Below are 56,867 nucleotides of genomic sequence, written 5' to 3'. Positions count from 1 at the left end.
TTCTTCCAGCAAGCCGACCGGGTTATGCTCGCTCGGCGTCAGGTATTGACCGCGACCGATACGTGAACGGGTTGAGCTCGGTACTTGTAGAATCTGCGCGACCTTATGATCCAGCTTGTCGGAAGGGGCAAGGTAGTGACGACCGGTTGGGAAGATCACCACGTTCAGCAGACCCGCAACAAAACGGTTCGGGAAGTTTTGCAGCAGTTCATCCATCGCTTGCTCCGCCTGATACAACGCATCCTGTACGCCCCAGTGCACCAGCGGCAGATCGGCTTCGTTACGGCCTTCATCGTCATAGCGTTTCAGCACGGCGGAGGCCAGATACAGCTGGCTTAAAATATCGCCCAGGCGTGCGGAGATACGTTCACGACGTTTCAGGCTACCGCCCAACACCGCCATTGAGACATCAGACAGCAGGGCCAGGTTGGCGCTCAGTCGGTTAAGGTGCTGGTAATAACGTTTCGTTGCGTCGCTGGTTGGGGTGTAGCTGGTCAGGCCGCGGGTCAGACCGAGCCAGAAGCTGCGTACTTTGTTGCTACCGACATGGCCGATATGTTTAAACAGCAGATTGTCGAACGCATTCACATCGTTGCTTTGCGCGGCGGCCATCTCTTCCAGAACATACGGATGACAGCGAATCGCCCCCTGACCGAAGATCATCATGCTGCGGGTCAGGATATTCGCACCTTCAACGGTGATGGCGATAGGCGCCCCCTGGTAAGAACGCGCCAGGAAGTTGCTTTCGCCGAGCATAATGCCTTTACCACCGGTAATGTCCATTGCGTCGATGATGGACTGCTGGCCGCGATGGGTACAGTGGTACTTGACGATAGCTGACAGCACCGCCGGTTTTTCACCCAGCATAATGCCGTAGGTAATCAGCGACGCTGCGGCGTCCATTACGTAGGCGTTACCGGCAATGCGCGCCAGCGCCTCTTCAATACCTTCCATCTTGCCGATAGAGATTTTGAACTGGCGACGAATATGGGCATATGCCCCGGTTGCCAGCGCGACAGATTTAACCCCGCCGGTCGAGTTGGACGGCAGCGTGATACCACGGCCTACCGACAGGCATTCCACCAGCATACGCCAGCCCTGGCCTGCCATCTTCGGCCCGCCAATGATGTAGTCGATCGGCACAAAGATATCTTTGCCGTGCGTAGGCCCGTTCTGGAACGGTACGTTCAGCGGGAAGTGACGGCGACCAATTTCGACGCCAGGCGTTGAGGTCGGGATCAGCGCACAGGTGATACCCAATTCTTCTTCACCACCCAGCAGCTTTTCCGGGTCAGAGAGTTTAAAGGCCAGGCCCAGCACGGTCGCGATAGGGGCCAGCGTAATGTAACGTTTGTTCCAGGTCAGGCGCATACCCAGCACCTGCTGGCCTTGCCATTCGCCCATGCAGACGACGCCGGTATCAGGAATTGCTCCCGCATCGGAGCCCGCTTCCGGGCTGGTCAGCGCGAAGCAAGGGATCTCCTGACCACGCGCCAGACGCGGCAGGTAATGGTTTTTCTGCTCTTCAGTACCGTAGTGTTGCAGCAGTTCACCTGGGCCTAATGAGTTAGGTACGCCCACGGTAATCGCCAGAATCCCGGAAACGCCGGAGAGTTTTTGCAGCACGCGAGACTGCGCATACGCCGAAAACTCCAGGCCGCCGTACTCTTTCTTGATGATCATCGCGAAGAAGCGATGCTCTTTCAGGTAGTCCCACAACTCCGGCGGCAGATCGGCTAATTCGTGCGTGATCTGGAAATCATTCGCCATACGGCAGGCTTCTTCTACCGGGCCATCCAGGAACGCCTGTTCTTCAGCGGTCAGATGCGGTTGCGGATAGTTGTGCAATTTTTTCCAGTCAGGTTTGCCCTGGAAGAGATCGCCTTCCCACCATGTTGTACCGGCATCAATGGCCTCTTTCTCCGTGCGTGACATCGGCGGCATCACTTTACGGAAGCTACGAAACGCTGGCGCAGAGATCATCGACTTACGCATCGGCGTAACGTTAAACGGTACGAGGATAATGGCCAGAGGAACCAGCACCCAGATAGACCACAGGCCAGCAACGCCCAGCGCGGCTGTCCATGCGAGTAAAATCAGGCTGCTGAGGAATAAGCTCACGCGGTGATAAAACAGCGCGCCGAGCAGAACAACCGTTGCGAGAATACTCAAAATCATCATAACGAAAAGCTCCCTTGCTTGTAGGAGGTCTGACCACTTGTGATGATATGGTTGTAGTGGATGTCATTTCTTTTAGCAATGTGTTTACAAAATAATTACAACGAAGCTCACATTGTTGCCGTTTTCACCGGCACAAAAAATCAAAAGCCAGCGGCATTCCTGTGGCTTGTGCTTCTCGCTTTCTGCGCTATCCGGTACACTGCATCTGTCAATTACATTCATGCTGAAGGATATCCTCATGTACCAGGATCTTATTCGTAACGAACTGAACGAAGCGGCGGAAACGCTGGCCAATTTTTTAAAAGATGAAGCCAATATTCACGCTATTCAGCGCGCGGCGGTCCTGCTGGCAGACAGTTTTAAAGCGGGTGGCAAGGTACTTTCCTGCGGTAACGGCGGCTCTCATTGCGACGCGATGCATTTTGCCGAAGAGCTGACCGGTCGCTACCGTGAAAACCGTCCAGGCTACCCGGCGATCGCTATTTCTGACGTCAGCCATATCTCCTGTGTCAGTAATGATTTTGGTTACGACTATGTTTTCTCTCGCTACGTTGAAGCGGTTGGCCGTGAAGGGGATGTGCTGTTAGGGATCTCAACTTCGGGTAACTCTGGTAACGTGATTAAAGCGATTGCCGCAGCACGCGAGAAGGGAATGAAAGTCATCACCCTGACCGGGAAAGACGGCGGTAAAATGGCAGGGACGGCGGATATTGAAATTCGCGTGCCGCATTTCGGTTATGCTGATCGTATTCAGGAAATCCATATCAAAGTGATTCATATCCTGATCCAATTGATCGAAAAAGAGATGGTTAAGTAAGCGGATAATTCTTTACTGTGTTTTTGCCGGATGACGACGTTAAAGCGTCTTATCCGGCCTACATTTGATTTGTCCAGGCCTGATAAGCGCAGCGCCATCAGGCGGTTCAGCGTTTTAAGGTAGGTGATGTATGTGCGAACTGCTCGGGATGAGCGCCAATGTGCCAACCGATATTTGCTTTAGTTTCACCGGGCTGGTTCAGCGTGGTGGAGGAACCGGGCCGCACAAAGACGGCTGGGGTATTACGTTTTATGAAGGGAAAGGGTGTCGCACATTTAAAGATCCGCAACCCAGTTTTAATTCGCCCATCGCCAGACTGGTGCAAGACTATCCCATCAAATCCTGTTCCGTCGTCGCCCATATTCGCCAGGCGAATCGTGGGGAGGTGGCGCTGGAAAATACGCATCCGTTTACCCGTGAGCTTTGGGGGCGTAACTGGACGTATGCGCATAACGGGCAGCTCAACGGCTACAAATCGCTTGAAACCGGTAATTTTCGCCCGGTTGGTGAGACGGACAGCGAAAAAGCGTTCTGCTGGCTGCTGCATAAGCTGACGCAGCGTTATCCGCGCACGCCGGGCAATATGATGGCGGTATTTAAATATATTGCGACGCTGGCAGAAGAACTCCGTAAGAAAGGTGTCTTCAACATGCTGCTGTCAGACGGGCGCTATGTTATGGCCTATTGCTCGACCAATTTATTCTGGATCACCCGCCGCGCGCCGTTTGGCGTTGCCACGCTGTTGGACCAGGATGTGGAAATCGACTTCAGTTCACAAACCACACCGAATGATGTGGTTACCGTGATTGCAACGCAGCCGCTGACGGGAAATGAAACCTGGCAAAAGATTATGCCAGGCGAATGGCGATTATTTTGTCTCGGGGAGCGTATAGTTTGACGCCAGCTGTGGCTGAACCACTTCATGGCTCAACGGTTTGCTGACCACGTAACGGCCATCAACAACGGAAACTGTTGGTGGCTTACGGGTTTGCTCAAAGTAGTCGTAGCCCGGTTTTAGCTGCGTCCAGAAATCTTTGTAATACGAATACTTATGGCGCTGCATATTTGCATCGGTCATGCGGAAGGGATAGATGCTCACCTGTACGCTGGATTGCCCGAATACCAGGGCGCCGGTTACAAACTGGAAAATCTCATCAATGCCGCTGTCGGTCATGGCATAGCAACCGACAGAGACGCAGGCGCCGTGGATCATCAGATACTTACCTTCATAACCGTGTGCGCGGTCATAGGCGTTCGGAAAACCGATATTAATGGCCTTATAGAAACGGCTGTCCGGTTTGAGCTGATTACGCTGGACGCTGTAAAAACCTTCCGGGCTTTTAAAGTCACCCTGGCGCTGTTTGGGGCCTAAGCCACCGGAATAGTTGCAAATTTTGTAGCTGTCGAGCAATTGATATTGCTCACCCATCTTGACGTACAGATCGAGCGTACGCTCTTCTTTAAAGATCTGAATATAGACAGGCGACCCCATCAACTGTTGCTTATATTCTTTGCTGACTGGCGTGGTTGGGCTGCTACTGCTTAGCAAACCGGCAAATGAGACGCACGGGATCAGAAGCATCGCAAGAAAAAATGCGATTTTACGCATACTGCTTATTCCTTGATAAAACGGTTACACACGCCAGAACGGCAAACAGAGTCCCCAAATCAGACTAATCCGTATTTGGTGCGCTCACATTATCACCACGGCAGTTTTTCGCAAGCCCCAGGCGATGCGTTTACAATTTAGTTTCTCTTTATACTGAAATTTAGCCGTCAAGGCAGTCAGAACCCGGCGCATTCTGCCGCGGCTTAATTTCCACTCGCTTCTCACAATACAAAATATACTGTATACTTAAACAGTATTGCAGAGGTGAGCCATGCGCAAAATCATACATGTTGATATGGACTGTTTTTACGCGGCGGTTGAAATGCGCGATAACCCGGCCCTGCGTGATATTCCCATTGCTATCGGCGGCAGCCGCGAGCGCAGGGGCGTTATCAGTACGGCAAATTATCCCGCCCGCAAATTTGGCGTGCGCAGCGCGATGCCGACCGGTATGGCGCTTAAGCTTTGCCCGCACCTCACGCTATTGCCGGGGCGGTTTGAGGCGTATAAAGAAGCGTCGCAGCATATCCGTGAAATCTTCTCTCGTTATACCTCGCGTATAGAGCCGCTTTCGCTGGATGAAGCCTATCTGGACGTCACCGACAGCACTTATTGCCACGGCTCCGCCACGCTTATCGCTCAGGAAATCCGTCAGACGATTTTTAACGAACTCCAGCTCACCGCATCAGCAGGTATTGCTCCGGTTAAGTTTCTGGCAAAAATTGCTTCTGATCTTAATAAACCGAATGGGCAATATGTGATTACCCCCGCCGATGTTCCTGAGTTTCTCAAAACCTTACCGCTGGGGAAAATTCCGGGGGTGGGTAAAGTGTCTGCGGCCAGGCTGGAAACGATGGGGCTGCGTACCTGTGAAGACGTGCAAAAGTACGATCTGGCGATGTTACTCAAGCGCTTTGGTAAGTTTGGCCGCGTGTTATGGGAGCGTAGCCAGGGGATTGATGAGCGGGATGTGAACAATGAAAGACTGCGTAAATCGATAGGCGTTGAACGTACGCTGGCGGAGGATATTCACGAATGGGCGGAATGCGAGGCGATCATTGAGCGGTTATATCCAGAGCTGGAAAGGCGGCTGGCAAAAGTGAAGCCTGACCTGCTCATCGCCCGTCAGGGGGTTAAATTAAAATTTAACGATTTCCAGCTGACCACTCAGGAGCACGTCTGGCCGCGTTTAAGCAAGGACGATTTAATCACGACGGCGCGTAAAACCTGGAATGAGCGGCGGGGAGGGCGGGGCGTGCGGCTGGTAGGGTTACACGTTACGCTACTGGACCCGCAACTGGAAAGACAGCTTCTGCTGGGGCTGTGACTTTGATGTATTGCCGGATGGCGGCGTAAACGCCTTATCCGGCCTACAAATCAGCGTGTAGGCCGGATTAGTTGTAGGCCGGATAAGCGTAGCGCCATCCGGCATTTAGCGCAGAATTTTACTTCGCCGGAATAGACTTCAGCAGTTCAGTCAGAAGCCGCCAGTAGTGACCGACGCTTTCGATATGAACCTGCTCATCTGGAGAGTGCGGGCCGGTAATGGTTGGCCCGATAGAGACCATGTCCATATCCGGGTACGGTTTTTTGAACAGACCGCATTCCAGACCCGCGTGAATAATCTGGATGTTCGGCGTCTTATTGAACAGACGCTGGTAAGTTTCACGCACCAGGTGCATTACCGGCGAGTTCGCATCTGGCTGCCAGCCCGGATAGCCGCCTTTTGCTTCGGTTTTCGCGCCAGCCAGTTTACCCAGTGAATCCAGCATGCTCACCACGTAGTCTTTACCGCTGTCGATCAGCGAGCGGATCAGGCAGTGGATTTCCACGTTGTTGTCGGTCATGGTCACAACGCCCACGTTCAGGGACGTCTCAACCACGCCTTTCGCTACGTCGGAATTGCGAATCACGCCGTTTGGCGTGGCGTTCAGCAGACGGATAAAGCCGTCGCGGGACGGGGCAGTCAGCGCCGCTTTGTCGTTAGCGGCTGCTTCCAGCAGAACCACCAGATTCTTCTCTTTCTCTGCCAGTTCGTTTTTCAGGATCTCCTGATAAGTGTTCACCCGCGTTTTCAGCGCATCGACGTTATCTGCCGCTACGGCAACGGTGGCGAAGGCTTCACGCGGGATAGCGTTACGCAGCGTACCGCCGTTGAAATCAACCAGACGCAGACCCAGTTCTTCAGCATGATCCGCCAGGAAGCGCACCAGCAGCTTGTTGGCATTGCCGAGACCGACGTGGATTTCGCCGCCGGAGTGGCCGCCTTTCAGGCCTTTCAGCGTCAGTTTAAAGCTCTGGAAGCCCGCCGGAATGGCTTCACGGGACAGCGGCAGGTTAGAGGTAAAATCGATACCGCCTGCACAGCCCATGTAGATCTCACCTTCTTCTTCGGAGTCGGTATTGATCAGAATATCGGCCTGTAGCCAGCCTGGCTGAAGGCCGAATGCGCCGTCCATACCGGCTTCTTCCGTCATGGTCAGCAGCACTTCCAGCGGGCCGTGTGCGACGTTGTCGTCAGCCAGAACGGCCAGCGCGGAAGCCATACCAATGCCGTTATCCGCGCCCAGCGTGGTGCCGCGGGCTTTTACCCACTCGCTGTCAATATAAGGCTGGATCGGATCTTTGGTGAAGTCGTGTACGGTGTCGTTGTTTTTCTGCGGAACCATATCCAGGTGCGCCTGCAAAACCACTGGTTTGCGGTTTTCCATACCTGCGGTGGCAGGTTTACGAATCAGGATATTACCGACCCGATCGCGCTCAGCGTGGAAACCTTTCTCTTTGGCCCAGCCCATAATGTGTTCAGCGAGCTGCTCTTCATGGTAGGACGGATGAGGAATAGAACAGATTTTTGCAAAAATATCCCACAGCGGTTGTGGAGATAATTGAGACAGTTCAGACACGATAAGTCTCCTTGACGATGTCCTGCAAAACTTTCTTGCAGGCCACAGGGTTAGCAGATTGATTGTCACCACAAGTCGGGCTTGCGAGATGCGATTGAGAATACCACTTTCCTGGTCTTCGGGTAGTATAAAGCACGTAAAAAGAGGGCTGGATTCCGCGAAACACTGGTTTTTAGCGCGTCAGGTCTCTATAATCTCGCGCAACCTGGTTCACCCTCAATTTTTAAGCCGTAGATAAACAGGCTGGGACACTTCACATGAGCGAAAAATACGTCGTCACCTGGGACATGTTGCAGATTCACGCACGCAAACTGGCAAGCCGCCTGATGCCTTCTGAACAATGGAAAGGCATTATTGCCGTCAGCCGTGGTGGTCTGGTACCGGGCGCATTGCTGGCGCGTGAGTTGGGTATTCGCCATGTCGATACCGTTTGCATCTCCAGCTACGACCACGACAACCAGCGCGAACTGAAAGTGCTGAAACGTGCGGAAGGCGATGGTGAAGGTTTCATCGTGATCGACGATCTGGTCGATACCGGCGGTACTGCTGTTGCTATCCGCGAAATGTACCCTAAAGCTCATTTCGTCACTATCTTCGCTAAACCGGCTGGCCGCCCGCTGGTGGATGATTATGTGATTGATATCCCGCAGGACACCTGGATTGAGCAGCCGTGGGATATGGGCGTGGTATTCGTCCCGCCAATCTCTGGTCGCTAATCACTGAAATTTTCAACGCCTGGCAATGCCGGGCGTTGTTTTTTTTAGCCGCACACACGTTACAATAGGCCTCAGTAAGTACCCTTGGAGGCTGCACGAATGTCACAGGCTAACCTCAGCGAAACCCTGTTTAAACCCCGCTTCAAACATCCTGAAACGTCGACGCTTGTCCGGCGCTTCAATCACGGAACGCAGCCGTCCGTGCAGTCCACTCTGGATGGTAAAAACGTGCCGCACTGGTATCGCATGATCAACCGTCTGATGTGGATCTGGCGCGGTATCGATCCGCGAGAAATCCTTGATGTGCAGGCGCGTATCGTAATGAGCGAAGCCGAGCGAACCGACAAAGAGCTGTACGACACGGTGATTGGCTACCGTGGCGGTAACTGGATCTTTGAATGGTCGAAACAGGCGATGGAATGGCAGCAGAAAGCCTGCCAGGAAACAGACCCACAGCGCAGCGGGCGCCACTGGCTGCACGCTTCCTCGCTCTACAACATTGCGGCTTACCCGCATCTTAAAGGGGATGAGCTGGCGGAGCAGGCGCAGGCGCTGGCGAACCGCGCGTATGAAGAGGCCGCGCAACGCTTGCCGGGCTCGCTGCGTGAAATGGCGTTTTCGATCCCCGGCGGCGCGCCTGTCACTGCGTTTTTGCATATGCCGAAAGGGGATGGCCCGTTCCCGACCGTACTGATGTGCGGCGGCCTGGATTCCATGCAAACGGACTATTACACCCTGTTCGAACGTTACTTCGCGCCGCGCGGTATGGCGATGCTGACGCTGGATATGCCGTCGGTTGGATTCTCGTCAAAATGGAAGCTCACCCAGGACTCCAGTCTGCTGCATCAGCATGTGTTGAAAGCGCTGCCTGGAGTACCGTGGGTTGATCATACCCGGGTGGCGGCGTTTGGTTTTCGTTTTGGCGCTAACGTTGCGGTACGTCTGGCCTACCTGGAAGCGCCGCGACTGAAAGCGGTAGCTTGTCTGGGGCCGGTGGTCCATGCGTTGTTAAGCGATTCACAGCGTCAGGGGACGGTGCCGGAAATGTATCTTGACGTGCTGGCAAGCCGTCTGGGGATGCATGATGCGTCAGATGAAGCGCTGCGCGTTGAGCTAAATCGTTATTCACTGAAGGTGCAGGGGTTGCTTGGCAGACGCTGCCCAACGCCGATGTTATCTGGCTTCTGGAAAAACGATCCGTTTAGCCCGGAAGAGGAGTCCCGGCTCATCACCTCGTCATCTTCCGACGGTAAGCTGATGGAGATTCCGTTTAATCCGGTGTATCGCAATTTTGACACTGCGCTGAAAGAAATTACCGGTTGGATCAATCACAGATTGTGTTAATGGATTGCTAAATTTTATTGTTTTGGTAAAACAGTTGCTTCACCAAAGGAGATCGCAATGACGTTACCGAGTGGACACCCGAAAAGTAGATTGATCAAGAAATTCACTGCGCTTGGCCCGTATATACGCGAAGGGCAGTGCGAAGATAATCGTTTTTTTTTCGATTGCCTGGCTGTTTGCGTCAACGTGAAGCCAGCGCCTGAGAAACGTGAATTCTGGGGCTGGTGGATGGAACTGGAAGCGCAGGAAAAACGCTTTACCTACAGCTACCAGTTTGGCCTGTTTGACAAAGAAGGTAACTGGACCGCCGTGCCGATTAAAGAGACCGAAGTGATTGAACGCCTGGAGTACACCCTGCGCGAGTTTCATGAAAAATTGCGTGCACTGCTGACTTCGCTGAATCTGGCGCTGGAACCCGCCGATAACTTCAAAGAACCGGTGAAGTTAACGGCGTAACATAGAATAATGCCGGATGACGCTACGCTTATCCGGCCTGCAACAGTGCAAAAGAGTAGGCCGGATAAGACGCCTGAGCGTCGTCATCCGGCAAATTAAGACAATCAGAACTGGTACGTCATACCAATCGCGACGATATCATCGCTGCTTACGCCCAGCTTGTTATCATCGTCAATCTGGTTGATTTTATAATCAACGAACGCGGACATATTTTTATTGAAATAATATGTTGCGCCCACATCGATATATTTCACGATATCTTCATCACCGATACCTTCAATATCTTTGCCTTTAGACTGAACATAGCCCAGGGAAGGACGCAGACCGAAATCAAACTGATACTGGGCAACCGCTTCGAAGTTTTGCGCTTTATTGGCGAAACCACCGGAAATAGGCGCCATGTTGCGGGTTTCAGAATAGATAGTCGCCAGGTAAATGTTATTGGCGTCATATTTCAGACCCGTCGCCCAACCTTCCGCGTTTTTACCTTGTCCGCGAGATTGCAGGTTCTGCTCATTGGTGCGGTCTGAATTGGCGTATGCGCCGATGATGGCGAAGTCGCTGCCGCCGAAGTCATAGCTCAGAGATGTGCCGAAACCGTCGCCATTCTGCTTTTTGACGTCGCGGTTTTCGTTTTTACCCTGATATTGCAGGGTTAAGTTCAGACCATCGATAACGCCGAAGAAATCGGTGTTACGGTAAGTTGCCAGGCCACTGGCACGTTTGGTCATAAAGTTGTCGGTCTGTGCAAGGCCGTCGCCGCCGAATTCAGGGAACATATCCGTCCACGCGGCAACGTCGTACAGGGCGCCCAGGTTACGACCATAATCTAACGAACCGAAATCGTTCAGCTTCAGACCCGCAAAAGCCAGACGGGTTTTCTGACCGCCTTCGCTTTCTGTTTTGTTACCGGCGAACTCAGCTTCCCAGCGACCGTAACCGGTCAGCTGATCGTTAATCTGCGTTTCGCCTTTAAAGCCAAAGCGGATATAAGTCTGGTCGCCATCTTTGCTGTCATCATCACTGATGTAGTGCATCGCTTTTACTTTGCCATACACGTCCAGTTTATTACTGTTTTTGTTATACACTTCTGCTGCCTGCACGGATGCCGATGCAACAATACCCATCACCACTAATGCCAGAGTGCTCTTTTTCATTTTCATTCCTGATTTAAAATTACGCGCTAATATTCGCTGGGAGTGATCCCCGTGAAAAACAGGATGGTTTTTAACGCTCTGCAATGAAGGTTTTATGACAAATTAAGAATATTTTTAAAAAAGGATGATTTATTATTGCGGTAATAAAATTGTCAGAAACTGCCGCTACGCTTGCTGATCCTGCGCAACAAAATTTCATGCTTTGTGCTCTGGTTGTTGGCAACCGGGGCCAGTCCTGCTAAAACGTTCGTTTGATATCATTTTCCCCTATTTTGAATGGCAGAGAATCATGAGTGACAGCCAGACGCTGGTGGTAAAACTCGGCACCAGTGTGCTAACGGGCGGATCGCGCCGCCTGAACCGTGCCCATATCGTAGAACTTGTTCGTCAATGCGCGCAGCTACATGCCGCAGGCCATCGTATTGTGATCGTCACGTCGGGCGCTATTGCCGCCGGGCGTGAGCATCTTGGCTACCCGGAACTCCCGGCGACCATAGCGTCTAAACAACTGTTGGCGGCGGTGGGGCAGAGTCGTCTGATTCAGCTTTGGGAACAGCTATTCTCTATCTACGGTATTCACATCGGGCAGATGCTGCTGACGCGTGCGGATATGGAAGACAGAGAGCGCTTCCTGAACGCGCGTGACACCCTGCGTGCGCTGCTGGACAACAATATTGTCCCTGTCATCAATGAAAACGATGCCGTGGCGACCGCTGAAATAAAAGTGGGCGATAACGACAATCTTTCCGCGCTGGCCGCCATTCTGGCGGGCGCCGACAAATTGTTGTTACTGACCGATCAGCAAGGGTTGTTTACCGCCGATCCGCGAACCAACCCGCAGGCTGAACTGATTAAAGACGTGTACGGCATTGATGATGCGCTGCGTGCGATTGCGGGCGACAGCGTCTCTGGCCTGGGAACCGGGGGAATGGGCACTAAATTGCAGGCTGCCGATGTTGCCTGTCGTGCCGGAATCGACACCATCATCGCGGCGGGCAGCAAGCCGGGCGTGATTGGTGATGTTATGGCAGGCATTTCTGCGGGAACCCGTTTCCATGCGCAAGCCTCCCCGCTGGAAAACCGCAAACGCTGGATCTTTGGCGCGCCGCCTGCCGGTGAAATCACGGTGGATGAAGGGGCGACATCTGCGATTCTGGAACGCGGTAGCTCATTATTGCCAAAAGGCATTAAAAGCGTGACAGGTAACTTCTCGCGTGGTGAAGTGATCCGCATCCGTAACCAGGAAGGGCGTGATATCGCCCACGGCGTTACCCGTTATAACAGCGACGCGCTGCGCCGTATTGCTGGTCACCACTCTCAGCAGATTGACGCGATTCTTGGCTATGAATATGGCCCGGTCGCTGTCCATCGCGATGACATGATTACCCGTTAAGGAGCCGACGTATGCTGGAACAAATGGGCATTGCTGCCAAAGCGGCGTCCTACAAACTGGCGCTACTCTCCAGCCGCGAGAAGAATCGCGTACTGGAAAAAATAGCGGACGAACTGGAAGCGCAAACTGAAAGCATCCTGAGCGCTAACGCCCAGGACGTTGCCGAGGCGCGCGAAAACGGCCTCAGCGAAGCGATGCTGGATCGTCTGGCATTGACGCCGGCGCGCCTGAAAGCGATTGCCGATGACGTCCGTCAGGTGTGTAACCTGGCCGACCCGGTCGGACAGGTGATTGATGGCGGTCTGCTGGACAGCGGGCTGCGTCTGGAACGTCGTCGTGTTCCGCTGGGCGTCATTGGCGTGATTTACGAAGCGCGTCCCAATGTGACCGTTGACGTCGCCTCGTTGTGCCTGAAAACCGGCAACGCGGCGATTCTGCGTGGCGGTAAAGAGACGTATCGCACCAATGCGGCAACGGTTGCGGTGATTCAGCAAGCGCTGGAAGCCTGCGGCTTACCTGCTGGCGCAGTTCAGGCGATCGACAGCCCGGATCGCGCGCTGGTCAATGAAATGCTGCGTATGGATAAATACATCGACATGCTGATCCCTCGTGGCGGCGCGGGCCTGCACAGGCTGTGCCGTGAGCAGTCGACGATCCCGGTGATCACCGGCGGGATTGGCGTATGCCATATCTTTGTTGACGACAGCGCGGAGATCGAGCCGGCGCTGAAGATCATCGTCAATGCGAAAACCCAGCGTCCGAGTACCTGCAACACGGTGGAAACGCTGCTGGTGCATCAGGATATCGCTGCGCGTTTTCTGCCTGCGCTGAGCAAGCAAATGGCGGAAAGCGGCGTCACGCTGCATGCTGACGATACGGCGCTGGCCCAACTGAAATCAGGCCCGGCGAACGTGGTAGCGGTGAAAGCCGAAGAGTATGACGACGAGTTCCTGTCGTTGGATCTGAACGTGAAAATCGTGGCCGGCCTGGATGACGCAATTGCGCATATTCGTGAACACGGTACTCAACATTCCGATGCGATCCTGACGCGCACTCTGCGCAACGCCGATCGTTTTGTGAATGAAGTGGATTCGTCCGCCGTTTACGTCAATGCTTCTACCCGATTTACCGATGGCGGACAATTTGGCCTTGGCGCGGAAGTGGCCGTCAGCACGCAAAAATTACACGCACGCGGCCCAATGGGGCTGGAAGCGCTGACCACCTACAAGTGGATCGGCATCGGTGACGATACCATTCGTGCGTAATTAAAACCGGAGTGATGCAAAATCAGCCACTTGATTCACAAGGCTATTGACGCATCACCCGGTTAGTTTTAACCTTCTACCCCGTGATTCACACTCGTGGTCATGTCCTTTCAGGGCCGATATAGCTCAGTTGGTAGAGCAGCGCATTCGTAATGCGAAGGTCGTAGGTTCGACTCCTATTATCGGCACCATTTCAAACTCTTCCCAAGTCTACCGAAATCAACTTAAAGCCCGTATACTGCGGTTTTTGGCCCGTATTTTATCTCCTGTTATCAACTGGACTCAACCGGAATCAAGTCACAGTTGGGGGCATAAGTGGGGGCATTCTGTGTTCGGTTCAGGGAGATGCCCCCAATGAAGCTTAATGCACGACAGGTAGATGCTGCTAAACCCAGAGAGAAAGCCTACAAGCTAGCAGATGGTGCAGGCTTGTATCTTGAAGTTGTTCCTTCTGGTTCTCGATACTGGCGGATGAAATATCGCTTCAATGGAAAAGAGAAGCGTATGGCTTTTGGGGTCTATCCGGCAGTGTCCCTTGCACAAGCGAGGGCACTGCGTGATGAAGCTAAGAAAAAGCTGGCCGAGGGTATCGATCCGTCTTTCGCAAAGAAAGAAGAAAAGCTGGTTCGGGATGTGCAACTCAACAACACGTTCCAGTCTGTGGCGCTTGAGTGGCACGGAACGAAGGTAAACCGATGGTCAGAAGGTTATGCCTCCGACATTATCGAAGCTTTCAATAAAGATATTTTCCCCTATATCGGCCAGCAGCCGGTGAATGAAATCAAACCGCTGGTTCTGCTTAATGTGCTGCGTCGAATGGAAAGCCGTGGCGCGACAGAGAAGGCCAAGAAAGTTCGCCAGCGCTGCAGCGAAGTCTTTCGTTACGCCATCGTGACTGGCCGTGCGGAATATAACCCTGCAGCGGATCTTACCAGCGCGATGTCAGGGCATGAATCGAAGCATTATCCCTTCCTTACCGTTGAGGAGTTACCAGACTTCTTTAAAGCTCTCTCTGGTTATACAGGCAGCCCGCTGGTTGTTCTTGCCGCACGTTTGCTGATCCTTACGGGAGTTCGCACCGGCGAGCTTCGAGGTGCTTTCTGGAGTGAATTTGATCTTGAGAAAGCGGTGTGGGAAATCCCTGCCGACCGAATGAAGATGAAACGGCCTCACTTTGTGCCCCTCTCTACCCAAGCTCTGGAAATCGTACAGCAGCTCAAAGTGATGTCAGGGCAATATCCACTGGTGTTTCCTGGAAGGAATGATCCCCGCAAAACAATGAGCGAAGCGAGTATTAATCAGGTGTTTAAGCGGATTGGATACACGGGGAAGGTAACGGGGCATGGCTTCCGCCACACGATGAGTACGGTCTTACATGAGGAAGGATTCAATACGGCATGGATTGAAACTCAGCTTGCGCATGTCGATAAGAATGCGATTCGTGGGACGTATAACCATGCTCAGTATCTGGAAGGGCGGAGGGAGATGATGCAGTGGTACGCAGACCATATTGATAACATTGGAAAATATAAACTAATCATGGCGTTATGAGACAATCTCAGAATTTAGCCGTTTATTAGTAGATAGCGTGAAAACTTAAGCAGAGCTTCTCTGTTTCGGAGGAGCTCAATACCGAACAATTTTTTTTGCTGAGTTATCCGAAGCCTGATTTCACCGCTTCAAGCACATACTCACACTTATCGATAATTATCCTGCGTTGTGGGCTGTACTATCGCACATTGCCACCTTCGACATTTTTCTTGTTCCATAGATGGCAAACACCTCCCGTATGTTTAACGATGGAAGTCATCTGCGTCGAATCGTGGCTGCGTGGCGCGAGCACCTGTAAGTTGCTGTAGTTATCGTATTCGAAAAAACCAAAAAAATATTCTTCTCTACTGAGGTATTCACTGTAAATGTTAAGGAGCCTGAGACCTAATGTTCATCGATATCAGGCAAATACATTAGTAACATTTGATTATTTTTCTTCCTCATTTTTGTGATTACATGATACTGTATGTTTGTCCAGTATCGTGTGAGGGGGTATGTTAACTGGGAGCTAAGCAAAAAAGTGTTGCTTAGACGAAATGAGCTTATAGCGCGATTAGCAATGGAAGGCGGAAACCATGAAAAAGATTAGGAGATTGAATCAGGGTTCAATGCTGAAATCGCTGAAGGAAAGCTAATCAAAAATCATGGGATTTCTTTAGTTTTCTTTGCATCTTCGATTTTGAACACCTAGTAGAGGATAGTATGGCGAGGTTATATATTGTAAATCAAATGCTTACAATGTACTCCGGTGTTTTTTGCCATCCAGGCACTCACCTCCATGTTGGCTTCTACATTCGACCATGGGGTTATCTGTATACTACAAAAGTGACCTTTAAAGGTGCCTGTTATTTGGTCGTTCGTATTTACTCCCTTAAGAACAAGAAGTTATACTGGGTTAAAAATTTCTCAACGGAATTAGAAATGCATATCGACCCACATAGCGATCCCAAGGCATGGGAATCGTATTTCAAAAGCATTATTTGGCTACATTACAAGCCAGCAAATTGTTGTGACTTACCTGATTCACATGGAGGGGATTTTGGTCTTGAATGCTACACCCTCAGTGGACATGTTTTTCAGTGTTATTTGCCTGAGCAGTCTAGTGATATTGATAAACTTTATAAAGCGCAGCAAAAGAAAATATATAATGATATTCAGAAATTCTCCAAAGACAATGTTAAAGAATTAGAGGAGTTGTTTGGAACATTAAAGATTAGTCGTTGGATATTGGCAACACCTTATAATAAATCAGCTAAACTAAGTCAATATTGTACAAAGAAATCCCTTAAGGTTCGCCAGTTAGGTCTTCCGTATGTTGCTGATGATTTTCAAATCATTGTTCAAACTGAAAGTAGCTATTCACAAGAAGCTTTTTTACTTCGCAAAGACTCATATCAATTAAGTCTGAACTTAGATGATACTACTGTTGAAGGAGCTCTAGAATTCATCAGTGATAATAGTTCTTTCCTTGAAAAGTTGAATTTAAAATTACCTAAGATCCACGACTCCATGTCAAGGCAAGAACAGATTAGGAATTTTCTAATTCAGAAGTTCCTTGATTATCAGAATCTATTAGACACTTTAAAGAAAAATTGGGTTGATATTTATGAAATCGTTTATAAATGTATTCAACAGAGAGAGAATAATTTAGTTGGGATGTTTATGCTTGCCCCATCTAATGCCCAACCATCAAAAATTATGACAGATCAAATTGAAGCATTAAAAAAATGTATTGAAGAAGAAGTTCCAACTTTTAAACAATCGGATCTCGAGAAAATTACTTGGGGTGTGATTTCCGATTGGTTGATACGATGCCCATTAGACTTTTAAGGTGGAAAAAAAGATGCATATAACTATAGAGGAAATAATCGGGAAACCTTTCACCTTTACTAAAAGACCTGAACACTTACCTTGCGATATGAGGCCATTATGGCGTTGTAGTTTAATTTTATTGATTCTATCTATCGTTGGTCGTTCTGGTTGCTGTTCTTTAAAAAAAATGCATGTTGTTAATTGGGTTTTGAAATCAGATCAAAATGTAGCTAGCTTTGAGTTTTGGACTTTAAACAAGGAAAGCCTTAAACCTGAGGTTCGCATGGATCCTACACTCGACCGTGCGCTAGAGCTAATGTTAGCTGAAGGTTTTATAATACGAGAGAACGACAAATATAAAATAGCTGAAAAGGGAGAATTATGTGCAGTAAAGTTAACTGCACTAGATGTATTCAAGGATGAATCTTTTAAACTGCATAAGCTTAAAAAAGGATTGTCCGAAACTAATGTTAATAAAATATTCCAAGTGGGGTAATATGTCATTAGAAATTGTTTCTTTGGATATTGTTGCAAATACTACTGATGGCCGATATGGAGTCACTATTCCATTTTCTAAAGGCTTATTTCTATTACGCATGGAAAACTCTCATGGTAAATCAACATGCATGAATGCTATAGCCTACGCTCTAGGAATGGAAAAAGCATTAGGTATGGGAAGTGCCAAAATCCCATTCCCACCTTCTCTGACAAGAGTCTTAAATACAATAGATGGTCAAGAAATTAATGTCATCTCATCGTTTGTCACTTTAAAAATCAAGAATAATAATGGCGTAGTTGCATCTTTGAAGAGAAATATTATTGGTTTTGAAAGTGATAATATTATTTATATCGACGAAACTGATATGAATGGAGAGGGGAATAGAAGTGGTTCATATTTCCTCCATCGTGAAGGTGATACTGAGCGGGATATGGGGTTTTATAAATGGTTGACTGTATTTTTAGGCTGGAATTTACCTCTAGTACCTAATCATAACGGTAAAGAAACCCCTCTTTACCCGTCAGTGCTATTCCCTGCATGGTATGTTGAACAGAAGAAAGGTTGGTCATCAATAATGGCCACAATTCCAACTCAATTTGGTATTAAAGAAGTTAAAAAAAGAGCTCTTGAGTTTTTAATGTCTCTTGATGTTAATGAAAATATACTTAAGCGAAGCGCTATAAAAAATGGTATTGATGAAGTTATATATCAATGGAAAATAATCAAGAGAAATGCGGAAATAGTTGCCTCAAAGGTTTCATCAGTCGTGACTGGCATACCAGAACAGCCTGAGGCCAAGTTTGATAATTATAAAATAGATCTGGTTATAAAAGAAGGAGATGATATTAAATCACTAAGTGATCTTCGAGAAATTTATGCGAATGAATTGAAAGCGATTAATGCCGAAAGTTTTGGACAGGCCGATGATACAGCTCTGCAATTATCCGTTTTGAGTTCTATAAGTTCTAAAGTCGATGAAGTACATAAATTAGAATTAGAATTGCAAGCGATAAGTGATCATAAAAGTTATATAAACTATCAGATATTTTCTACAAATAAAAGGTTGAGCAATCTTTTAGATGATAAAAGGAAATATGAGGATTTGAAGAAGATATCAGACTCTACTGTATACGAGTCTACACAATTACTAAGTAATGAATGTCCTACTTGTGGGGCTCAATATAATGATAATCTCTTGGATTTTTCATCTCAAGAGAATCTCATGACATATGAAAGTAGCTTAAATTTTATCAAAGAGCAAATAAAGGCTTTTGATTTTGTTTTATTAGATTGTAACAAACAATTGAAATTTAAAGAGGCTGAACAGAAAAAAATAGAATCAAAAATAGCTACTTTAAAATCAGAAATAAGTAAACTGAAAAGCACTGATTATCCTTCAGTTGCTCTTCAAGAGGAGTATCTACGCCATAAAATTAATTTGGAAAATGATATTGAGGATATTGATGAGGCGATTATCAATATAACTAACATTCGTCTTGAGCTAGATACGCTCCACAAAAAGTACAAAAAGCTAATTTCAGATAGAAAATCCCTGCCGGAAAGAATACTTTCACATAACGACACTTCGAAGTTACGGTTGTTAAATTCTGGTGTAGTTGAAAGGTTAAGGAAATATAATTTTGATAGTTTTGATGCAGAACTTATAGGGATATCTGAAGATAATTACCTTCCAACCAGGGAAGGCTATGACATTGGTTTTGATACCTCAGCTAGTGATGGTATCAGAATAATTTGGGGATATCTGATCAGCTTGTTCACCGTTGGCCAACGCTTTACGACTAATCACCCTGGATTGATCATTTTTGATGAACCAAGGCAACAAGAAGCAAATAAAGTGAGCTTTGCTGAATTGCTTAGAGATGCGGCTGAATCAACAAAGGTCAGTGGTCAGATTATCTTTGCTACATCTGAAGATGAGAGTGTTTTAGTCGAAGCGTTGAAGGGTTATGAGTATACGATTGTATCCTTCGATAAAAAAGACGGAAAAGTGATAAGGAAGTTATAAAGTTAATTGATATCTTAGCGCATTATCTAGTATTGAATTCTGAGTTATGTATTCCCAGCCTGCGTCTAAGCAGATGCTGGCTGGGAATGATGCGGCTGCATTAAAAACTTTCTATAAAGTGGATTAGCAAGTTAGGGATGGTTTTGCGCTCAAATGAGGTTTTTATATTTATCAGTAGGGTACATTTAATCTACATGTTTAAATTATTGAATGAGATACGGAGCTATAACGGCCGCGTGTCGTTGCGCTGATTAATTTGAATAAAATGTCGGGAGATCTCTAAAAATGAATGACTTGTTTTTTTAGGATACTTTCAATAGCATGTCCGATATCTAATCTCATAGGTCGCGCGGATACTCACGAAAAGATTATGAGCTTTTTTATAATTAAATATTTCTGCAGTAAAAATTCCGTTGCTGAAATAATATTTTATTTTGGCAGCTTTTAGATGATTTCAATGATTTCAATGATTTAAATAATTACTGTATTTTTCTTTTTGCGTTTCTATACATTGTTGGTGAAAATTATATTCTTTAGATAAAAGTTTAATAAAAGTATGTATTGAGTCAAACCAATATTTATAAGCTATGCCCAACACTGGAATAAAAATATTAATAAGATCTATTCCTGCAAGTCTAAGTTTCGTATCTCTTATGTACTTCCCAAGGCTAACTTCTTTCACCTGCACAAAAATCCGCTGAAGATGCCATCTGGTGTATCCTGCCCGCGCAGCAACATCCTCTATCTTCAGCGGCTTATGTAAGTTTGAATCAATCCATTGAGTTATCTCATCGATGATGCCTTCTGTTCTGAACATAAATCGACGCTCACTATAAGAGGGCTGTGACACATCCTTTTTAGGATGTATTTTATTTACTTATAGATTTCAGCAACCCCGTGCAGCCGATTATTCCCCGTGGTTGACAGAATTTTGAACGATGTTGCTCCTTGCTCATCAGCCTTACGAGAGAGCGCATTCGATAAATCATCAAGCGTATAGGCATTGCTGGTTGAGACTACACCAATCTTTTCTTTCCCATCTGCATGGTTAATTTCCTGAGCTGCAGAGGCGGCATTCACTGATATAAACCCCATGACCAATGTAGTAATAAGTAGTGCTTTCATATTTAATACCTCTTTTAAAATCTATGTTTAAAACTGGATTCGTACCAAGGGAACTATCCCGTCTGTATATGTAAATATACAGGCATAAGCTGACATGAGGCTGACCGCTATATGACAAAATTGTCAGGGTTGTAGATTGGTTAATTTTTTGAATACAAATTCAGCTCGTTAATAATGCACTCAGGTTCTTCACGCAGAGGCATATTGTCTATGTCCAGAACCCCATCATTTTTTTGTGGATCATCAGACTGCAGGTCTGCAAACAGTGGGGTAAGATCCTGCTGTGCTTCGCCTCGCTCAGCTACCAGCTCGAACGTTTTATTTTTTGCCTCGTCGTAGGTCAGGGCACTGACCAGAACCTCTGCGATTTGCTCCCGGGATATCACACCATCTTCCGGTGTTCCCGCATGGCGACGATCTCCCTGAAGCATAACGATTCTGTGTTCATCATCATTGTTGTAATCAAACCAGCCGGGCCTGACGATGGTATAGGGGTGATCGCTGGCCCTGACCAGACGCTCGGCACGTCTTTTCCAGTCATGAACTTCGGTGCGTTGATTCCAGGTGCTGAGTCGTTCAGTCACACCAATTGTGGTCATTAAGCTGATGCGAACAGGCGTATCTCTGAATAGGCGTAAAATATTACGCACGCCGCCGTAATCAATTGCTCTGGCACCAATACGACCCTGACCATCGGAACCGAGAGTGAAGATGATGGCATCAATATCTTTCGGTAATTCGGTGAGTGTTTCAGGCATTGAAACATCGCCGTAAAAAACATCTGTTCCACGAGGAAGCAATTTTACTTTGCGTTTATTTCTGACCAGCGCTACAGGCTGATGGCCCATTTTGATAGTAGTGTTGACGACATGAAGGCCAATACTTCCTGTCGCCCCTGCAACAAGTATTCTCATGATAAACCTACTGATAATTCAGACTTATTTTTGATACGGTCAGAATATCAATTATCATTAATGTCAGTAATGGGGCTAAAATGATTGTGTCTATGAACACCCTTCATGAGTACGCGATGAAGGGAATGCCCCCATAAGGAAATCGCCGATGCTCAAAGAAAATTTCAACGAACTGCAAATCTTTCTTGTGGTGGCAAGGGAGCGAAGTTTTACCAAAGCAGCGGGTAAACTGGGCGTTTCTCAGTCTGCACTCAGCCACGCGATGAAGGCCCTGGAGGAAAGGCTGAATATTCGCCTTCTGACCCGCACGACCCGAAGCGTTGCCCCTACGGAAGCCGGTGAGAGAATTATTGCCTGCCTTGAACCTCGCATTGCCGATCTTGAACAGGAACTGGAATCGCTTGTTCAACTGAACGGTACCGCCTCCGGCAATATCCGTTTATCTGCCGGGGAGCATGCCGCGCGAAGTCTGGTATGGCCGAAGCTAAAACCCTTCCTCAGGGAATATCCCGAAATTAATCTCGAACTGGTGGTTGATAACGGCTTTGTCGATATTGTTGAGGGGCGTTTTGATGCCGGGATCCGCCTTGGCGAAAGTGTGGATAAGGATATGATTGCGGTAAGAATTGGGCCGGATATGAGAATGGCTGTGGTAGGAGCGCCGTCTTATTTCGCTGCAAATCCTGCACCTGAAACGCCGCACGAGCTACAAAATCACCGGTGTATCAATATGCGCCTGCCGACAGCCGGTGGGCTTTACCACTGGGAGTTTGAGAAGGAGGGGAAACCGTTACGTGTCAGAGTAGAAGGGCAGGTAACCTTTAATCTGCAGGCGGAACGAATTGATGCGGCGTTATCCGGTTTTGGTATCGCCTGTATACCTGAAGACAGGGTGCAGGATTATATAAATTCAGGAGAGCTTATCCAGATTCTGCAGGACTGGTGTCCGTCTTTCCCCGGATATTACCTCTACTACCCGAGCCGCAAGCAGCATCCCCCCGCTTTTGCGCTAATGATCGATGCACTTCGCTATCAGGAATAACGGGTCCGCCAATTGCAGAGGACCCGTCCGGGTATTAACGGCCTACGCGAGCCTGGTGCTCAGGAGAATAACGCTCTCCGACGATTTTAATCGTTTCAAGCGCCTGGTTTATCTGCTGTGAGTCATCCTGTGAAAGAATGATGTCGGCAGCCCCCAGATTTTCCTCCAGCCGATGTAGTTTGGTGGTACCTGGGATAGGAACAATCCAAGGCTTTTGTGCCAGCAACCATGCCAGCGCGATTTGTGCAGACGTCACGCCTTTCTCTGCCGCCAGTTCACCCAGCAATGAGACCAGCTTTTCATTGGCTTCAATCGCCTGCTCGGCGAAACGCGGTACGGTGCTGCGATAATCATCCTTGCCAAAGGTAGTTCCTGGCTTAATCGAGCCCGTCAGGAAGCCTTTACCTAATGGGCTGAAGGGCACAAAACCAATGCCCAGTTCCTCCAGCAACGGCAGGATCTCATGCTCAGGCTCGCGCCACCACATGGAGTATTCGCTTTGCAGCGCAGTGACCGGTTGTACGGCATGCGCACGACGAATGGTTTGCGCGCCAGCCTCGGACAGACCGAAATGTTTGACTTTGCCTTCAGCGATCAGGTCTTTCACGGTTCCCGCAACGTCTTCAATTGGGACATCCGGATCGACACGATGTTGATACAGCAGATCAATAACATCAGTGTTAAGACGGCGTAATGATCCTTCCACCGCTTCACGGATATGCTCCGGACGGCTGTTTAAAATCTGCTGCTTGTTGTCGTCGCCAAAAGTAAAACCAAACTTGGTGGCGATGACCACACGGTCACGAAACGGTTTTAAGGCTTCACCGACAACCTCTTCATTAAGAAAGGGGCCATACACTTCAGCGGTATCGAAGAAGGTGACGCCACGTTCAACCGCTGCGCGAATCAATTCGATAGCCTGACGCGTATCGGTCGCCGGGCCATAGCCGTGGCTTAAGCCCATGCAGCCGAGCCCAAGCGCGGAGACTTCGAGTCGGGATTTACCCAGATAACGTTTTTGCATTGAATGAATACCTCTTTTATCGCGACTTAAACATCAAGTTTGCGGCCAGTCAGCCATTCCACCATCGCCGGGTCGCGGTGAGAGAAGAAGGCGCTGGTTGCGGTGTCGAGGGCGGCAATCTGCAGCATATCTTCAGGGCTGAGTTCAAAATCGAGAATATTGATGTTCTCTTCCATGCGTTCTTTGCGCACCGATTTCGCCAGTGAAATGATGCCTCGCTGGAAGATCCAACGCAGCACAACCTGGCCCACGCTTTTGCCGTACTTCTGACCAATTGCCGTTAACACGGGATGCTGGAACAGACCATTTTTACCCTCAGCAAACGGTGCCCAGGCTTCCGGCTGAATGCCATGGCTTTGATTCCATGGAACGGCATGCAGCTGCTGGTTGAAGGGGTTTACTTCAATCTGGTTTACCGCAGGGGCCACTTTGTTGAAGGAGATAAGGTCAGCTAGCCGGTCTGGATGGAAGTTGCTAACGCCAATGGCGCGAATTTTTCCTGCCTGAAGCAGTTCTTCCATGGCACGCCAGGCTCCATGGACATCGCCGTAAGGTTGGTGAATCAGATACAGGTCGACGTAATCAAGTTGCAGCCGATTCAAGGAGCGTTCGAACTGGGCTTTAGCGCCTTCGTAATTGGTATCCTGTAGCCACAGTTTGGTCGTTACAAAAAGTTCGTTACGTGCGATACCGCTCTGTTTCAGAGCGTTCCCGACCTGGGTTTCATTCTGGTAAGACGCTGCGGTATCGATCAGGCGGTATCCCGTATCGATCGCATCAATAACGGCTCTTTCGCATTCAGCAGCATCCGTCATCTGGAAGACACCAAAGCCCAGCAGGGGCATTTCAATACCGTTGTTCAGTTTTGCAGTTTGCATGACGTTATCCTTCAGCTGTTGTGTCGGAAAAGCATAACGCAAACTGATTTATTCAATTAGATAGGGTAATTAGCTAGGGTTTATTAGTTTTGCTCATTAATTGTGTCATTATCTTGCCACCAAAAAGCATGCACAGTTGTTAGAACAAAGTTAGCATGCCCTATAGTTTATTAAGCTTTTAGCTGATGTTATAAGTAGATCTCAAATGATGATCAGCAACATCATGTTGCGTTAGTAAGTAGAGCTAAGTATTTGTAGCTTGTTGTTTGAATGAGGAAAAAGACATAACATGTAATCCAGAGAATTGCACTATTGCATGACCACCCCTTGGTGGAAAACCTGAAATGACACCAATTCAAGTAAGGAGAGTTAATTGAAGTCAATACTTAACTGGGTTATGAAAAATGGTTGGAATATATTTAGCTTTATTGGGGTGATAGGGACATTCTATTTTTCGCTTATATATGTTCCCGGTTATGTAAAAGATATAACTGCAGCAAAGGTAAATATCACGCATGAAAGCTTAGTGGATGATGTTCAAGAGTTATTATTTTATAATAAAAAACTAACAATTGATGATATCAATTCATTCATTAAGGCCAAAGAGTTAGAGCAAGGAACTCCTTACCCATACTCAGTTGATGAACTTTTATTACAAATCCAAGATCGCTTTATGGGAAACAAATTTATTCCATTAGAGAAAAGGGAGTCTCTAATGGATACAGTAAAATCTATTCGCTCCACATATTCAAAGCCAAAAGTTGCTGAGAAGAAAAGTATAAATGAAGATTCTCTAGTATCAATGTTTGTTTCCGCTATAGGAGCACTCATTGCAGCTATAGGTACATATAGTATTTTCAGGAAAATAAAAATTGATAAAGAAATTGAGGCTGATATTACTTCGGGTGATGTAATTAATAACTTGGTCTATCCAAATTTAACTCCAGGCTCGAAGGAGTTTGAAAGTATGGTTGGTGAAGTACTTAATGAACTTGGAGTGCTTTCAGAAAGAGTTGAAGCAGGAAAAGATGATGGTTATGACTTTGAGATTAAAACTCAAGAACAGAATTATATTGTTGAGGTGAAAAGGTATTCAAAACTACTCGGTTTGGCTACAGCTCGTGAATTTATATATAAAGTGAATCAATCAGGTAAGGGTGGTATTTTAATTGTTAGCTCTGGCTTTACCGAAAGAACAAAGCAACTTATAAATGAACATAATGCTTTATCTGAAAACCAAAAAGTATATCTTGTAGTGGCTAAGGCAAAGACTGAGCTTAAGGATATATTGGCTAAAATTTTACGGCTATAGTTTTGAAATTACCCGATTTGAGGGGTAGTAATTTTTTAGAGTTCTGATGTGGCTTATTGAATAGGTTTGTTGGCTCATGTGTCATGTGCTTTATCATTAAGATAGCTATGGTTAAAAACTAATATGACTCTACCGAGTCCTCAGACACGAGGACTCGGTAGATTGGTCTGATGGGTCTATTCCACTACTGCAGTTTTTTTTCCTTCAGAAATTTACTCACCAAATCAGCAATCTGCACATTATTCAAATCAGAGAAAGGGAAGTGGGTATTCCCTTTGATTCCCACTTCAGGCAGATGCGTCACCGTCACATCCCCGCCATGCTTGTTCACCACATCACGCCACTCGCGAGCCATCGCCAGACGTACTCGCCAGCTGTCCTGCGCGGGCATGGCGACAGGTTTATCCGGTATGTTATCGCCGTAAATAATCAGAATCGGGATTTTGGTCAGAGCCATAAACTGCTCCATCGGCACCGGCTCACCCTTCAGCGTGTCGAACGCGCTTGGCATAGGGGCTGGGAGTTCTTTTTCAGGGAAGACAAAGCTGCTGCCAGGCTCAAAAGCGACAATGGCTTTGACCTTGTTGTTTTTCATCGCCGTGTACCAGCCAGGTCCGCCGCCCTGAGAGTGGGTGAAGAGGATTGCCGGGCCGGATTTATCCACGACGGCTGACATCGCATCAGAGACGACATTGATATCAAACGGCCCGGTATTTGGGGTCATCTGACGGAAATACTGATTCAGTGCTTCTTTGTCGTGAGAGAACTGAACGCCCTTAAAATACTCTGGCCACACGCCAACGCGGAACTGGTTGAACCACATCTGTTCATCCGGTTTAGGCGTAACAGTACCTTCTACAGTCGTGCGTCCGGCGCTGCCCCGGCGTGGCTGATCGACAAGATAAGTTGAGAACCCGCGACGCAGGAAGATGTTCTGGAACCCTTCGCGACCATCCGGGGTACTTTCCCAGGTACGGGAGAACTGACCTGCGCCGTGCAGCATGACGATAGGGTATTTATGCGGATTCTCCGGGATTTGGTAGAACACTGAGGCATGATCGCCATGATAGGTTTGGCCAGCTGAATCCAGCGGCTTTTTTGCATCAAATGTTCCTGGTGCGGTGATGATAGTGCCACCAGCAGAAAAGCTTCCCTGTTCCTGAATGACCAGCGGCTCGGCGTATACCGACTGAGCCATCAGGCCACCCGCCATTACGCAGATGGCCAGCGTTTTTAAGATTGTCTTCAAGATTACATCCTCTGTTATGTTTGCCGTTCAATCATATCTGAGTTGTCAGCGTTAATTATTTAGCACCCCTGATTGCCCTTATTTGGCAGACTCATGAATGCGGACGATTAACTGCGTATTGTCTCTAACCAACTGGTGACCGTTTCAGTGGTTCTTCGCTCCTGGTCGCATTCAATGACCAGCGGTTCTTCCCGACGTGCAGTCGGGGCAAGACGGGTAAGGATGTCGTCGCTGTCTCCTTTACCGTAGCCACCGTGAGTAATGAAGGGGATGAGTAATTTGCCCGCAAGGTTGTGGCTGCTGAGAAATGCTTGCACTACAGGCGGCACGCTGGTCCCCCAGATCGGAAAGCCTAAATACACGGTCTCGTAGCGTGAGATATCTGCAACGCTATTTTTTAATGCCGGTTTTACACCTCGCTCACGCTCTTTTTTCGCCTGTTCAACGGTCTGAAAATAGTCTTCTGGATAAGGTGTAGCCGGTTCGATTTCAAACAGATCGGTATTCAGGCTGCGGTGAATGACGCCCGCAATCACCCGTGTATTTCCGCTGCGGGAAAAGTACGCCACCAGAACACGGCTTTTACACTGCACGTTTGCGGTTCCGGTCGCAGCTGAGGCAAAAGCAACGTTCGCCAGCGTCAGCCCGGCAAGTGCGGTGATTAACATTCTGCGGTTGGGATCATGCTCCATAATCCACTCCTAATTGTTTGCGAGCGCCTGCTGCAGCGCCTTTTCAGCTCGCGTTGCTGCATCACTTTCGCCATGTTCACGCAGAACCTGTGCCAGCTGGCGCAGCTGCGACGCCGTCAGGCCGACCCGCATGCTTGCTCGCGTATGCGACAGCAGTTGTGATTCGACGCCCGGCGTGACCGCTAATGCGCCAACCGTTGCCAGCTCGCGGCTTTGCCAGTCGAGGTTATCGCGGGCGAAAATGTCGCCGAAAAGGTGCGTTTGCAGGAACTGGTTAATCATCGGGGCAAAATCAAACAGTGGGCCCTGGACGGGAGCGCCTGAGATTTTTGTCTGGTTTGCGGTACCGACACGGCGAAGCTCATCCCCGACAGGGATCGGGGCAACCGGTTCTTTACCCTCAACGTCTTTGATACCACGTTGTTTACGTGCTTCGACGACCTTCATCAGTTCACTAAGCGCATTCAGGCTACGGGGGAAGCCCGTATAGGCATAAAGCTGGACGAGAATCTCTTTGGTTTCGTTTATCGTGAGCCCTGCGTCAAGACCCTGATTCAGGGCTGCATTCAGCTTATCCATCTGGCTGCTGGCCATCGATGCCGCAATCAACGGGATGGCCTGTTGGCTGGCTGACAGCGTATCTGAAACCGTTTGTTCGTGGTTCATTTCTGAGGCTCCTTTATTGACGGACGCAGCATGTGCCGCGAGACCAAAACCAAAGGTCAGCAGTACCGCTGCCGCTAATGTTTTAATGGGCGTGGTATTGTTCATCTGTCACTTTCTCCATCCAGTTAACGCTTTTGCCATCCACAATCCCGGTTATCGCCAGATGCGTCATCGCGCTGCCGGGTGCCGCCCCGTGCCAGTGTTTGACGCCCGCCGGGCAAGAGACAATGTCACCGGCGCGGATAACCTGCACCGGCTGGCCTTCTTGTTGGGTGAGCCCAACACCCGAGGTCACAATCAGCCGCTGACCTGCCGGATGCGTATGCCAGGCGGAACGAGCGCCGGGTTCAAACGTGACATAAGCCCCGGAAACACTGATGTCGTTATCCGGTTTGAAGAGAGGATCAACCCTGACGCGACCGGTAAAGTTCTCGGCTGGCCCGAACACCGCGTTCTGACTTCCTGCTGGGGCGATATGGACAGCGGGATTTTGTTCCACTGCCCAGGATGAAAATGTGAAGAAGGGCAGTAACAGCCCGAGGTAACGTAAATGTCCGATCATGCAAAGCGTCCTTATCAATGAAGAGGGGATTGCCTGCGATGATTTTATCGAGGGGGTAATGACGTCAGGCTGACGCCCCCCTGACAATTCTGTCAGTTAACCCGGGTTCCGGCTCAGTGCCAGAGTGAGCGTTGCCCGACGCTTTATCGTCTTGCATCGCAAAGGTGAGGCCAAATGTATTGATGCCAGCTTCACTACGGGCAAAGGCATCTCCTCGGTGCATAATGGCGACGGCACGCACGATCGACAGGCCCAGTCCATGATGGGTATCACTCCTGGCTCGGGAGGTATCAACGCGATAGAACCGCTCGAAAAGCCGGTGTAAGTGCTCTGGCGCTATCGGCTCGCCAGGGTTTGACACTTCAACACAGGCTTGATGACCGGTTTCGCTTAACCGCACCGTAACCGTGCTGTTGGAGGGCGAGTGTCTTGCGCTATTTTCCAGTAAATTGGCCAGTGAACGGTGGAACAGTCGTCGGTCGATGTGCGCGGTGACGTCGCCCTCCACATCCAGAGAAAGCTGTTTTTCAGCAAAAGAAGGCTCTACATATTCCGCTGTTTTCAGGGTTTCTTCTCGCAGGGACACCTTAGTCAGCTGGGACGCATGTTCACCCGCGTGGGCATGGGACAGGAACAGCATGTCGTTAACGATGGACGTCATGCGTTCAAGTTCTTCCAGATTGGAGCCCAGTAACTCTTCCAGTTCATCATGTGAACGTCGGCGCGCGAGGCCCAGCTGCGTCTGGCCAATCAGGTTAGTCAGCGGAGTCCGGAGTTCATGCGCAACATCGGCATTAAAGCTTTCGAGCTGCCTCCAGGCGACCTCTTGCCGTTCCAGCACGCCATTAAAAGATGATGCTAATTGCTGTAATTCGTCAGGTAATGCTTCGGTATTCAGGCGCTGACCATGGTCCCCGGGAGCGAGTTGCCGGGCCTGTTTACTAAGCGCTCCAACGGGACGAAGACCGATCCTTGAAACGACGTATCCCAGTAAGGCGACAATCACGACGCCCAGTGCGGTAATGATCAGCAATGTCCGCGTGAACGCATCGAGTGTGCCCATATACGGCGTGGAGTCGATGGCAACCACATAGCGCAGCTCAGGCCGCTCACCGTTGGCGGGGATCGTTTTCACTAACAGAAACAGCGAGCATGCACCTTCTGATGCGCCGGGCACTTTATTAAAGCCTTCCCGCAAAGAAGACCACTGAACACCTACCGGTGGTGTTCCCCCCATGCTAAAGCGTGGGTTATCGCTCACTATCCAGTAGCGAACGCGTTCACCTTCAGAATTGGTTAATACGGTAAATTTATTGGCAAGCAGTGACCAGCCGTCAGCAGAGGTTCGTGAGGTGATCCACGGACTCATTAATGATTCGCGGAACAGCAGCTCGTTGTGCATCTGCTTTTGCAAAGAGTCATGCAAGGAGCTTCTGAGCAGGATGCCGATAACGGAAACAATCAGTAGCGCGGATAAGGCAAACATCAGCGCCAGGTGAACGGAGATGGAACGCTTAAGCATGCTTATCCCCTTCATTTATTCGGACCGGACTTCGAGGACATACCCCATGCCACGAACGGTATGTAACAGCTTGATATCGAACGGCGCATCCACTTTGGCCCGAAGTCGTTTAATGGCCACTTCAACCACGTTGGCATCGCTGTCGAAATTCATGTCCCATATCTGCTCCGCAATCATCATTTTTGACAGAATCTCTCCCTGATGCCGGGCCAAAAGACTCAACAGGGAAAACTCTTTCGCGGTCAGCTCCAGCCGTGTTCCGGCGCGAAATACGCGACGAGCCAGCAGGTCGAGATGCAGATCGTGAATTTGCAGCTGGGTGATGTCTGCGCCATCCGTAGCGCGGCGGCGCACCAGTGCCTGAATACGCGCCACCAGCTCAATCAGCGAGAAGGGCTTGGGCAGATAATCATCCGCGCCAAGGCGAAGCCCTTTAACGCGTTCATCGACCGAACCCCGAGCCGAGAGCATCAGCACCGGCGTCTGTTTGGCTGCTCGCACACCCTCAAGTACCCGGTAACCATCCATCCCCGGCAGCATTACATCCAGTATTATCGCGTCGTAGTCGAACTCCAGCGCGTAATGAAGTCCTTCCGCGCCATCTGCAGAGACATCTACCGTAAACCCGGACTCACCCAGCGCACGGGAGAGATAGGTTGACGTTTTTTCTTCATCTTCGACTAACAACAGGCGCATAACGGGACTTCCTCTTAACTTTTCATTGGTGCTTCAACATCGGAATAAACCTGTACGGCATCCGGCAGACGTTGCCCCTGGATAGTGATGGCATCCAGTGAGCGGGTGAGCTCGGTCATCTCAGCGGAAGTCAGCGATACGCCGGTAGCCGCTGTGTTTTGCAGCATATGGTCTTTATTGGTGGTGCCAGGGATGGGGACAATCCAGGGTTTACGCGCAAGGAGCCATGCCAGAGCAATCTGTCCCGGTGCCGCATTTTTTCGTATTGCCCAGGATTTCAGTAGTTCAACCAGCTGTAAGTTGTGTGGCAAGTTTTCAGGCGAGAAACGCGTTTCTGTCGCGCGGAAATCACCGGCAGCGAACCGGGTATTCTCATCAATCCAGCCCGTTAAAAATTGCACGCCGAGTGGGCTCCATGGCACGAACCCAATGCCCAGCTCTTCACACACCGGAAATACCTGCTTTTCAGGGCCACGCCAGAGCATGGAGTATTCACTTTGCACGGCGGTAACGGGTAATGCCGCATGAGCGCGTCTCAACGTATTGATGCCCATTTCAGACAGACCCCAGTGCAGGACTTTCCCCTGATCCATTAAATCTTTCACCACACCGGCGACATCTTCAATGGGGATCTGTGGATCAACCCGGTGTTGATACAGTAAGTCAATACGATCGGTACGCAGGCGTTTGAGCATATTGTCGACGACCTGTCGGATATGCTCAGGTCTGCTGTTAAGGCCCGGCAGACGCTTACCCGTCTGTTGGTCAATGTTCCAGCCAAACTTGGTGGCGATAACGATTTTGTCCCTGAACGGGGCGACGCCTTCCCCGAGAATTTTTTCGACTTCAAACGGGCCGTAGGCTTCAGCAGCGTCAAAGAACGTTACCCCTTCATCAAATGCACGGTGGATAACATTGATCATCTCGGGACGCCAGGGAACGGAGGTGTCGTATTTACGACTCATGTTCTGCACGCCCAGACCGATGGCAGAAACTTCCAGCTTCCCGAGTTTACGCTTGCCAGGAGTTGAAGGACGTTGGCTGGATTGTCTGGACGAATCGACCTGAGAGGTTTGGCTCGCCGCTGATACGTGAGGAATCAGCGAGGCGGCGGCAATACCGGCCCCGGCGACTAATAGCTTGCGCCGCTCTGGCATTGTTGGGGCATTCTGGCTTTTCATTGATCGCTCCGTTTCTCAGAAAATTAAACATGACTCTCATTTAGGCGGGACCATTCTGCGTTGTGATTGCCAACATAAAGCTGACGGCTACCTGACAGCGCTGTCAGAAATGCTTTCCCATCCCAGCCTGTTTCCTGACAAAAATGTTATTTCCCTGTCACGATGCTGACAGCCCTCTCCGCCTACTCTGAGCCTGCAAATTTGATTCTGCGAGCCTGTATAACCAGGCCGACACTCATCGGGAGAGACCATGAAATTCACGCTTATCAGTGCAATGCTACTCACGGCTATGGCCGGAGTGACCTCAGTCAATGCGGCTGATTACAAAAAAAATCCATTCACTCTCGTCTATGACGGAGCCATCACCGAGAACGTCAAAGGCAAGGTCAACATTCACCCAGTGAAATACGATCTTCATGGCATCCAGATTGCTGCGAATGTCTATACCCCTGCTAACTACGATCCCGCCAAAAAATATCCGGCCGTGGTGGTTGCACATCCTAATGGCGGCGTAAAAGAACAGGTCGCCGGGTTGTATGCTCAGCGTCTCGCCGAGCAGGGCTACATCACGATTACCGCCGATGCGGCGTATCAGGGCGCTAGCGGTGGGATGCCGCGCAGCGTGGATAAACCTGCTAATCGTATTGAGGACATTCACGGCATGGCTGACTACATCAGCCAGTATCCTGGTGTCGATACCGCCCGCCTCGGTCTGCTTGGCATTTGCGGTGGTGGTGGCTATTCACTAGTTGCTGCCGAGACGGACAAACGGTTTAAATCGATTGCAACCATCAGCATGTTTAATTCAGGCCTTGTGCGCCGTAACGGTATGCAGGATTCACAGCTGGATACTATCCAGCAGCGTCTTCAGCAGGCTTCTGACGCTCGAGCTCAGGAAGCAGCCGGAGGAGAAGTGCTTTACTCCGGCGATGCCAACCTGACTGATGAACAGATTGCTAAATTACCTTTTGCCTTGTATCGCCAGGGCTACGAGTACTACTGGAAAACCCACGCGCACCCGAACTCCACGTTTAAATACACCACCAGCAGTCTTCTGGATTTAATGAGCTTTGACGTAACGGACCATATCAATCTCATCAATAAACCACTGCTGATGATTGCCGGTACAAAAGCGGATACGCTCTATATGACTGAAGACGCGTTCGCGAAAGCCACCGGTACGAAGGACAAAGAACTCTTCCTGATCGATGGCGCTACCCATATCGAGACGTATTGGGTGCCAAAATACGTTGACCAGGCAATGCAAAAGTTAGACGTCTTCTTCGATAAAAATATTTAGTTAGCCTCCGATGGCGCCCCAGCCGCGCAGGCTGGGGTATATCCATCAGCTATAGCCATTTTCCGCTTGCGTGTTCACGCGATAGACCCAGATTAACGAAGTTGCGGTTAAAGATAATTACGCTGCTTAAATAGACGCTATGAATGGAATTCATAGACCTAATCTGGAACCGGGAATGAAAACGATGGGCCTGATGTGACAGGATGGATCGGGAGAGAGTGAATCATTCACTTCAAATTACTTTCAGGCGGAGAAGCAAATGAGTACGCAAGAGCCAACATTTAGTGAGGTAGTAAAAAACAGATACTCGGCTAGAGCCTTTCTTCCATCTCCCATCCCCAGCGATATCCTCAAAGACATTTTGCTCGAAGCGCAATGCGCACCATCCAACTGCAATACTCAACCCTGGACCCTGCATATTGTTGCAGGAGATAAACTTCGTGAATTAAGCCACGCACTGACGGAAGATCTGAGGGCTGGGAACTACAGCCTTGATTTTACGTTTGATAAAGAAGCTTATCCCGAGCCATTCAGGCAACGGGCTTCGGAGCAGGGGCGCTCGTACTATCAGGCACTGGGCGTTGCGCGGGGGGATAGCTTAAGTCGCTCAGAAGTGGTCGAGCGTAATGTGAGGTTTTTCGGCGCGCCTCATGTTGCCCTGCTGTTCATTCCTGCTGTAGGGGACAACGTTCGCGTAGCCTCAGACGCCGGTATGTATGCCCAGACATTCCTGCTTTCCCTGGCAGCTCGCGGTTACGCAGGCGTTCCACAGGCAGTGCTGAGTTATTTTGCCCAAACGGTGCGTCAAATATTAAATGTTCCTGAGGGTTTCAGGCTGCTTTACGGTATTTCTTTTGGGATCCCAGATAAAACGCATCCCTCCCTGAGTTACAGGGAAGGGCGGGTATCTCTGGAAGAAAGTGTCGTCTGGCATCAATAACGACGTTTTATTTTTTTATCTGAACGGTCAGTGCCATCAGGGCGCTGGCTACTGTAAACAACGCAATTATCCAGCCCATCGTCCATGGTGTGCCATCACTGAACAGAGCGAGAAGAAGTGAAGAGATGATGCCGCTGCCGTACTGTAACGCGCCCATTAGCGCCGACGCGGAGCCAGCCACATTAGGCACTGCGTCCAGAGCGCATGCCGTGGATGTCGCCGCGATGATGCCATTCATAGAGAAGAACACGAACACAGCGCCGATAATCACGGTAATTCCACCCACACCCAGGCCGGTGGTGAACGCCAGCACTATTGCGGCAATAGTGGCGATGAATACGGCATTCCTGAGCAACGCTTCCAGTGGATAGCGGTGAACCAGACGTCTGTTGACCATGCTCACCGCCATCAATCCAACAATGTTTACTGCAAACAGCCAACCGTAATGCTGCGGGTCAACGCCGAAGTACGTGATGTACACAAACGGAGAGCCGGTGATAAAGGCGTAGGCTGCAACGTAGTAGAACGTCAGGCACAAAGTAAATCGCATGTATCTGGCGTTGGTGAGCAAGGCATAGTAGTTGTGAAAGGCTCTGGTTACGGAGGCTTGTGAGCGTTTTTCGGCAGGTAATGTTTCTGGTAACCAGAATAAAGACATCAGCATTAATGTTCCGATAATCGCCAGCAGCCAGAAAATGGCATGCCACGAGGTGACTTTAATCATCTGCCCGCCAATCAGGGGCCCGGCAATCGGCGCGATGGCCATGATTATCATCAGCGTCGAAAGCATTTGTGCTGCACGAGTACGGCTAAACAGGTCACGGATCATTGCCCGTGCCAGCATCGGCCCGGTACAGGCACCTAACGCCTGAAAAACACGCCAGAAGACAATTTGCACGATATCCGTTGATAACGCGCAGCCCACCGAGCCGATGATGAATAGACCTAAACCGATAAACAGCGGCAGTCGACGCCCATAACGATCGCTAATCGCTCCCCAAATCAGTTGTGCAATGCAAAAACCGATAAGGAACCCTGTGATTGTCAGCTCTGCGTCACCCTGCAAGTCTTTGGCCATCATGGGCATAGCCGGAAGATAGATGTCGGTTGATAAAGAGGTTACAGCCATCAGGGCGCTGAGAATGAGTAGAAACGAGAGACCGGTTTTTTTAGCTGTAGCCGACTGTGTTTGTGCCTGTTGATTAAGCATGGTGATCCGTTGGACATGAAGAGATAGGGGTATGTTAACGGGTTTGTGCTTATTGATAATCACAGGGGGGAGGATAGGGACTATGAATGGTATTCATTAATACTGAGAATGTGTAGATTCATGCAACTCTGACTCTCAAGGAATACTCTTGAGAGATACTAATATGGCAATAAATAAAATGAATTTTTTTTGGCAAGATGATTCTATCCGCAATTTACCAGGCTGGATTATGTTCTGGATTCGCAAATGCGATAATACAACCACTCCTCAAGATCGCTTTTTAACCAACGGGAAGCTCTGCCCAGCTTAATTGGCTTCGGGAATAAGCCATCCTGTATCAGCTTGTAAAACCATTTGTCGCTCAGGCCAGTAAGTTGGGTAATGAATTTCATATCAATAAATTGATCTTCAAGCAATGTGGGCTTTGTATACATTGTGATGTGTTCCGGTTAAGGGTAAATAACCAGAGCCGTTAGTAAAATTATTTACTGCCAGCTCCTCCACATCAATGGCTTCAGTTGTAAAAAAACTTCGGCTCAATGTTTACCTGCCGCTATTCCTTCCTGGGCCTGCCTCTACGGCTGCGGGGAGGTATAACGTTCATACCTGCAACAACCCCTTTTGACTTCTGCTCAGATTTGGCTAAGTAACTGATGACGTAACGTAGTTCATCAACTGCTTGCCGATTACGGTGATCCACTATTGTTCCGGAGCTTGCAACGAAATGCTTTTTCCTGGAACACAGATGAAAGAGTCCTTCATCGTCTGTTAAGCTGCGCCATTCTTCCCCTATCGCACGCGAGGTCGGATAACATTTCCGATGCTTTTGCCCATCAAGATAAATCATGGCATGCACATGCAGCCCCTTACGTCGCCTGTATTCAATTACCCAGCAGTACCCAATAACCATTTTTCGACCAAATACCACATCCATCAGATGCTGTATCTCGCCCTCCATCTCATCCATGAGATTACGCTGCGAGCGTTCACTTCCTTGTTTCCAGCCAAAATCCATACGAAAAGCCAGTAAGCGGGAATAACGCTCAAACATTTCATCCAGATGGTGGTTTATATCTTCGAGAAGAATACGATGCATAGGGTAATTAGGGTTGGCATTGTAGGGTTCTTTCATGATCTATCCTCAAACTAAATGGGGTTCAATAGATAGATGTGTGATGTATTTTTTATACAGGGATGAGTATTGATTACAGGAGGGGGGATGGTTAACTCCGGGTGATAATACTAATTAACCTTAATTCAGTAAGAACAGATGGGTTCAGGGATTCTATCGCAGGTTCGCATGGTGGTCTTACACAGGAAGAAATGTGTGCGCGAAATCTGAAGTATTGCAGTGCGATCTGGTGTTTTACTGGCCTTTGTGATAGGTTTTTATGCATAATCAACAAAATGCATAACATTTATGATAAAGAGAATAACATTTAACACCGATGATAATTTAACGATTGATTCAATCGACAGGTATGCCGAAGTGAATGGTACGTCACGTTCTAAAGTGATATGTGAGTTATTACGGTCCACTGCGCCTATTCTTGATTTTGTGACATATCAAAATAGAATTACGCAGGAAGTTGAAAGTAGGCTTTTTAGCATGTTTTATCATGAGGTTCGTCACTTCGAAACTCAAAGTGCAAAGGACGACATTACATTGAAGCACTTGCATTTACTTTCAAAGAAACTCGTTTTTAGTGTTTCTCCAAAACCTGTCATGGAGTTTTCACTGCCTCCTCGTCAAGAGTGGGAAGGGTATCGAAAGGAGTTTTGTCAAAAAGTAAACGGCCATATTGAATTGTTCGAGCCAGAATCAAAAGGAGATGTTCGATATGTGTATTTATGCGTCGAAAATGATCTTGGAAGGGTGTTTAAAAATGAATTAATACAGATTGAAATTCCCAAATTTATAGTTGATGGTTACTTATTTGATCTGCACTCCTTGTGCTATGTGAGGCTTGTTGATTTCTGCAATGACGGGATTTCGGAATATATGAAGAAAAAGAAGAAATACTTAAGTGCAGCATATCTTTCTTGGGTTCCTGCTGTGAAGTTTAGAGATGGTTATATATTTGTTGCTGCTCTACAAATAAATAAAGCTTCGACAGAACAGTTATATCCATCTGAGTCAATAGTTAACTATCCTTACGATTATTGGAAGTGATGCTATTTAATCGCACTCCAATTTTTTTTGAGATATATATCATTTTCATGAACATACCAGCATAACGGCAGAACTTCACAGTTCTGCCGTTTTAGTTTTATTTATTGCAGGAGTAGTCATGAATAATGCTCAGGGCTTACAGCCATTAAACCATTCGCTTTCCGGCCTGCCGCAGTGGGTGTCTGAACGTATATTGCAGCAGATAAATCAGTTAACCCACTACGAGCCAGTGATCGGCATTATGGGTAAAACCGGGGTGGGAAAGAGCAGTCTTTGCAATGTTCTGTTTGTCGGCGAAGTATCGCCGGTCAGCGATGTGGCAGCCTGTACCCGTGAACCTTTGCGATTTCGCCTGCAGGTCGGAGAGCGCTATATGACGTTGGTGGATCTGCCCGGCGTGGGGGAGAGTGGTGTACGTGATAACGAATATACTGTGCTCTATCGAGATCAGCTTCCCCGGCTCGACCTGGTGCTGTGGCTGATTAAAGCTGATGACCGTGCGCTGGCGGTGGATGAGTATTTTTACCGACAGGTGATTGGTGAGGCATACCGACATAAGGTGCTGTTTGTTATCAGCCAGTCGGACAAGGCCGAGCCCACAAGCGGTGGAGAAAGATTGTCTACAGAGCAAAAACAAAACATCAGCCGTAAAATTTGCCTGCTGCATGAGATTTTTCAGCCTGTGCATCCGGTGTGTGCCGTGTCGGTCCGTCTTCAATGGGGATTGCGGATGATGGCTGAGAGGATGATTAAGTGTTTGCCACGTGAGGTCAGTAGCCCGGTGGTAGCGCAACTGCAGCATCCCTTTCGCACAACGGTAGTCCGGGAACAGGCCCGTGATGATTTCGGTGAAACCGTAGGTGCCATACTCGATACGGTAAGCACCTTTCCCCTTATTCCCGCCCCGGTGCGGACCATTATTCAGGCCGTGCGTTCCTCGGTGGTGTCAGTGGCCCGCGCTGTCTGGGATTTCTTCTTCTAAGTGTTTAATTCTGCCCTGTTATTCTCCGAGCCCTGTCGCAAGTGCGGCAGGGCTTTCTTTATTTGTTTTACCCATACTGAGGAGTCTGCTTATGACCCGTCTGGCTTCGCGCTTTGGCGCATCAAACCTAATTCGTCGTGACCGTCCATTAACCCGAGAGGAATTGTTTCGTGTGGTGCCCAGCGTATTCAGCGAGGACAAACACGAATCCCGCAGTGAACGTTATACCTATATTCCGACTATATCTCTGTTGGACAATCTACAGCGGGAAGGCTTCCAGCCATTCTTTGCCTGTCAGACCTGGGTACGTGATCCTGGCCGTCGTGAACATACGAAGCATATGCTGCGTCTGCGTAGGGAGGGGCAGATTACCGGTAAGCAGGCGCCGGAAATTATCCTGCTCAACTCCCATGATGGTACCAGCTCGTACCAGATGTTGCCGGGCTTGTTCAGGGCTGTGTGTCAGAACGGCCTCGTCTGTGGTGAGTCGTTTGGCGAGGTACGGGTGCCACACAAGGGGGACGTGGTGAGTCAGGTTATTGAGGGGGCGTATGAAGTGCTGGGGATTTTTGACCGTGTGGAAGAAAAGCGGGATGCCATGCAGTCATTGCTGTTGCCTCAACCTGCGCAGCAGGCACTGGCAAAAGCCGCGCTAACGTATCGCTTTGGTGAGGATCACCAGCCGGTTACTGAATCGCAGATACTCTCCCCGCGCCGCTGGCAGGATGAGAGCAATGACCTTTGGACCACCTATCAGCGGATTCAGGAAAACCTGATTAAGGGCGGACTCAGCGGGCGTAATGCTAAAGGCGGACGGACGCATACCCGTGCCGTGCGTGGCATTGACGGGGACGTGAAGCTTAACCGTGCGCTGTGGGTGATGGCAGAAACACTGCTCACGCAACTGCAGTAGACGTTTCATGTTGCCACGTTGTTAATATCGGACACCACCTGTCCGCATCGCTATGTTCTCGTGTGCCTCAATCTCCCGGTTATAGCCTTTAACCCCTGTTACACCTGGCTTTTGCAGAAATAAAAAATAGTTTCTGCGGTGTCCATACCCTGTCCGCCCCCCTCTTTAAAGTAATCACATCATTTTCAGTTAGTTAACTTTCCTGGAGAACCTCCCATGACACAGGCAGAACGCCGCCATGACCGGCTGGCTGTCAGGCTGTCACTGATAATCAGCCGTCTGGTGGCGGGTGAAACGTTGAGCGTGCGCAAACTGGCTGCTGAGTTTGGCGTGTCAGTGCGCACGCTGCGGCGTGATTTTCGTGAGCGACTGATGTATCTGGATCTGGAGTATCAGTCCGGATACTGCCGCTTACGCACTGCTGGCAGTGAAATGCAGATGGTGCCCGACGTGCTTATCTTTGCCCACCGCAGCGGGCTGGCCGGACTTTTTCCCGGCCTTGACCGCCGTCTGGTGAACGCTCTGCTGATGTGCGATGAGTCTCCCTGCGTGATAGCACCAGCCAATCCGGTTCCTTCGCCTTCAGGAGCATTGTCTTTCTGGAGACTGATTCAGGCCATTACCGGGCGCAGGCGGGTGACGCTGATTGCGGAGGGGCGACGCTGTGAGCGCCTGGCTCCCTGCCGGTTACTCATCCACCAGCAGACCTGGTATCTGGTGGCTGAACACGAAGGGCATATCGCCGTATTCACACTTGATGAAATCCATCTGATTCAGCCTTTGCAGGAGACTTTTCGCCGCAATGACAGTCTGTGTCGCCTGGTTGAAGACCCGGTCTTCATTCAGGCCTTACCCCATTTTCGCTTTATCCAGCAGTCACTGCTTACGTTTGTTCCGGCTGACAGCCCACCGGAATAGCGCAGGCGTTGTTATCAACCCGGCAACAGGGAGGAGCCCAGTGCCCGTTATTGCCATTATCGCCATTGTTATCATCGTCATCATTCTGAACAAAACCGGAGTGTCCGACAGCCTCACGGCCCTGACACTTGCAACCGTTGCCGCACTACTGACGGGAGGTGGCGCAGCCGGTGCTGCCAGTGTCGCGCTGACGCCGTTCGTCGGCGTGCCGGTGGGTATTTTTGTGGGGATTTATGTCTTTGCCAAAGTGGTTCGTCTTATTTCAGGGAAAAAATAATGAAACGTAAAACACTACTTCTGCTGGCGCTGGTTGCCACCTCTCTGTTTCTGAGCGCCTGCGATGACAGGAGTGATGACCTTAAAGCTATCAGTAAATTTAAGGACCTCACGCCTCCGCGCTTCAGCGATGTGGTCAGCCGTCAGGATGATGTCAGGGAAGAATGGTCGCAGATTGCTCTTTCTGGCCCCACTCTGCAGGTCTTACGTACCCGCCAGTCGCCCGATGGTTGTGAGGGTGGCAGTTACTACTATCTGGTGGATATGGAGGAAAAAACCGTCCAGCCGCTGATGAATGCGCTATGTATTGCCGACAACATCAGCCTGGAATACTACGAGAAAACTGACCCGCGCACCCGGGAGCGTTTCCTTGAATATTCCCATGACGGCAAACTGATGGGACGGCTGCTGATACCCTCAAATCCTGATAACCGGGAATAAATACAAAGACAAAGGAGACAGAAATGAAAGTACGTTCACTAAGCCGGTATGTGCTCTCAGGCGTGCTGCTTACCAGCTTTAATGCCTCAGCGGTTCCCGGACTATGGCAGCAGGGTTATGGCCAGGGCAATGCGGAATACAGCGTGACGGATGCAAGTGGGAAAATGTTTACCATCAACTGTACGGAAAATCCGGACCAGAACGGTATTTACCAGCACTCGGTTTTTCTGACCCTCGCAGGGGATAAAACGATCAGCTCGCATGATGACAGGACCGACATCACAGTGGTGATGGACCATAAGCAATATGCCATTCCTTCAACCCTTGGCTGGCGTAACGGGGATAATGCCTGGTTTAGTTTCATTATGGATATCCGTAAGGCCAGGCAGTTCGACGTCTACGTCAGTGACCGCAAAGCGGGGACCTTCAGCGTTGACCTGACGAACGCTACGAAGGCTCTGCCAACATTAGTAGACTGCACTAACTAGTGACAGTTGTGCTTTCCATCCATAACAACATACCTGGCTGCCAGAGGCAGTCAGGGCTTATTTTTTTCCTTTTTATTTCGACCGATTAGTCCAGGTACTTCCGAATGACGATCACAGTGGCCAGTTTTAGTTGACCATATAGCAATGATAAAATAATCACGTATTATGTTGAGATTGTTTATTTAGCGGTTGAGGGAAACTATGGATAAAATTTGTGATAACTGTGCACACATGATGAGTGCATGCACCTGTGGAACTTGTGAGAACTGTGACGAGAAAGAGTCGGATTGTACCTGCAAAAAATGTAGCCAGTGTAATAATCTTGAGGACTTCTGCTCTTGCAGAGTTTGTGAAGAATGTAGTGAAAAAGAAGCAGAGTGCTGCTGTTAAAATGTTAACAATACTGGCTGCAGGAGCTGACTGCCTGCAGCTTCGATTGCCGACGTGACCCGCTCCCAGCTGATTAGTGTACTTCGAGTCTTGCAACAATCGCTGGACTCACAGCACAAAACGGACAAGCTTTCTAAACTAAAGGTCCGCTGAGAGCGAGGAGCGGACGTTGAAATAGTCTGGGGCATTTATTTATCTTTGATAAATAATGAATTAATCAATTTCAAACATTTTGATGACGTACCCGGTGCATATACACCGCCAAAGAATATATGATAAAAATATGGTATTTTAGCATTGTAATATACATATCGATAATCACCAATTTGCCAAAAATACTCTCCAGCACTACATTCTTCTGTTTGCCCTAAAACCTCCTGTAATAAAATCAATAATGACTGTTTATTTTCATCCCCATCTACACGCTCACCATTATATGAATTTTCTATGCTATATTTGCTTACCAGTATAGATGTTATAATATCAGGGAAGTCATCTAACCCTGTAGAGTATATAATATCTTCAATGCCACCAGTTTTAACTTTAACTGTAATAACATTACCTTGAGGGTCAATATCTAGCATGTCCTTATTATATTTCTTTGCGACATCACTAAGCCTCATCCCTGGCAAAATACTTGAGAAGCCCATAGGTAGTGGCTGCCCATATTGAAAAGTGGATAAGGTTGAAAGTGTTAATAACCGATTTTTATAATCATTATTTTCAGCAGCAAGACTCTCATTGTTTAATTGTAAGGCACTAAATTTCTTTTGTTGCTTATCAATTGTATTTTTTAGTGAATCAATCTCCTTCTTGTGAAATTTATTTTGCTCATTTATTTTTGCGTTTAATTCACTAATTGTATTCTCATCTTGTTTCTGATACAGAGGGATAACATATGTAAAAGTAATAGTTGCGGCAGCCAAAAAACCAGCCACACAAGACGACGTTACTATAAAAAAATTTGAATCTCTCCAGTTAGACACGTTCGCCCGCTCCTGAAATGAATAAATTGGTAGCTAATGGTAGCTATTTTGCGTAAATAAACTCTCAGAGTAAAGGGCATACGTAAGCAACGGCATAACCATCTATATCCTATAGCATCCGAATGCTAGCAACTTCACCTTCTGGCACAAAACGGCCTATCAGCATTATAAAAGTATTCAGATATATATCATTCCTCTGAGCATACCCGATTAACGGCAGAATCTCACGATTCTGCCGCTTTTTATTATTTTTCTGAGGAGTAGTAATGAACAATTCTGAAGGTTTGAAGTCGTTTCACCAATCGCTTTATGACCTATTTCAGTGGGTATCGGCTGATTGCGCAGCAGGGGCACTGGTACCTGCAGGTATCACCGGCATTAACATTGAAGACGACCAGGGCAGTCACGTCCGCCTGATAGTTTGCGATGGCGAAGGTCGGATGGTTGGCGGGCATGGAACTTTGAACCGGATGCCGGTGATGATCTTAACCGCTATATCCGCAAACTAGGTATCTGTACGGACGTATCCACCCGCTGACCCCGAATCATTTACCTGCAACATTCAACCTTCCCGAACACACATTATTACCTCATACGCCAGCCATCGCTGCTGGCGTTTTTTATTAACGGAGACATACCCATGACAACAGCGGCACAAAATAATCTTGCATCTGCTAACGAGTCCGAATTTGAACTGACCGTAACGAAGGTACCTAACGAACAGCATCTCGATTTCTGGCCACAACACTTTGGCACTATCCCGCAGTGGATCACGCTGGAACTCCGTATTTTCACCTGGATGGACCGCTTCTGTGATGAGTACAACGGTGGTATCTGGTCCTTTTACACGCTCAGCAATGGCGGCGCGTTTATGGCTCCCGATGCTGACAGTTACGATAAATGGCATCTGCTCAACAGCATGAACGGCAACGATGCAGATATGAGCGCGGAAGCCGCAGGTATCGCTGTCTGCCTGATTGAATACAGCCATCACGCCTGTCGCACCGAATGCGATGCCATGACTGAGCACTATTACTGTCTGCGGGATTACGCCCTGCAGCACCCTGAATCCAGCGCCATTCTGAGCATTATTGATTGAGGATACTCATGATGGAACAGTCAATTACCCCACTGGCTTCGGTACTCCCACTAGCCGCGCAACGCACGGTAAAACGCGCCTTAACGCTGCTTGACCGCCACCTGCGTGAAACAGGCGTGGCATTCACCTCCACTCAGGCTGCCCGTGACTGGCTGAAACTGAAAATGGCGGGACTGGAGCGTGAAGAGTTTATGGTGTTGTATCTGAACCAGCAGAACCAGTTGATTGCCCACGAAACCCTGTTTGCCGGTTCTATTAGTAGCACCGAGGTACATCCCCGTGAGGTGGTCAAACGCGCCCTGTACTTCAATGCAGCAGCAGTGATACTGGCGCATAACCATCCCTCCGGTGACATCACACCCAGCCAAGCTGATAAGACCATCACACAGCGTCTGGTGCAGGCGCTTCAGCTCGTTGATATCCGTGTGCCTGATCATCTCATCGTCGGTGGCACGCAAATATTGTCTTTCGCCGAACACGGTCTGCTTTGAGGCAATACATGAAAATTATCAGTAAACGCCGGGCGATGACGATTTACCGTCAGCATCCGGCTTCCCGCATTTTTCGCTACTGCACCGGCAGATACCAGTGGCACGGCAGTGTCTGTCATTACACCGGTCTTGTAGTTCCTGACATTCCCGGTGTGCTGGCGATATACGCCGAACGCCGCCAGGATCGCAACGGGCCTTATGCCTGTCTGATGACTATCACCCTGAACTGACAATAAAGAGGTTATAAATGAAAAACACCACATGGGGCCTACAGCGGGATATCACGCCGCGCCTGGGAGCACGTCTGGTGCAGGAGGGCAACCGGCTGCACTATCTGGCTGACCGGGCAAGTATCACCGGTAAGTTTAGTGATACCGAATGCCTGAAGTTGGATTTCGCATTCCCGCATTTTATCAGTCAGATGGAATCAATGCTGACTACTGGTGAAATGAACCCTCGCCATGCCCACTGTGTCATCCTGTACCACAACGGTTTTACCTGCGAAGCCGATACTCTTGGTAGTTGCGGCTACGTATATATCGCTGTTTATCCCACTCAACGCTAACGAATTTCACGAGAGCAAGCATGAAAACTCTACCTGCTACAATTTCGCGGGCGGCGAAGCCCTGTCTGTCTCCAGTGGCTGTCTGGCAAATGTTACTGGCACGCCTGCTGGAAAAACACTATGGTCTGACCCTGAACGATACGCCGTTCTTTGATGAATCCGTTATACAGGAACATATCGATGCCGGTATCACTCTGGCTAATGCCGTTAACTTTCTGGTAGAAAAGTATGAGTTAGTACGTATCGATCGCACAGGATTTACCTCACAGGAACAAGCGCCATATTTGACTGTGACAGATATCCTTCATGCCAGGAGAGCATGCGGATTAATGAACAGTTGTTCGTATCGGGAAGTAAGTAATATTGTTCTTAGCCGATCACGGCAGTGAGGAGAGCTCCAAGAGTCGAGAAGATTTGCACGGTCTGTAACGAAATTGGTGATATTGGCGACTCGATGAAAGGCTCATCGAGTCCCATGAAAAACAAGGTGGGGGCACAAAAGGGGGCACTTATAAAGATGAAACAAGAAAATGTGTATATTTATCAATGGTTATATAGGTTGTGTTATGTTCCTATTATCGCACCATTTCAAATTCCTCTCAGATCTACCGAAATCAACTTATAGCCCGTATCTTATTAACAGAGTCATTTAGCCGAAAGTTCTCTTCGGATGATTTCTGCGCCTGCGCTTAGGGCATCGAGCTTACCTCTGGCTACCTGACGAGATAAGGGAGCCATACCACAGTTGGTAGAAGGATAGAGCTTGTCGGCATCGACAAACTGAAGCGCTTTGCGTAACGTACTGGCGACTTCTTCTGGTGTCTCAATGGTATTGGTTGCCACGTCAATGGCCCCTACCATGACTTTTTTACCGCGAATCAGTTCAAGCAGATCCATTGGAACATGCGAGTTATGACATTCCAGTGAGATGATATCGATATTAGACGTTTGCAGTTTGGGAAAAGCTTCTTCATATTGTCTCCACTCTGACCCCAGCGTCTTTTTCCAGTCGGTATTGGCTTTGATGCCATATCCATAGCAGATATGCACAGCGGTCTCGCATTTTAGCCCTTCAATGGCTTTTTCTAACGCGGCGATCCCCCAGTCATTCACTTCATCAAAAAACACATTAAATGCGGGCTCATCAAACTGGATAATATCGACGCCGGCAGCTTCTAACTCTCTGGCTTCCTGATTGAGAATTTTTGCAAATTCCCAGGCCAGCTTTTCGCGGCTTTTATAGTGGGCATCGTAGAGCGTATCGATCATCGTCATAGGCCCTGGCAGCGCCCATTTAATTGGCTGACGAGTGAGCTGGCGTAAATACTTTGCATCTTCAACAAAAACGGGTTTTTGACGCGCTACCGCATCAACAACGGTCGGTACGCTCGCATCATAGCGATTACGAATTTTAACAATCTGACGTTTCTCAAAATCAACGCCGCTGAGGTGTTCAATAAACGTGGTGACAAAGTGTTGGCGCGTTTGCTCACCATCACTAACAATATCAATACCTGCCTGTAGTTGATCATCCAGGGATAAACGTAGCGCATCTTGTTTTCCCTCGATTAATTCCTCATTTTGCAATTTCCAGGGCGACCAAAGCGTCTCAGGTTGAGCAAGCCAGGAAGGTTTAGGTAAACTGCCAGCCGTTGAAGTGGGTAGTAATATTTTCATAATCGATGACCTTTTATTTTCGGTTAATCAAAGAGCGTAGTGAGCAGACCATTTTTCAAGAATATCTTTGTATGGTTTGATGAAGTGCTCTTCTGTAAACTTTCCTTGCTCAATAGCCAGCTGGCTGCGTTCTTCCCGATCATAAACAATTTTTGTTAATGAATGATCCTGGTGGTTCAGATTTGGTTGATAGCATTGACCTGCTGCGGCGTTGGCATTGTAAATTTCAGGTCGGTAAATCTTCTGGAACGTCTCCATCGTGCTGATGGTGCTGATAAGCTCAAGATTCGTGTAATCACTAAGTAAATCACCAGAAAAATAAAAGGCCAAAGGTGCAACGCTATTTTTTGGCATAAAATAGCGAACCTGCAAATCCATTTTATTGAAGTATTTCTCAGTTAACGAAGATCCACCTGGCTGGTATTCGATACCCAATACAGGATGCTGATTCCCAGTCCGATGATAGATATCGTTACTTGACACGCTGAGACATATCACAGGTGGTTTTTTGAAATGCTCTTTGTATTCATTTGAGTTTATGAAATGTTTAAATATGTTCCCATGCAAATCACCAAAATTATCTGGAATGCTAAACTCAGGTTTGTTTTTGTTATGCTCTGGCAGTAATACGCTAAAGTCATAATCTCGCACGTAAGAGGAGAAATTATTCCCGACAATACCTTCAAAACGTTCGTTGTTCTTTTTGTCAATAATATTGGTTTTTAATATTTCAATTGCAGGGAACGTATCGCTGCTGCTATCAACGTTAATATTCATCGCAACAGAAATGATATCAAGTTCCACAGAATAACGATCGCTTTTGGGGTTATCCCAATACGCCAGTGTATTGAAGCGATTGTCAATCATCACTAACGTGTTGCGTAAGTTTTCCTGGCGGTTCTTTCCTCTGGCCAGATTCGCAAAGTTGGTAGTAATACGCGTATTTTCCGAAGGGTTATAATGTTCATCAAAGCGACTGCTTTTGATCGTAAATGTAAAATCGTTATTCATCGTGATCCTGCATCCTAAGTCATGATATGAAAACTGAATTAATTTATTGATTTTACAGAGTTACCTGACTTTATTATTTAGCAGTATTCATGTTATCAATAAGTGAGTAAGGTCTCTTTTATGCCAGAGTCACTGGATGAGTGAAAGAGACTTAATTTCATTACAACATGAGTCATATTCATGGTCTGCTGTATGGTCAAACCCGGTCATGCTTGTAATCGATTAAGTTGAATAGTGATTCTTCCACCTGACCGGTTCACCTGGCTCTGTTATTCAAGCGCAGCTGGCAGGAGGCTGTGCAGCAGAACATTAGCGCCTTTTTCTGCCCATTCCGGCTGAATATTTTCTGCCTCGTTATGGCTGATGCCTTTTTCGCAGGGGATAAAAATCATGCTGGCGGGCGCGATTTTGCTGATATAACAGGTATCGTGACCGGCGCCGGACACCATCCGTTTGCTGCTGTATCCCAGTGCCTGGGCCGCGTTTGCGCTGCGCTGTAGACAGGTCTCGTCAAATGCGATGGGGGCGTAATCGAAGATACGTTCCACGTCGAGCTGAATGCCGCGCTGATTCAGATCGGCGGTTGCCTTGCGAAGCGCCGTTTCCATTGCCTGGAGGACGGTAGTCTGTGGATGACGAAACTCCACGCTGCAATGTACTTCCCCTGGCACTACGTTACGCGATCCCGGTGAAATCTGCGCCATGCCGATTGTCGCTCTGCCGTCTGGTTCGTGCTGATTGCCAATGTCTTCCACCGCCAGCGCCAGACGGGCGAAGGCGGTCAACGCATCGCGGCGGCTGGCCATTGGCGTGGTGCCGGCATGGGCGGCAAATCCGCGAATTACAACGTTGAACCAGCGCTGGCCCATAGCGGCATGCACCAGGCCGATATCAATACCTTCCTCTTCGAGAATCGGGCCTTGCTCGATATGTAGCTCGTAACAGGTGTAGACAGGGAAGGCGACGGCGGGCTGGTCGCCACGGTAACCGATGGCCTCAAGCGCTTCGCCGACGCTGATGCCATCCTGATCTTCACGCGCCCATGCGTATTGTTGTGTGAACTGCCCGCTCCAGACGCCGGAGGCCAGCATTGCTGGCGCGAAGCGCGCGCCTTCTTCATTGGTCCAGTTGACCAGTACAATATCGCGTTCGGTCTCAATGTTCTGATCGTTTAACGTACGCAGCACTTCCAGCCCGGCCAGAACGCCGTAAATTCCATCATATCGCCCACCCAGCGGCTGAGAATCAACGTGTGAACCGGTCATCACCGGCGCAAGCTGTGGTTTTTTACCGGCGCGGCGAATAAACATGTTGCCCATGCTATCGATTTCGCAGCGAAACCCGGCTTCCTGCGCCCAGTCGCGCAGTAAATCACGAGCGAGGCGATCCTCATTGCTTAATGCCAGTCGGGTGACGCCACCGGCTGGCGTGCCGCCGATTTGCGCCATTATCTCAAGCGTTGACCATAAACGCTCTGCATTCACGCGGATCATACGTCTTCCTTTTTGGTGCGATAGCGAAAGTCACAGCATGCGCCACCCTGCATGATGGTGGTCGTACGGGTCAGCTCCACGTCGGGCGCGTAGCCGACGATAAATTTCTCATCTCGGGCGCAGGAGAGCAGGTGGCCAATCTCACCGAGGCCCATCTCGTGGTACATCTCGGCATAACGGCAGCGGGTGACGTTATAGTTGTACTGCTTGTCGTCGGCGTCGATCACTTTGACATCCAGCGCGTTATCCTTCTCCCACAGGTATTGCAGGGCGATAAAACTCTTCACGTCTGTGCCATTCGGCTCCTTGCGCGCAAATTCTTTACCGGCATCGATCGCCGCCTGCTCAATGGCTTCGCCAATGACCGCCTGGGCGCGGGCTTTCCCTATCTCGCGCACCAGGATTTCATAGATTGGTTTAATAATCTCTGCTTCTATTTTGCGGCGGGCGAGAATGCCCAGCTCATTATTATCACTCATCACATTGCCTCACTGCGTTACTTCGTTTTGGCGCCGCCCAGTACCGTTTGCGGCTGCCATTTACCATCCACGACTTTGTAGACGGTGAAAGACGGCGATTTCAGGTTGCCTTCATTATCAAAAGCGATCTGCCCGGTAACGCCGGAATAGCTTATTGCGCGCAGAACCGGCAAATACTCAGCCGGATCGACAGAGTCGGCTTTTTCCATCGCGGCAACCAGAACGCGGGTGGCGTCATAGGCGAATGGGGCGTGGAGTTCAATATGGGTGTGGTAGCGAGACTGATACTCTTGCTCGAACGCCTTACCGCCCGGCATCTGCTCAACCGGCAGGCCCGGCTCCAGCGCCACGACGCCTTCACCTTCTTTCTGGGCCAGTTGCAGGAAGGTCTGGCTGACGAAGCCGCCTGCGCCCATCAGCGTGGCGTTCATACCCAGCTGTTTGATACGACGCGCCAGCGGCGCGGCCTGGCTATCCACACCGCCGAAGAAGATCAGGTCAGCGTTTTTGCTACGAATGGCGGTCAGCACGGCGCTGAAATCCACGGTTTTGTCGTCAACGTACTGGCGGTCAACAATCTTCACGCCCTGCGCTTCAAGTGATTTTATAAACTCGTCAGCCAGCCCCTGACCGAATGCGGTACGGTCGTCGATCACGGCAATACGTTTTGCCTTCAGGGTATTCACCGCATACTGACCGGCAAACTGGCCGCCGTCATCGTCATGCCCCATCACACGGAAGCTGGTATCAAAGCCCTGTCTGGTATAGGCATGGCCGGTGGCAACGGGCGCGACCTGGGCGATACCCGCATCGTGATAAACGCGTGCCGCCGGAATACTGGTGCCGGTATTCCAGTGGCCGACTACGCCCGCCACGCCGCTATCGACCAGACGCTGCGCCACAGCCACGGCAGTGCGCGGGTCGGACTGATCGTCTTCAGATTGCAGCCTGAAGGTCACCGCTTTACCACCGATGGTCGGGTGCTGCTTGTTGATATCGTCAATCGCCAGTTGGGCGCCGTTCTCCAGATCTTTACCAATACGGGCAGACGGGCCGGTAAGCGGGCCCGCAAGACCGATGGTCACGGTTTCGCTTTTAGCTGACCATGCACCTGTAGAGGCAAAACTACTGAGCAGAATAGCGGCGCTGAGCGCACTGATTTTTACTGTTTTCATTGTTTTTCCCTGCTGTTGGTGAGTGTGTTAAACAGGCATTTCGCCCAAATAAATCTGTGCAATTTGATCGTCATTAAGCATCGCTTTCGACTCGCCGTGATGCACAATGCTGCCGCTGTCCATCACCCAGGCGCTGTCGGTTACTTCCAGCGCCAGTCGGGCGTTTTGTTCAATGAGCAGCAGGGCGACGCCGCGTGCGCGCAGCCCGGCGATCACGGTAAAAATGTTTTCCACCATCCTGGGGGCTAACCCCATAGACGGCTCGTCGAGGATCAGCAAACGCGGGCGGCTCAGCAGGGCGCGGTTGAGCGCCAACAGCTGCTGCTCGCCGCCAGAGAGCAGTCCTGCAAGCTGGTGCTGGCGTTCGCCAAGACGCGGGAAACGCTCAAAAATCTCTGCCATTTCGCGCTTAACGCGGGCGGCGTCACGCCTTAACCATGCCCCCATCTGCAAATTTTCAAGCACCGTCATGCGGGCAAAGATGCCGCGACCTTCCGGCACCATCACCAGCCCGTTGCGCAGCAGCGTCTCCGGTTTCTGTTTGCGTACGGCTTTGCCATTGAACTCAATGTTGCCGTTAAAACTTTCCAGCCCGGTGATGGCGCGCACGGTGGAACTTTTACCCGCGCCGTTGGCGCCAATCAGCGTGGCTTGTTCACCCTCATGCAGGGTAAAGGAGATATCGCGAACGGCCTGAATACCGCCGTAATGCACATCCAGGCGTTCCACCTTCAGTAACTCAGACATGCTTATTGCCTCCAAGCCAGGCTGCGATAACTGCCGGGTCGCGACGCACGCTATCCGGCGTGCCGCAGGCCAGCGTTTTGCCGTAATCGAGCACCGTCAGGCGGTCGCAGATGTTCATCACCAGCTTGACGTCGTGCTCGATCATCAGCAGGGTTTTGCCATCTTCACGAATACGGATTAACAGCTCGCCAAGCGCGACCTTCTCGGCGGCATTCATCCCCGCAGCAGGTTCGTCAAGCGCCAGAAGCAGCGGATCTGTAGCCAGCGCGCGGGCGATCTCAAGACGACGCTGGTGGCCATAGGCCAGATCGCAGGCGCGGTAATGGGCAAACTTTGCAATGCCGGTGTACTCCAGCCAGCGCCAGGCCTGTTCGCGGGTTTGCGCTTCTTCCTTACGGGCGCGTTTATGGCGGCTCAGTGCAGCCCATAGCCCATTACGGGTACGAACGTGGCGACCGACCATCACGTTTTCCAGCACCGACATCTCGTTGAACAGACGCACGTTTTGAAAAGTGCGTGCAATCCCGGCGGCGGTGACTTTCTCTATCTGTTTTGGGTAATAGGGTTGGTCTGCAATAAAAAACGCCCCCCTGTCTGCCGGGTAAAGCCCGGTAATTAGGTTAAAACAGGTGGTTTTTCCGGCTCCGTTGGGGCCGATCAGACCGTAGATCTCGCCTTTATTGATGGAAAGCGAAACATCGTCCACGGCGGTCAGGCCGCCAAAGCGTTTGGACATATTGCTCACGGTTAACAGGCTCATGCTTTCACCTCTTTGTGGCGAACCGGCCAGATACCGGATGGGCGAACCAGCATCACCAGCACCAGTGCAAGGCCGTAGAAGAGCTGACGCAAAATTTCCGGGTCAATCAGTACCGTGCCGAACAACATCTGTTGAACAGGGGCCGCCTGGCTACGGAGCAGTTCCGGCAGGGCGGTCAGGAGTACCGCACCGAGGATCACTCCGGGGATATGGCCCATACCGCCCAGCACCACCATCGCCAGCACGGCAATGGACTCTTGCAAGGTGAAGGATTCCGGGGAGACAAATCCCTGAAACGCGCCAAACAGTGCGCCAGCGACGCCGCCAAACGAGGCGCCCATAGCAAAAGCCAGCAGCTTATAGTTGCGCACGTTAATGCCCATCGCGCGGGCCACGTCTTCGTCCTCACGAATCGCGTGCCAGGCGCGGCCGATACGTGAGTGTTGCAGGCGCAGGCAGACAAAAATGATCGCCACAATGACCAGCATCAGCAGGTAGTACCACAGCCACAACGCGGGTACTTTAAAGCCGAGCCAGTGATAAACACCGCTGAACTTCAGGCCAAACAGATTAAGCGTATCCACGCCGGTGATGCCTTTGGCACCGTTGGTGATATTCAGCGGGCGATCGAGGTTGCGCATCAGAATGCGGATAATTTCGCCAAAGCCCAGCGTAACAATTGCCAGATAATCCCCGCGCAGCTTCAGCGTCGGTGCGCCAAGCAAAATGCCGCATACGGCAGCGACCAGTGCCGCAGCCGGAACGATCAGCAGATACGAGGTATGTAGCCCGTCCGGGAACCAGACGGTGAGGATTGGGAACACCTCAGACAGATGGGGAGAGGCCAGCAGAGCGGCCAGATAAGCCCCAACGGCATAAAAGGCAATAAACCCCATATCCAGCAGGCCGGTATAGCCCACGACGATATTGAGCCCCAGCGCCAGCATGATGTAGAGCAGGGCGAAATCGATCACGCGGACCCAGTAGTTACCGCCAAGCTGACTGGCAACGACAGGAGCGATCAGCAATGCGATGCAGAACAAAGCCATGCCTGACCAGAATTTGCGCGTCGTGGCTGGAGCTTGCAGTTGTACGGTTGTCATTGATTTTCCCTTACGCTCTGTGCGCCACGCGCTCGCCCAACAAACCTGCCGGACGGAATACCAGCACCAGGATCAACACGATGAAGGCAAACACGTCCTGGTAATTACTGCCAAAGACGCCGTTAGTGAGCTCACCGAGATAGCCCGCACCCAGCGCTTCTATGACGCCCAGTAAAATCCCGCCGATCATCGCGCCGCGAATATTGCCAATGCCGCCAAGCACGGCGGCGGTGAACGCTTTAATTCCGGGGAGAAAGCCCATTGAGAAGCTGGCGTTACCGTAGTTGCTCGCCATCATCACGCCGGCCAGCGCCGCAAAAATGCCGCCGATAGCAAACGTCAGGGTGATGATGGCGTTTGGGTTAACGCCCATCAGCGTGGCGACCCGCGGATTCTCAGCCACTGCGCGCATGCCTCGCCCGAGGCGAGTGTATTCAACCAGCAGCCACAGACCGGTCATGACCGCCAGCGCCAGCCCGACGGTGACAATGCCGGTGAGAGTGATAATCGCGGGTGGATGAGTTTCGCCACCGGAGGTCACGGCGATCGGGGCCATTGACAGGATCTGCGGGAACATCAGCGGGTTGCGGGTCCAGACGATCATCGCCACGGTTTGCAGTAATACGGAAACGCCGATACCGGAGATCAGCGGAGCCAGTCGTGGGGCGTTACGCAGCCTGCGATAGGCGAAACGTTCTACCGCCATTGCCAGCAGGGCGCAGACGGCCATCGCAATGAGCAGCGCTACACCGAGTTGCAATAACTGCGGCATAGCAGGGAAGGTATGATTCAGGACATTGATGGCGGAGAGCGTAGTAAGCGCGCCAACCATCAGGATATCGCCGTGAGCAAAGTTAATAATACGCAAAATACCATACACCATGGTATAGCCCAGCGCGATCAGCGCGTAGATGCTGCCCAGCATCACACCGTTTATCAGTTGTTGTATGAGTGTGTCCAACGTTTGTACCCGACAAATTGCTCTTTCAGTGGGTACCATCCAATAATTGAATAAAATTGTAAAATACACATATATTATTTCTTATGATAAACAGATATTTTTATATCTTAATGATTAATATGATTATTTTATTAATCACAAAACAAGGTTATAGCCTAAAGAAATCAATATATGAATAAAACAGAACAATTGACGACATTGCCCTCCTTTGCGGAGAGTCGCCTTGCCAACGATCCTCCGTTGCGGGCGGTGCGCGCCTTTGAAGCCATTGCCCGGTTAGGAAGCGTGACGCAAGCCGCGAGGGAACTGGCGATTTCTCCATCTGCGGTTAGCCATCAGCTCAAGTTACTTGAGGGATATCTGCAAATCGCGCTCACCGAACGGCATGGGCGACGACTGGCGCTGAGCCAGCAAGGGCGTGAATATTATCGTTCGATCCGTGCGGCGTTTAACGTTTTGCGTCAGGCGACGGAGCATCTGGTGGAGCAGGAGCAGACCCGGCAGGTAACGATTAGCCTGATTCCGCTTTTTGGGATGGGCTGGTTTATTCCTCGCCTGCCGATGTTTATGCGCGCGAATCCGCATACCGAGATTAACGTGGTGTATGCCAATCACCGCAACTATCTGAGTGACGCTTCAGACATGTCGATCCGCTTCGGCAATGGCAACTGGGCGGGATACCAGAGTGAAAAACTGATTTCCGGGCGCATGGTGCCGGTATGCAGCCAGGCGTTTTTGCGACTGCATGGTCATATTGATACCCCGGAGCAACTGATGCAGATGCCGCTGCTGCATGATGAAGAACGAACCACCTGGCATCAATGGTTTATTCAGCAGGGCGTGAAGCGTTCCCCGCCGCGCAGCGGCCCCTTGTTTGAGGACGGTCTGCTGACGCTGGCGGGCGTACAGGCAGGACTGGGATGCGCCCTGATGCGCGAACCCCTCATTATGCCGTACCTGGATAAAGGCGAGCTGGTGAAGATTTTCGATCTGCCAATAGATGACGGGCGCGACTACTATTTGTGCGTCCGCCAGGATAGTGAAATGACGCAGGATGGCAAACTATTACAGAACTGGTTAAGGCGCGAAGCGGCTACCGTATAACGATATCACCGCATATGAAGCGAATAAGGGGCGACATAATGAAATGCCGTTTTCAGCGCAGCGTTGCATAGCCTCTGGAGAACGCAATTTCTTCCCGGTCGCAGACGACTTGCCAGGCGTCTGCTGACGGGGTGATAAATCCCCGCAGCCCCAGAGGCCGTAATAGCGTGGCGTCGCGTTCTGTGTTCAGCGTCAGCAGCGCCGTTTGCAGCGCCGTAATGGCCTGTGGATTAACGGTATCGCTTGCCACCAGTAAAGGCATCGGTGCGGGAACGCTGCGCGTCAGTATGCGCACATGGCGCGTTAATTCCGGCTCATACCGGCACAGAAGCGACCAGGCATAGCTGTCCAACGGGCCGACATCCGCTTCGCCCGCCGCCAGCGCTTCCACCACGCGTCGCGGGGTGATTAGCGGCCCGACAAGCGTGCGATAGAGCGTCTTTCGCGTCTCGTTAATGTATGCCGACAGATGATAGCGTACCGCGTTATAGCCGGAGTGCGACTCCGGGTTGGTATACGCCAGCCGCCCGCCGAACGTCTCTTCCAGACATCTGGCGGTAGACGATGTCGGCACCATAAATAGGGTGCGGTAG

59 protein-coding genes, 1 tRNA gene and 2 pseudogenes (2 of these 62 running past the window's edge) are annotated in these 56,867 nt (G+C 49.7%); 31 read left to right on the top strand and 31 right to left on the bottom strand.

Translation table 11 applies throughout. The annotated features are described in order from the left end of the window. On the bottom strand, positions 1-2,181 hold the 5' portion of the coding sequence (fadE, locus tag OGW17_RS17175) for an acyl-CoA dehydrogenase FadE (RefSeq protein ID WP_071260088.1). 267 nt of this gene lie to the left of the window's left edge; 2,181 of the gene's 2,448 nt are visible here — the first part of the coding sequence; its start codon is at positions 2,179-2,181; its stop codon lies beyond the left edge, outside the window. A 238-nt stretch (positions 2,182-2,419) separates the two neighbouring features. On the opposite strand from fadE, the gene lpcA reads away from it, so the two are divergent. After that, positions 2,420-2,998, top strand: coding sequence for a D-sedoheptulose 7-phosphate isomerase (lpcA, locus tag OGW17_RS17170; RefSeq protein WP_024130646.1), 579 nt, complete (start codon positions 2,420-2,422; stop codon positions 2,996-2,998). Positions 2,999-3,128: 130 nt separating this feature from the next. Then, entirely contained in the window at positions 3,129-3,896 is a 768-nt protein-coding gene (locus tag OGW17_RS17165; protein WP_012133779.1) for a class II glutamine amidotransferase, read from the top strand. Here OGW17_RS17165 and dpaA read toward each other — a convergent pair. Then, positions 3,867-4,607 carry a peptidoglycan meso-diaminopimelic acid protein amidase gene (dpaA, locus tag OGW17_RS17160; RefSeq protein ID WP_012133778.1) on the bottom strand — a complete coding sequence of 247 codons (741 nt, stop codon included), beginning with the start codon at positions 4,605-4,607 and terminating at the stop codon, positions 3,867-3,869. The two genes, OGW17_RS17165 and dpaA, sit on opposite strands and share 30 nt — an antisense overlap. Before the next feature lie 271 nt (positions 4,608-4,878). On the opposite strand from dpaA, the gene dinB reads away from it, so the two are divergent. Beyond that, positions 4,879-5,934 carry a DNA polymerase IV gene (gene dinB / locus OGW17_RS17155; protein WP_012133777.1) on the top strand — a complete coding sequence of 352 codons (1,056 nt, stop codon included), beginning with the start codon at positions 4,879-4,881 and terminating at the stop codon, positions 5,932-5,934. Here the strand turns inward: dinB and OGW17_RS21670 are convergent. After that, a pseudogene (locus OGW17_RS21670) lies at positions 5,890-6,039 on the bottom strand (hypothetical protein); the annotation flags it as partial. The gene dinB and the pseudogene OGW17_RS21670 sit on opposite strands and share 45 nt — an antisense overlap. 13 nt (positions 6,040-6,052) lie before the next feature. Further along, entirely contained in the window at positions 6,053-7,510 is a 1,458-nt protein-coding gene (gene pepD, locus OGW17_RS17150; protein ID WP_114647533.1) for a cytosol nonspecific dipeptidase, read from the bottom strand. A gap of 257 nt (positions 7,511-7,767) precedes the next feature. On the opposite strand from pepD, the gene gpt reads away from it, so the two are divergent. From gpt to crl, 3 genes are all read left to right on the top strand, one after another. Beyond that, positions 7,768-8,226, top strand: coding sequence for a xanthine phosphoribosyltransferase (gene gpt, locus OGW17_RS17145; protein ID WP_006685917.1), 459 nt, complete (start codon positions 7,768-7,770; stop codon positions 8,224-8,226). 99 nt (positions 8,227-8,325) lie between these two features. Further along, positions 8,326-9,570, top strand: a complete 1,245-nt coding sequence (frsA, locus tag OGW17_RS17140; protein WP_047458755.1) for an esterase FrsA — start codon at positions 8,326-8,328, stop codon at positions 9,568-9,570. A 57-nt stretch (positions 9,571-9,627) separates the two neighbouring features. Then, the gene (crl, locus tag OGW17_RS17135; RefSeq protein WP_012133774.1) at positions 9,628-10,026 is read left to right on the top strand and encodes a sigma factor-binding protein Crl; all 399 of its coding nucleotides are present in this window, start codon (positions 9,628-9,630) and stop codon (positions 10,024-10,026) included. 104 nt (positions 10,027-10,130) lie between these two features. On the opposite strand, the gene phoE is transcribed toward crl, so the two are convergent. Next, positions 10,131-11,183: a phosphoporin PhoE gene (gene phoE, locus OGW17_RS17130; RefSeq protein ID WP_024130644.1), complete on the bottom strand. Its 1,053-nt coding sequence runs from the start codon at positions 11,181-11,183 to the stop codon at positions 10,131-10,133. 289 nt (positions 11,184-11,472) lie between these two features. Here phoE and proB point away from each other — a divergent pair, with 289 nt between their 5' ends. From proB to OGW17_RS17095, 7 genes are all read left to right on the top strand, one after another. Continuing rightward, complete coding sequence (gene proB, locus OGW17_RS17125) at positions 11,473-12,576, top strand: glutamate 5-kinase (protein ID WP_012133771.1); 1,104 nt, start codon at positions 11,473-11,475, stop codon at positions 12,574-12,576. A gap of 11 nt (positions 12,577-12,587) precedes the next feature. Continuing rightward, positions 12,588-13,841 (top strand): glutamate-5-semialdehyde dehydrogenase, encoded by a 1,254-nt coding sequence (proA, locus tag OGW17_RS17120; protein WP_071260082.1) that lies wholly within the window; start codon positions 12,588-12,590, stop codon positions 13,839-13,841. Between the two features lie 115 nt (positions 13,842-13,956). Beyond that, a tRNA-Thr gene (locus OGW17_RS17115) sits at positions 13,957-14,032 on the top strand. Positions 14,033-14,195: 163 nt separating this feature from the next. After that, entirely contained in the window at positions 14,196-15,392 is a 1,197-nt protein-coding gene (locus OGW17_RS17110) for a tyrosine-type recombinase/integrase (protein WP_286452252.1), read from the top strand. Between the two features lie 921 nt (positions 15,393-16,313). Then, entirely contained in the window at positions 16,314-17,222 is a 909-nt protein-coding gene (locus OGW17_RS17105; protein WP_071260146.1) for a hypothetical protein, read from the top strand. Positions 17,223-17,235: 13 nt separating this feature from the next. After that, positions 17,236-17,700 carry a serine/threonine protein kinase gene (locus OGW17_RS17100; protein ID WP_081353230.1) on the top strand — a complete coding sequence of 155 codons (465 nt, stop codon included), beginning with the start codon at positions 17,236-17,238 and terminating at the stop codon, positions 17,698-17,700. Between the two features lies 1 nt (position 17,701). Continuing rightward, the gene (locus OGW17_RS17095; protein ID WP_071260077.1) at positions 17,702-19,729 is read left to right on the top strand and encodes a Smc domain-containing protein; all 2,028 of its coding nucleotides are present in this window, start codon (positions 17,702-17,704) and stop codon (positions 19,727-19,729) included. 463 nt (positions 19,730-20,192) lie between these two features. Here OGW17_RS17095 and OGW17_RS17090 read toward each other — a convergent pair whose 3' ends face one another. The 3 genes from OGW17_RS17090 to OGW17_RS17080 form a co-directional block, all read right to left on the bottom strand. Beyond that, positions 20,193-20,546 carry a helix-turn-helix domain-containing protein gene (locus OGW17_RS17090; protein WP_071260075.1) on the bottom strand — a complete coding sequence of 118 codons (354 nt, stop codon included), beginning with the start codon at positions 20,544-20,546 and terminating at the stop codon, positions 20,193-20,195. 56 nt (positions 20,547-20,602) lie between these two features. Next, positions 20,603-20,854, bottom strand: a complete 252-nt coding sequence (locus OGW17_RS17085; RefSeq protein WP_042324782.1) for a YdgH/BhsA/McbA family protein — start codon at positions 20,852-20,854, stop codon at positions 20,603-20,605. Positions 20,855-20,994: 140 nt separating this feature from the next. Then, entirely contained in the window at positions 20,995-21,768 is a 774-nt protein-coding gene (locus OGW17_RS17080) for an SDR family oxidoreductase (RefSeq protein ID WP_071260073.1), read from the bottom strand. Positions 21,769-21,916: 148 nt separating this feature from the next. Between OGW17_RS17080 and OGW17_RS17075 the strand changes: the two genes are divergently transcribed. Beyond that, complete coding sequence (locus OGW17_RS17075) at positions 21,917-22,810, top strand: LysR family transcriptional regulator (protein WP_038423571.1); 894 nt, start codon at positions 21,917-21,919, stop codon at positions 22,808-22,810. A 34-nt stretch (positions 22,811-22,844) separates the two neighbouring features. Here the strand turns inward: OGW17_RS17075 and OGW17_RS17070 are convergent, their stop codons facing one another. Both OGW17_RS17070 and OGW17_RS17065 read right to left on the bottom strand, forming a co-directional pair. Further along, positions 22,845-23,834 carry an aldo/keto reductase gene (locus tag OGW17_RS17070; protein WP_071260071.1) on the bottom strand — a complete coding sequence of 330 codons (990 nt, stop codon included), beginning with the start codon at positions 23,832-23,834 and terminating at the stop codon, positions 22,845-22,847. Positions 23,835-23,860: 26 nt separating this feature from the next. Beyond that, a complete protein-coding gene (locus OGW17_RS17065) occupies positions 23,861-24,712 on the bottom strand; it encodes an aldo/keto reductase (protein WP_042324775.1) in 852 nt (283 codons plus the stop codon). Between the two features lie 373 nt (positions 24,713-25,085). Here OGW17_RS17065 and OGW17_RS17060 point away from each other — a divergent pair, with 373 nt between their 5' ends. After that, positions 25,086-26,024 (top strand): restriction endonuclease, encoded by a 939-nt coding sequence (locus tag OGW17_RS17060; RefSeq protein WP_286452251.1) that lies wholly within the window; start codon positions 25,086-25,088, stop codon positions 26,022-26,024. Positions 26,025-26,208: 184 nt separating this feature from the next. On the opposite strand, the gene OGW17_RS17055 is transcribed toward OGW17_RS17060, so the two are convergent. The 7 genes from OGW17_RS17055 to OGW17_RS17025 all read right to left on the bottom strand — a co-directional run bounded on the left by OGW17_RS17055 (position 26,209) and on the right by OGW17_RS17025 (position 32,592). Further along, the gene (locus tag OGW17_RS17055) at positions 26,209-27,273 is read right to left on the bottom strand and encodes an alpha/beta hydrolase (protein ID WP_071260069.1); all 1,065 of its coding nucleotides are present in this window, start codon (positions 27,271-27,273) and stop codon (positions 26,209-26,211) included. A 107-nt stretch (positions 27,274-27,380) separates the two neighbouring features. After that, complete coding sequence (locus OGW17_RS17050; RefSeq protein WP_071260067.1) at positions 27,381-27,965, bottom strand: flavodoxin; 585 nt, start codon at positions 27,963-27,965, stop codon at positions 27,381-27,383. A gap of 9 nt (positions 27,966-27,974) precedes the next feature. Continuing rightward, a complete protein-coding gene (locus OGW17_RS17045; RefSeq protein ID WP_071260065.1) occupies positions 27,975-28,736 on the bottom strand; it encodes a carboxymuconolactone decarboxylase family protein in 762 nt (253 codons plus the stop codon). Beyond that, positions 28,714-29,193: a (R)-mandelonitrile lyase gene (locus OGW17_RS17040; protein WP_071260063.1), complete on the bottom strand. Its 480-nt coding sequence runs from the start codon at positions 29,191-29,193 to the stop codon at positions 28,714-28,716. The genes OGW17_RS17045 and OGW17_RS17040 overlap by 23 nt, the downstream gene beginning before the upstream one ends. A 64-nt stretch (positions 29,194-29,257) precedes the next feature. Next, positions 29,258-30,715 (bottom strand): heavy metal sensor histidine kinase, encoded by a 1,458-nt coding sequence (locus OGW17_RS17035; protein ID WP_071260061.1) that lies wholly within the window; start codon positions 30,713-30,715, stop codon positions 29,258-29,260. A gap of 15 nt (positions 30,716-30,730) precedes the next feature. Further along, entirely contained in the window at positions 30,731-31,411 is a 681-nt protein-coding gene (locus OGW17_RS17030) for a heavy metal response regulator transcription factor (RefSeq protein ID WP_021571249.1), read from the bottom strand. A 14-nt stretch (positions 31,412-31,425) separates the two neighbouring features. Then, entirely contained in the window at positions 31,426-32,592 is a 1,167-nt protein-coding gene (locus OGW17_RS17025) for an aldo/keto reductase (RefSeq protein ID WP_175479755.1), read from the bottom strand. Positions 32,593-32,866: 274 nt separating this feature from the next. Here OGW17_RS17025 and OGW17_RS17020 point away from each other — a divergent pair, with 274 nt between their 5' ends. Together OGW17_RS17020 and OGW17_RS17015 are read left to right on the top strand one after the other, a co-directional pair. Further along, positions 32,867-33,892, top strand: coding sequence for an alpha/beta hydrolase (locus OGW17_RS17020; protein WP_223163989.1), 1,026 nt, complete (start codon positions 32,867-32,869; stop codon positions 33,890-33,892). Between the two features lie 259 nt (positions 33,893-34,151). Further along, positions 34,152-34,832, top strand: coding sequence for a nitroreductase (locus OGW17_RS17015; protein WP_071260059.1), 681 nt, complete (start codon positions 34,152-34,154; stop codon positions 34,830-34,832). A 7-nt stretch (positions 34,833-34,839) separates the two neighbouring features. Here OGW17_RS17015 and OGW17_RS17010 read toward each other — a convergent pair whose 3' ends face one another. The 3 genes from OGW17_RS17010 to OGW17_RS17000 form a co-directional block, all read right to left on the bottom strand. Further along, positions 34,840-36,042 carry a multidrug effflux MFS transporter gene (locus OGW17_RS17010; protein WP_071260057.1) on the bottom strand — a complete coding sequence of 401 codons (1,203 nt, stop codon included), beginning with the start codon at positions 36,040-36,042 and terminating at the stop codon, positions 34,840-34,842. 227 nt (positions 36,043-36,269) lie between these two features. Continuing rightward, complete coding sequence (locus OGW17_RS17005; RefSeq protein ID WP_045341372.1) at positions 36,270-36,476, bottom strand: helix-turn-helix transcriptional regulator; 207 nt, start codon at positions 36,474-36,476, stop codon at positions 36,270-36,272. Between the two features lie 119 nt (positions 36,477-36,595). Further along, a complete protein-coding gene (locus OGW17_RS17000; RefSeq protein WP_058668630.1) occupies positions 36,596-37,174 on the bottom strand; it encodes a YagK/YfjJ domain-containing protein in 579 nt (192 codons plus the stop codon). Between the two features lie 288 nt (positions 37,175-37,462). On the opposite strand from OGW17_RS17000, the gene OGW17_RS16995 reads away from it, so the two are divergent. The 7 genes from OGW17_RS16995 (at position 37,463) to OGW17_RS16965 (ending at position 42,233) form a co-directional block, all read left to right on the top strand. Then, entirely contained in the window at positions 37,463-38,215 is a 753-nt protein-coding gene (locus OGW17_RS16995; protein ID WP_139267369.1) for a YagM family protein, read from the top strand. 118 nt (positions 38,216-38,333) lie between these two features. Next, positions 38,334-39,197, top strand: a complete 864-nt coding sequence (locus tag OGW17_RS16990; protein ID WP_058668632.1) for a GTPase family protein — start codon at positions 38,334-38,336, stop codon at positions 39,195-39,197. A 91-nt stretch (positions 39,198-39,288) separates the two neighbouring features. Beyond that, positions 39,289-40,110 (top strand): DUF932 domain-containing protein, encoded by an 822-nt coding sequence (locus tag OGW17_RS16985; protein WP_071260053.1) that lies wholly within the window; start codon positions 39,289-39,291, stop codon positions 40,108-40,110. Between the two features lie 216 nt (positions 40,111-40,326). Further along, complete coding sequence (locus OGW17_RS16980; protein ID WP_058668634.1) at positions 40,327-41,028, top strand: DeoR family transcriptional regulator; 702 nt, start codon at positions 40,327-40,329, stop codon at positions 41,026-41,028. 40 nt (positions 41,029-41,068) lie between these two features. Further along, positions 41,069-41,305, top strand: coding sequence for a protein YpjK (gene ypjK, locus OGW17_RS16975; protein WP_001144029.1), 237 nt, complete (start codon positions 41,069-41,071; stop codon positions 41,303-41,305). After that, positions 41,305-41,745 carry a YfjS/YafY family lipoprotein gene (locus OGW17_RS16970; RefSeq protein ID WP_058668635.1) on the top strand — a complete coding sequence of 147 codons (441 nt, stop codon included), beginning with the start codon at positions 41,305-41,307 and terminating at the stop codon, positions 41,743-41,745. Before ypjK ends, OGW17_RS16970 begins: the two co-directional genes overlap by 1 nt. Positions 41,746-41,768: 23 nt before the next feature. Next, a complete protein-coding gene (locus tag OGW17_RS16965; RefSeq protein WP_071260051.1) occupies positions 41,769-42,233 on the top strand; it encodes a YfjT/YkfB family phage-associated protein in 465 nt (154 codons plus the stop codon). Between the two features lie 578 nt (positions 42,234-42,811). Here OGW17_RS16965 and OGW17_RS16960 read toward each other — a convergent pair. Then, entirely contained in the window at positions 42,812-43,609 is a 798-nt protein-coding gene (locus OGW17_RS16960) for a hypothetical protein (RefSeq protein WP_139267368.1), read from the bottom strand. A 371-nt stretch (positions 43,610-43,980) separates the two neighbouring features. On the opposite strand from OGW17_RS16960, the pseudogene OGW17_RS16955 reads away from it, so the two are divergent. The 6 genes and pseudogenes from OGW17_RS16955 to OGW17_RS16930 form a co-directional block, all read left to right on the top strand. Beyond that, positions 43,981-44,147, top strand: a pseudogene (locus tag OGW17_RS16955) (DUF905 family protein); the annotation flags it as partial. Positions 44,148-44,249: 102 nt separating this feature from the next. Beyond that, positions 44,250-44,708 carry an antirestriction protein gene (locus OGW17_RS16950; protein WP_071260047.1) on the top strand — a complete coding sequence of 153 codons (459 nt, stop codon included), beginning with the start codon at positions 44,250-44,252 and terminating at the stop codon, positions 44,706-44,708. Positions 44,709-44,716: 8 nt separating this feature from the next. Continuing rightward, entirely contained in the window at positions 44,717-45,199 is a 483-nt protein-coding gene (gene radC, locus OGW17_RS16945; protein ID WP_071260045.1) for a RadC family protein, read from the top strand. 8 nt (positions 45,200-45,207) lie between these two features. Continuing rightward, complete coding sequence (locus tag OGW17_RS16940; RefSeq protein WP_058668641.1) at positions 45,208-45,429, top strand: DUF987 domain-containing protein; 222 nt, start codon at positions 45,208-45,210, stop codon at positions 45,427-45,429. A gap of 17 nt (positions 45,430-45,446) precedes the next feature. Then, positions 45,447-45,764: a type IV toxin-antitoxin system YeeU family antitoxin gene (locus tag OGW17_RS16935; RefSeq protein WP_071260043.1), complete on the top strand. Its 318-nt coding sequence runs from the start codon at positions 45,447-45,449 to the stop codon at positions 45,762-45,764. Positions 45,765-45,784: 20 nt separating this feature from the next. Next, positions 45,785-46,153 (top strand): TA system toxin CbtA family protein, encoded by a 369-nt coding sequence (locus OGW17_RS16930; protein ID WP_081353228.1) that lies wholly within the window; start codon positions 45,785-45,787, stop codon positions 46,151-46,153. 256 nt (positions 46,154-46,409) lie between these two features. Here the strand turns inward: OGW17_RS16930 and OGW17_RS16925 are convergent, their stop codons facing one another. The 9 genes from OGW17_RS16925 to OGW17_RS16885 all read right to left on the bottom strand — a co-directional run bounded on the left by OGW17_RS16925 (position 46,410) and on the right by OGW17_RS16885 (position 55,170). Beyond that, the gene (locus OGW17_RS16925; protein ID WP_071260041.1) at positions 46,410-47,441 is read right to left on the bottom strand and encodes a methionine synthase; all 1,032 of its coding nucleotides are present in this window, start codon (positions 47,439-47,441) and stop codon (positions 46,410-46,412) included. Between the two features lie 27 nt (positions 47,442-47,468). Continuing rightward, positions 47,469-48,452 carry a DUF1852 domain-containing protein gene (locus OGW17_RS16920; protein WP_071260039.1) on the bottom strand — a complete coding sequence of 328 codons (984 nt, stop codon included), beginning with the start codon at positions 48,450-48,452 and terminating at the stop codon, positions 47,469-47,471. Positions 48,453-48,721: 269 nt separating this feature from the next. Beyond that, positions 48,722-49,945 (bottom strand): Zn-dependent hydrolase, encoded by a 1,224-nt coding sequence (locus OGW17_RS16915; protein WP_071260037.1) that lies wholly within the window; start codon positions 49,943-49,945, stop codon positions 48,722-48,724. Continuing rightward, complete coding sequence (locus OGW17_RS16910; RefSeq protein WP_012133757.1) at positions 49,942-50,424, bottom strand: L-2-amino-thiazoline-4-carboxylic acid hydrolase; 483 nt, start codon at positions 50,422-50,424, stop codon at positions 49,942-49,944. Before OGW17_RS16910 ends, OGW17_RS16915 begins: the two co-directional genes overlap by 4 nt. Before the next feature lie 17 nt (positions 50,425-50,441). Continuing rightward, positions 50,442-51,599: a branched-chain amino acid ABC transporter substrate-binding protein gene (locus tag OGW17_RS16905; protein WP_047458708.1), complete on the bottom strand. Its 1,158-nt coding sequence runs from the start codon at positions 51,597-51,599 to the stop codon at positions 50,442-50,444. A 27-nt stretch (positions 51,600-51,626) separates the two neighbouring features. Further along, positions 51,627-52,346, bottom strand: a complete 720-nt coding sequence (locus OGW17_RS16900; protein ID WP_071260035.1) for an ABC transporter ATP-binding protein — start codon at positions 52,344-52,346, stop codon at positions 51,627-51,629. Then, positions 52,339-53,106 carry an ABC transporter ATP-binding protein gene (locus tag OGW17_RS16895; protein ID WP_058668649.1) on the bottom strand — a complete coding sequence of 256 codons (768 nt, stop codon included), beginning with the start codon at positions 53,104-53,106 and terminating at the stop codon, positions 52,339-52,341. Before OGW17_RS16895 ends, OGW17_RS16900 begins: the two co-directional genes overlap by 8 nt. After that, positions 53,103-54,209 (bottom strand): branched-chain amino acid ABC transporter permease, encoded by a 1,107-nt coding sequence (locus OGW17_RS16890; RefSeq protein WP_071260033.1) that lies wholly within the window; start codon positions 54,207-54,209, stop codon positions 53,103-53,105. The genes OGW17_RS16895 and OGW17_RS16890 overlap by 4 nt, the downstream gene beginning before the upstream one ends. A 10-nt stretch (positions 54,210-54,219) precedes the next feature. Then, positions 54,220-55,170 (bottom strand): branched-chain amino acid ABC transporter permease, encoded by a 951-nt coding sequence (locus OGW17_RS16885; protein WP_024130638.1) that lies wholly within the window; start codon positions 55,168-55,170, stop codon positions 54,220-54,222. Between the two features lie 171 nt (positions 55,171-55,341). Between OGW17_RS16885 and OGW17_RS16880 the strand changes: the two genes are divergently transcribed. Then, positions 55,342-56,274, top strand: coding sequence for a LysR substrate-binding domain-containing protein (locus tag OGW17_RS16880; RefSeq protein WP_047458702.1), 933 nt, complete (start codon positions 55,342-55,344; stop codon positions 56,272-56,274). A gap of 52 nt (positions 56,275-56,326) precedes the next feature. Here the strand turns inward: OGW17_RS16880 and OGW17_RS16875 are convergent, their stop codons facing one another. Further along, positions 56,327-56,867, bottom strand: partial view of a phosphate/phosphite/phosphonate ABC transporter substrate-binding protein gene (locus OGW17_RS16875; protein ID WP_071260031.1) — the 3' portion only. 266 nt of this gene lie beyond the right edge of the window; only the last 541 of its 807 coding nucleotides appear in the window; the start codon falls outside the window, past its right edge; its stop codon occupies positions 56,327-56,329.

Source organism: Citrobacter sp. CK181, assembly GCF_030333595.1.
GTDB classification, from domain to species: domain Bacteria; phylum Pseudomonadota; class Gammaproteobacteria; order Enterobacterales; family Enterobacteriaceae; genus Citrobacter_B; species Citrobacter_B koseri.
This window is presented reverse-complemented; position numbering and strand designations above follow the sequence as displayed.

Bases quoted from the DNA above. Each gene is read 5' to 3' on its own strand.
- OGW17_RS16995 (WP_139267369.1), top strand. From the start codon at position 37,463: ATGATAAAGAGAATAACATTTAACACCGATGATAATTTAACGATTGAT.
- OGW17_RS16985 (WP_071260053.1), top strand. From the start codon at position 39,289: ATGACCCGTCTGGCTTCGCGCTTTGGCGCATCAAACCTAATTCGTCGT.
- OGW17_RS16930 (WP_081353228.1), top strand. From the start codon at position 45,785: ATGAAAACTCTACCTGCTACAATTTCGCGGGCGGCGAAGCCCTGTCTG.
- OGW17_RS17020 (WP_223163989.1), top strand. From the start codon at position 32,867: ATGCTACTCACGGCTATGGCCGGAGTGACCTCAGTCAATGCGGCTGAT.
- OGW17_RS17035 (WP_071260061.1), bottom strand. From the start codon at position 30,715: ATGCTTAAGCGTTCCATCTCCGTTCACCTGGCGCTGATGTTTGCCTTA.
- OGW17_RS16950 (WP_071260047.1), top strand. From the start codon at position 44,250: ATGACAACAGCGGCACAAAATAATCTTGCATCTGCTAACGAGTCCGAA.
- OGW17_RS16990 (WP_058668632.1), top strand. From the start codon at position 38,334: ATGAATAATGCTCAGGGCTTACAGCCATTAAACCATTCGCTTTCCGGC.
- OGW17_RS16965 (WP_071260051.1), top strand. From the start codon at position 41,769: ATGAAAGTACGTTCACTAAGCCGGTATGTGCTCTCAGGCGTGCTGCTT.
- OGW17_RS17000 (WP_058668630.1), bottom strand. From the start codon at position 37,174: ATGAAAGAACCCTACAATGCCAACCCTAATTACCCTATGCATCGTATT.
- OGW17_RS17100 (WP_081353230.1), top strand. From the start codon at position 17,236: ATGCATATAACTATAGAGGAAATAATCGGGAAACCTTTCACCTTTACT.
- OGW17_RS17015 (WP_071260059.1), top strand. From the start codon at position 34,152: ATGAGTACGCAAGAGCCAACATTTAGTGAGGTAGTAAAAAACAGATAC.
- OGW17_RS16905 (WP_047458708.1), bottom strand. From the start codon at position 51,599: ATGAAAACAGTAAAAATCAGTGCGCTCAGCGCCGCTATTCTGCTCAGT.
- OGW17_RS17075 (WP_038423571.1), top strand. From the start codon at position 21,917: ATGCTCAAAGAAAATTTCAACGAACTGCAAATCTTTCTTGTGGTGGCA.
- phoE (WP_024130644.1), bottom strand. From the start codon at position 11,183: ATGAAAAAGAGCACTCTGGCATTAGTGGTGATGGGTATTGTTGCATCG.
- OGW17_RS17090 (WP_071260075.1), bottom strand. From the start codon at position 20,546: ATGTTCAGAACAGAAGGCATCATCGATGAGATAACTCAATGGATTGAT.
- gpt (WP_006685917.1), top strand. From the start codon at position 7,768: ATGAGCGAAAAATACGTCGTCACCTGGGACATGTTGCAGATTCACGCA.
- proA (WP_071260082.1), top strand. From the start codon at position 12,588: ATGCTGGAACAAATGGGCATTGCTGCCAAAGCGGCGTCCTACAAACTG.
- OGW17_RS16920 (WP_071260039.1), bottom strand. From the start codon at position 48,452: ATGAATAACGATTTTACATTTACGATCAAAAGCAGTCGCTTTGATGAA.
- OGW17_RS17050 (WP_071260067.1), bottom strand. From the start codon at position 27,965: ATGGAGCATGATCCCAACCGCAGAATGTTAATCACCGCACTTGCCGGG.
- OGW17_RS17005 (WP_045341372.1), bottom strand. From the start codon at position 36,476: ATGTATACAAAGCCCACATTGCTTGAAGATCAATTTATTGATATGAAA.
- OGW17_RS16980 (WP_058668634.1), top strand. From the start codon at position 40,327: ATGACACAGGCAGAACGCCGCCATGACCGGCTGGCTGTCAGGCTGTCA.
- OGW17_RS16940 (WP_058668641.1), top strand. From the start codon at position 45,208: ATGAAAATTATCAGTAAACGCCGGGCGATGACGATTTACCGTCAGCAT.
- OGW17_RS17045 (WP_071260065.1), bottom strand. From the start codon at position 28,736: ATGAACAATACCACGCCCATTAAAACATTAGCGGCAGCGGTACTGCTG.
- OGW17_RS17085 (WP_042324782.1), bottom strand. From the start codon at position 20,854: ATGAAAGCACTACTTATTACTACATTGGTCATGGGGTTTATATCAGTG.
- OGW17_RS16915 (WP_071260037.1), bottom strand. From the start codon at position 49,945: ATGATCCGCGTGAATGCAGAGCGTTTATGGTCAACGCTTGAGATAATG.
- radC (WP_071260045.1), top strand. From the start codon at position 44,717: ATGATGGAACAGTCAATTACCCCACTGGCTTCGGTACTCCCACTAGCC.
- dinB (WP_012133777.1), top strand. From the start codon at position 4,879: ATGCGCAAAATCATACATGTTGATATGGACTGTTTTTACGCGGCGGTT.
- OGW17_RS16910 (WP_012133757.1), bottom strand. From the start codon at position 50,424: ATGAGTGATAATAATGAGCTGGGCATTCTCGCCCGCCGCAAAATAGAA.
- OGW17_RS17110 (WP_286452252.1), top strand. From the start codon at position 14,196: ATGAAGCTTAATGCACGACAGGTAGATGCTGCTAAACCCAGAGAGAAA.
- OGW17_RS16890 (WP_071260033.1), bottom strand. From the start codon at position 54,209: ATGACAACCGTACAACTGCAAGCTCCAGCCACGACGCGCAAATTCTGG.
- OGW17_RS16900 (WP_071260035.1), bottom strand. From the start codon at position 52,346: ATGTCTGAGTTACTGAAGGTGGAACGCCTGGATGTGCATTACGGCGGT.
- OGW17_RS16895 (WP_058668649.1), bottom strand. From the start codon at position 53,106: ATGAGCCTGTTAACCGTGAGCAATATGTCCAAACGCTTTGGCGGCCTG.
- OGW17_RS17040 (WP_071260063.1), bottom strand. From the start codon at position 29,193: ATGATCGGACATTTACGTTACCTCGGGCTGTTACTGCCCTTCTTCACA.
- lpcA (WP_024130646.1), top strand. From the start codon at position 2,420: ATGTACCAGGATCTTATTCGTAACGAACTGAACGAAGCGGCGGAAACG.
- OGW17_RS17025 (WP_175479755.1), bottom strand. From the start codon at position 32,592: ATGAAAAGCCAGAATGCCCCAACAATGCCAGAGCGGCGCAAGCTATTA.
- frsA (WP_047458755.1), top strand. From the start codon at position 8,326: ATGTCACAGGCTAACCTCAGCGAAACCCTGTTTAAACCCCGCTTCAAA.
- OGW17_RS17070 (WP_071260071.1), bottom strand. From the start codon at position 23,834: ATGCAAAAACGTTATCTGGGTAAATCCCGACTCGAAGTCTCCGCGCTT.
- OGW17_RS16880 (WP_047458702.1), top strand. From the start codon at position 55,342: ATGAATAAAACAGAACAATTGACGACATTGCCCTCCTTTGCGGAGAGT.
- OGW17_RS16970 (WP_058668635.1), top strand. From the start codon at position 41,305: ATGAAACGTAAAACACTACTTCTGCTGGCGCTGGTTGCCACCTCTCTG.
- OGW17_RS17165 (WP_012133779.1), top strand. From the start codon at position 3,129: ATGTGCGAACTGCTCGGGATGAGCGCCAATGTGCCAACCGATATTTGC.
- crl (WP_012133774.1), top strand. From the start codon at position 9,628: ATGACGTTACCGAGTGGACACCCGAAAAGTAGATTGATCAAGAAATTC.
- OGW17_RS17065 (WP_042324775.1), bottom strand. From the start codon at position 24,712: ATGCAAACTGCAAAACTGAACAACGGTATTGAAATGCCCCTGCTGGGC.
- OGW17_RS16935 (WP_071260043.1), top strand. From the start codon at position 45,447: ATGAAAAACACCACATGGGGCCTACAGCGGGATATCACGCCGCGCCTG.
- OGW17_RS16925 (WP_071260041.1), bottom strand. From the start codon at position 47,441: ATGAAAATATTACTACCCACTTCAACGGCTGGCAGTTTACCTAAACCT.
- dpaA (WP_012133778.1), bottom strand. From the start codon at position 4,607: ATGCGTAAAATCGCATTTTTTCTTGCGATGCTTCTGATCCCGTGCGTC.
- OGW17_RS17095 (WP_071260077.1), top strand. From the start codon at position 17,702: ATGTCATTAGAAATTGTTTCTTTGGATATTGTTGCAAATACTACTGAT.
- OGW17_RS17105 (WP_071260146.1), top strand. From the start codon at position 16,314: ATGCATATCGACCCACATAGCGATCCCAAGGCATGGGAATCGTATTTC.
- proB (WP_012133771.1), top strand. From the start codon at position 11,473: ATGAGTGACAGCCAGACGCTGGTGGTAAAACTCGGCACCAGTGTGCTA.
- OGW17_RS17010 (WP_071260057.1), bottom strand. From the start codon at position 36,042: ATGCTTAATCAACAGGCACAAACACAGTCGGCTACAGCTAAAAAAACC.
- OGW17_RS17080 (WP_071260073.1), bottom strand. From the start codon at position 21,768: ATGAGAATACTTGTTGCAGGGGCGACAGGAAGTATTGGCCTTCATGTC.
- OGW17_RS17030 (WP_021571249.1), bottom strand. From the start codon at position 31,411: ATGCGCCTGTTGTTAGTCGAAGATGAAGAAAAAACGTCAACCTATCTC.